The sequence below is a fragment of the Pseudonocardia sp. NPDC049154 genome (assembly GCF_040648315.1).
Classification (GTDB): Bacteria; Actinomycetota; Actinomycetes; order Mycobacteriales; family Pseudonocardiaceae; genus Pseudonocardia.
The window spans coordinates 20,340-69,300 of sequence record NZ_JBEZDN010000028.1 but is presented as its reverse complement, the minus strand read 5'-3'; the positions used below and the strand labels follow the sequence as shown (position 1 = coordinate 69,300).

Sequence of the window (48,961 nt, the reverse complement as noted above, 5' to 3'; positions counted from 1 at the left end):
CCCCGCCGGGCCGGCCCCAGCGCGTCCGCCCGCGGGTGGTCGCCGCGGTGGTAGGCCGCCATGGCGGCCGCGCCCGTCACTTCGGCGGCGCGCGGGTGCCCGGCCAGCGCGGGATCGGCGGCGAGCTCGGCGGCCCACCCCTGCAGCTCGGCCATCCCGCGCCAGCCCGTGACCTCCTCCAGCCCGACGACGAGCTCCACCGCCGTGTCCAGGTCGCCCGACTCCCGCGCGAACCGCCACGCCGCCCGCAGGTTGCCCAGCTCGCGGCGGAGGGTCGCGTCGGCCTCCGGCTCGCGCTCGGTCACGATCCCGGCGTCCACGGCCCGGACGAGGTCGACGGCCCAGTCCCGCAGCCGGCGGCCGGCCTCCTCGGTCTCGCCCTCCGCGGCCAGCCGGTCGAGGCCGTAGGCACGCAGGGTGTCCAGCATCCGGTAGCGGGTCCCGCCGGCGAAGTCGACCTCGAGCATCGACGCGTCGGCCAGGTGCGCCAACCCGACGGCCGGGTCGGCACCGGGCACCGCGGCCAGCTCCTCCGCGGTCCCGAGGTCCACGCCGTCCGCGAACACCGCGAGCCGGCGGAACAGCCGTTGCTCGGCGGGCGGGAGCAGCGCGTACGACCAGTCCACGGTGGCCCGCAGCGTGCGGTGCCGGGCGTCGGCGGTCGGGCGGCCGCCGCCGAGCAGGTCGAGGGCGCGCTCGAGCCGATCGTGCAGGTCGCGCAGCCCGAGCACGGACAGCCGGCCCGCGGCGAGCTCGATGGCCAGCGGCATGCCGTCGAGCCGCCGCACGATGTCCGCGACGACGTCGAGGTCCGCCGCGTCGGTGGTGAAGCCGGGCCGGGCGCGGGCGGCCCGCTCGAGGAACACGGCCACGGCCGGGACCGTCCGCAGGTCGCCGGCCCTCCCGAGCGGGAGCGGCAGCGGCCCGAGCCGGTGGACCGCCTCCGCCGCCAGGCCCAGCGGAGCGCGGCTGGTGGTCAGCACGGTCAGGCCGGGGCAGCCGTCGAGCAGCGCGGTGACGACGTCGCGGACCGCGTCGAGCACGTGCTCGCAGTTGTCCAGCAGCAGCACCCCGCGCTCGGCGGCGAGCACCGCCACGCAGGCCGCCAACACGTCGCCCCGGCTGACCTGCACGGTCAGCGCCGCCGCGAGCGCGTGCGGCACGGCGGCGGGATCGGTCACCGGCGCCAGCAGCACCGTGCGGGCCTGGCCGGCGACCTCCCGCGCGAGCCGCGTCTTGCCGACGCCACCCGGCCCGACCAGCGTGACCAGCCGTTCGGTGCGCACCAGCTCGCGCACGGCGGCCAGCGAGGCCTCGCGACCGACCAACGGGGTCGGCGCGGGCGAGGTCCGCGTCGCCGGCCCTCCACGGGCCACCGCCCGTTCCAGCTCGCCGAACCCGGCCGACGGGTCCAGCCCGGTCTCCTCGGCCAGCAGCCGGCGGTACTCCCGGGCCGCGGCCAGCGCGTCCGCGGTCCGGCCCACCGCGGCCAGGGCCCGGACGAGCAGCCGCACCGCCGCCTCCCGCAGCGGCTCGGCGGCGACCGCCGCGGCGGCCCGGTCCAGCACCTCCCCGGCCCGCCCGGCCTCGATCGAGCGGTGGACCAGCTCGTCGGACACGGTGCGGTGGAGCTCGTGGAGCGCGACGACCGAGGCGGCCACCGGCTCGACGCCGAGCAGGTCGGCCAGCACCGGCCCGCGCCAGAGCGCATCGGCCGCACGCAGCAACCCGACGGCCTCGACGGCCCCCGCCTCCCGGGACCGGGCCAGGAGCGACCGGGCGCGCGCCACGTCGAGGCCGCCGGGATCGAGGACGAGCCGGTAGGCGCCCTCCAGCGTCGCCAGCCGGTCCGCGCCGGCGCCCAGCGTGCCGCGCAGGCGCGAGACGTGGCTGTGCAGCGCGGCCCTCCCGGTCTCCGGCACCTCGGCCGGCCACAGCGCGTCGAGCAGGTGGTCGACGGTCACGGCCCGGCCCTCGGCCAGCGCGAGCAGGGTCAGCACCGCCCGCCGCTTCGGGCCCGGCACCGGTACCTCGACGCCCCCGACGACCAGGCGCAACGGGCCGAGCACGCCGACCTCGACCGTCACCGGCTCCCCCTCCCGTCAGCAGGGGGCTCGTCCGCGCGGCCGTGATCGTCACCCGCGGACGCGGGGAACTACCAGTCCCGGAGCAGGCCGGGCAGCTCCGCGAGACGCTGGATCACGCCGTCGGGCTCGACGTCGACCGGCACCCGCTGGGCCACCGGGATGTCGCTGTGCGGGACCAGCACGGCCCGCATGCCGACGTTCTTGGCCCCGCTGATGTCGTCGTACGGGCGGTCGCCGACGTAGACGCAGCGGGCCGGGTCCGCGACCCCGACGGCGGCCATCGCGGCATGGAAGGCCTCGGGGTGCGGCTTGGTGTACTCCAGGTCGCTGCTCCAGGTCACGCCGTCGAACAGGTGCAGCACCCGGTCCCGGCGCAGCCAGTCCTCGTGCCACTCGCCGGGCCACATCGTGGAGGACAGCACCCCGAGCCGCAGCCCGCGCCCCCGCAGCTCCTCCAGCATCGGCGCCGCCTCGGGGTCGGTGTGCGTGGCCTGCACCCAGAACTCCCGGTATGCCTCGAGCGCGGCGCCGTGCAGCTCGGAGCGCTCGTCGACGGCGGCATCGGCCAGCACCTGGGCGAGATGGAAGGCCCGGGCGCCGTCCTGCACCGCGGCCCAGCGGGCGGTGTCGGCCTCGGCCAGGGCGGTCGCGACCTCGCGGGCCCGCTCGGGCTCGTCGGCGTGCAGGACCTCGGTGTAGGCCCGCCAGCCGGCGTGGAAGTCCATGGTGCGCCAGGGCGTGAGCGTGCCGCCCCAGTCGAAGATGACCGCCTCGACGCCGCTCACGACCCGACCCGCTCGGCCCGCGCGACCCGGACGTCGTCCTCCCGCCGCTCGAGGTGGACCAGGACGTGCTTCTCCGCCAGGCGCTCGGCCACCCCCTCGCCCCACTCCACCGCCACGACGGCCTCGGTGAGGTCGGTGTCGAGGTCCAGGTCGTCGAGCTCCGCGGCGACCGAGGCCACGGCGCCGAGCCGGTAGGCGTCGACGTGCACGAGCGGCACGCCCGGCCCGTCCGGCAACGGCCGGTGCTCCCGGGCGATCACGAACGTCGGCGACGTGACGGGGCCGGCCACCCGCAGCCCGCGGGCCAGGCCCCGGACCAGCGCCGTCTTCCCCGCGCCGAGCGGTCCGGACAGGACCACGAGATCCCCGGCGCCCAGCTCACGGCCCAGCTCCTCGCCGTACGCCTCGGTGTCGGCCGGCTCCGGGAGCTCGACCGGCTCGTCCCACGTCATGCTCGCCTCCACCTGCGCCGGCGCGGGGCCCGCGAGGCCGCCCGCCGGACCAGTCCCTCCAGGGCATCCTGGACCTCCTCGTGCCGCTCCAGCAGCGGCAGGTGCCCGACGCCCTCCAGCTCCAGCAGCTCGGCCTTCGGCAGCTCGGCCGCGATCCGCTCGCTGTGCGAGTACGGGATCACCTGGTCCTTCGTGCCGGCGACGATCAGCACCTCGCAGCCGGCGAGCGCGGGCAGCGCCGCGAGCCGGTCGTGCGTGCCGAGGGTGTCGGCGAAGTCGGTGAGCGCGTCGAGCGCGTTGGCGCTGATCATGGTGTCGACGAGGTCGACCAGCGCCGGGTCGACGCGGCGGTCGCCGAACGCGTAGCGCCGGGTGAAGCCCCACACGATGTCGCCCAGGGCCTTGCGCGCGCCCTCCACGACACGCGGCTGCACCCGGGCCAGTGCGCCGAGCCCGCGGGTCACCGGGTTGCGCCGGGAGAGCAGGGTGCCCGGCAGGCCCGCGCTGCCCATCTCGCCCGCCGACGTCGCCACGAACCCCACGCCCAGCACCCGCTGCTCGAACAGCTCGGGCTGCTGCTCGGCGAGGGCCATCAGCGTCATGCCGCCCATCGAGTGCCCGATGAGCACCAGCGGACCCTCCGGCGCCAGCGCGCGGATGACCGAGTCCAGGTCGTGGCCGAGCTGCTCGATCGTGCAGCTCTCCTGCGGCGCGCGCTCGGAGCGGCCGTGGCTGCGCTGGTCGTAGAGCACGGTGCGGACGGACGGGTCCGCCATCAGCGGGAACGCCTCCCGCTGGAAGTGCCACGTGCGGCGGTCGAGGGCGAACCCGTGCACCAGCACCACCGTGAGCAGCGGCTCGCCGGTGCGCGAGGGCAGCTCCTCGCAGGCCAGCCGGATGCCGTCCTCGGTCATGACCGACGACGACGTCGGCGCCGGTTCGGCGCCCGGCTGCCGGCCCGCCGAGTCGAGCTCGCCGGCGAGGCGGCGGCGCTCCTTGGCGATCTCGTGCCGCTTGTGGCTCGCCACCCCGACGCCGACGGCGGCGCCCGCCGCCCCGACGACACCGCCCGCGACGCCGAGCGCCTGCCACAGCTTCCGGCCGGCCACGCTCACTCCCCCGCGCCCAGGTGCGTCCGCCGGACCCGGGCCCCGTGCACACCCGTCGCGATCTCGTAGTGGATCGTGCCCAGCTCGGTGGCCCAGTCCTGGGCGGTGGGCCCGCCGCCGGCCCCCGCGCCGAAGAGGACCGCGGTATCGCCCTCGTGGACCTCGTCCTCGCCGCAGTCGACCACGACCTGGTCCATGCAGACCCGCCCGACGACCGGGCGGACCTGGCCCGCCAGGTGCACGCGCATCCGGCCGCGGGCGTTGAGCCGCCGCGGGACGCCATCGGCGTAGCCCACGGGCACCAGGGCCAGCGTGGTGTCGTGCGGAGTCGTCCACTCGTGTCCGTACGACACGCCCTCGCCCGCCGGCACCCGCTTGACCAGCGCGACCCGCGCCCGGAACTCCATGGCCGGGCGCAGCGGCGACTCCTCGACGGGCCGGTCCAGCGGATCCAGCCCGTAGACGGCGATCCCGGGCCGGACGATGTCGAGGTGCAGGTCGGGCCGGGTGAGCGTGGCCGCGGAGTTCGCGAGGTGCCGCAGCGGGGCGAGCCCACGCCGGCGGACCTGCCCCCACGCCGCGTTCAGCCGCGCGAGCTGCGTGTCGATCACCGGGTGGTGCGGCTGGTCGGCGTGCGCGAGGTGCGACCACACGGCGACGACCTCGGCCTCGTCCCCCGCCTTCTCCACCGCGTCGAGCAGCTCCGGCCAGTCCCCGGGCTGGCAGCCGTTCCGGGACAGGCCGGTGTCGATCTTGAGGTGCAGCCGGGCCGGGCGGCCGGTGCGGCGGGCGGCGTCGAGCACCCCGGCGAGGTGTCGCACCGAGGAGACGGAGAGGTCGACGTCCGCCGCGATCGCCGGGGCGAAGTCCTCGTCCGGCAGGTGCAGCCAGGACAGCACGGGCGCGGTGATGCCGGCCTCCCGCAGCTCCAGGGCCTCCTCGATCGTGCACACCCCGAGCCAGGTGGCGCCGCCGGCCAGCGCGGCCCGACCGACCTCGACCGCACCGTGCCCGTACCCGTCGGCCTTGACGACCGCCATCGTCTCCGCGCCCGACTCCCGCGCCAACCCCGACAGCAACGCGACGTTCTGCCGGATCGCCCCCAGATCGACCGCCGCCTCGGCCCGAGGCTGGGCCTCGACGCGGGGCTGACCCTCGCCGTGGGGCTGGGCCTCGGTGGGGAGCTGGGCCTTGGTGGGGAGCTGGGCCTCGGTGCCGGGCCGAGCCTCGACGCGGGACTGATGCTCGCCGGCGAGCTGGGCCTTGGTGGGCGGCGTTCCGGGCGGCGGGGCCGATCCGGGAGGCCGGGCCGGTTCGGTGGGTCGGGCCGGTTCGGTGGGCCGGGCCGGTTCGGTGGACTGGCCCGTTCCGGGGAGCGAGGACACGCCCGCATTCTGACATCCACCCCCGACAGGAGCTGTATCGATCACGGTCGTGAAGGGGGACAGGGGATCCCACCCGCACGGCCCTCGGGCCGCCGCACACCCGTCCGAGGCCCGTCACACACCCGCAGGGTGGGCCACACACCCCGTTGACAGAATGTAGGGCGTCCGAGCGAGGTGGCGGCGCAGTTGTCGCCGGCTCCCGGAGGTCCGACAGAGACCTGAAGATCAGCGAACGGGTGCACCCACGGCAGCGACAGATGCGTCACGATCCGCAAGCCCGTGCACCCACGGCACCCGCCGGAGCCCTCTCTGCACGGAATCGGCGATCAAGCGCTGCTGATCACCGTCGCCGTGCAGGCAAGGCACTCCTAGCTGGCATGCGTCGACCAGCCCGACTCCCACACCCACTCGGCCCCGCCACACCCGGTGGACAGCCTGCGAGACGAACTGACGCGCCGCACCGCCGGGCCCGAGCACGCACGCCGGGCCGAGCAGAGGTGCCACGCGCAGCAGGCGACCCCACCGACTTCGATCCGGGCTCGATCCCCGGATCAGCGAGTCCAAGATCAGCGTGCCGGTGCCACCACTGCACCCAGCAGAGCCGTACCTGCACCGACATGGCGACCATCCCAGTACTGATCATCGACCGAGTGCACTCATGGCAACTCCGAACCGGCAAACCCGAGCAGCCCGACACGCCCGCCCGACCCGGCCACACCCCGTCGACGGCCCGCGCCACGATCTCGAGCGACGTGTCGGCCATGCCCGAGCGGATGTGCCGGGCGCAGTGGTCGGCCGGAAGTCTGATCGGCGCCAAGATCATCGGGCCGGTGCACTCACGGCTGCGTGCACAGCCCCCCACGCACTGAATCGGCGATCATGCCGGCGCTGATCGCCGTCCCGTGCAGCTACGGCCTCCCGAGCCCACCACCTCCGGCCGACAGCCCCGCTCCCACATCCGCCCGGCTCGGACCCACCCGTCGACGGCCCGCGCCGCAACTCGAGCGATGCGCCGCCGGGCCCGAGCGGATGTGCCGGCCACCCCGGCCCGAGCCACCATCAGCGATCCAGTGCACCCACGGCACCCACGGCACCCACGGCACCCACGGCACCCACTACAGCCCTCTCCGCACCCGACCGGCGATCAAGCGGAGCAGCACCCCTCACATCCCGAGTGCTGCCTTCCGCACCTCCCTGATCGCGGCGGGGATGGCGGCCTGGAGGGTGGATGCGGGGGCGGGGACCGCCGGCTCCCCACCCACCCGCTCGGCGGCGAGGGTGGCCGCCCGGGTGTGGACGTGGGCGGCGCAGCCCCCGGCCCACCAGGGGTCCAGCCCCGCGGCGAGCAGCGCGCCGACCAGTCCGGTGAGGACGTCGCCGGAGCCGGCGGTGGCGGCCCAGGCGTTGTCGGAGGTGTTGACCAACGCACGTCCGTCCGGGTCGGCGACCACCGTCGCGTTGCCCTTGAGCAGCACGGTCACGCCGAGCTCGACCGCGGCGCGGCGGGCGGCGCCGATCCGGTCGGACCCGACCTCGCCGGCGATCCGGGCGAACTCGCCGGCGTGCGGCGTGACCACGACCGTCCGGCCGTGCACCGCCCGGCGCAGGTCCTCGTGCTGGGCGAGCAGGGTGACGCCGTCCGCGTCGATGCAGGTCGGGACGTCCCGGTCGAGGACGCCGGACAGCAGGTCGTAGCCCGCCACCTCCGTGCCGATGCCGGGGCCGACCGACCAGGCCTGCGTGCGCCCCGCCTGCTCCAGCGAGTCCGTGCCGACGACCTCGGGCCAGTGCGAGCGGACGACGTCGGCCGCGCTGCCCGCGAACCGCACCATGCCGCTGGTCGCGAGCACGGCGGACCCGGTCGCCAGCACCGCGGCGCCCGGATAGGTGGCCGAGCCGGCGGCCACCCCGACCACGCCCTGCGTGTACTTGTCGTCCGTCGGGCCCGGGATGGGCCAGTGCTCGCCGACGTCGGCGGCCTCGAGGACCCACGCGTGCGGCTCGGGCAGGTGGGGCCCGAGCCCGATGTCGACGAGCACGATGTCCCCACACCGTGGCCGCGCGAGCACGTGCACGGGCTTGAGCGCCCCAAAGGTGACGGTCAGCGCCGCGTCGACCGCGGCCCCGTCCGTGGTGCCGGTGTCGGCGTCGACGCCGCTGGGCAGGTCGACCGCGACGATCGGCACCCCGGCCGCTCCCGCGGCCTCGACCAGTGCCCCGGCGGGTTCGCGCAGCGCGCCCTTGCCGGAGATCCCCACGATCCCGTCGACGACGACGTCGGCGCCGGTCACCGCCGCCGGCGCCCCCGGGTCCTCCCCCACGAGGACCCGGCCACGCGCCCTCCGGAACGCGGCGAGCCCGGCCGCATGCGCGCGGTCCGGGGCCAGCAGGACGGCGGTGACGGCCAGCCCGGCGTGCCGCAGCTCGGCCCCCGCCCACAGCGCGTCGCCCCCGTTGTTGCCGGCCCCCACCAGCAACGTCACCCGCCGGCCGGTCGTCCGCCGGTGCCGGCCGACGAACCTTCGGACGCCGAGGGCGAGCCCGTGCGCGGCCCGGCGCATCAGCACCCCGTCCGGCAGCCGGGCGAGGAGCACCTCCTCGGCCTCGCGGATCTGCTGCGCGGTCCACACACCCTGCATGGACCGCACGCTAGCCGCGGCGACCGGCGGCTACACCTCGTTGATGTCGAACTTGACGTCGCTGCCCTCGACGGCGGTCACCTTGGCGACGACGTCGAAGCTGCGCTGCGGGATCACGACGTGGCAGGTCAGCGTGGCCCCCACGGTCGCGTCGAGGCCCGACGGGCAGTCGACCGAGTTCGGCGAGGTCTGCAGCTGCTCCTGCACCACGCGGGTGATCTCGGACTTCACGTCGTCGCTCGAGACCGACATGCTGCAGGCGCTCAGGCCCAGGAGCAGGCCCCCGGCGGCGGCCAGCGTGCCGATGGTACGTGCGATCCTGGCGTTCATCGTCTGTCCCTCTCGGATGGTTGCCGGACCCCTTCCGGCCTGGTCAGAACGCTATTGACGCGCGCACCGCGGGACAGGAGTGGTGCTACCACACCCGCGGCTCGCACTGGCCACCCCACGGCGGGCGGGCTGCCCGGCCGGGGCGGTCGTCCGGCTCATCGTTCGAGTACGCCGCTGGGCGGGCGTGATCGCGCGACGGTACGGTTCCGCTGTGAGCCGGACCAGCACGTTCACCCGTCCTCCCGCCCTGCGGAACGCCAAGGACGCGCTGGAGCAGCTGTCCCGGCCGGGGCCCAACGAGGTCCTGCGCGGCGACCTCGGGCTCGTCGGCACCCCCGGCGTGGTGTTCGCGCCTGCCGAGGGGCTCGGCCTGCCCGCCGTCGCCTTCGGACACGACTGGATGCAGCCGGTCTCGCGCTACGCCGACCTGCTGCGCCACCTCGCCTCGTGGGGCATCGTCGCGGCGGCACCCGGCTCCCAGGGCAGCCCGCTGCCGAGCGTCGCCCGGTTCTCCGCCGACCTGCGGACCACGCTCGACGTGTGCGCCGGCGTCCGGCTCGGCGACGGCAGGATCAGCGTGGACTCGCGGCGGACGGCGCTCGCGGGGCACGGCATCGGCGCGGGCGCGGCCCTGCTGGCCGCCGCGGGGCACCCGAAGGTCGCCGCGGTGGTCGCGATCGCGGCGTCGCAGACCCGGCCGTCGCCGGTCGAGGCGGCCAGGGCGGTGTCGGTGCCGTCGTTGCACGTCATCGCCGGGAAGGACACCGTCGCGCCGATCTCGGGGCACGCGGAGCAGATCGCCGCGGCCTGCGCGGGCCCCACCTGGGTGCGCCGGCTGCCGAAGGCCGGGCACACCGACTTCCTCGAGGGCCTGCACTGGTCCGACCTGGTGCTCTCGGGCGGGCCGGACGCGAAGACCCGCCGCATCACGCGCGCGCTGGTCACGGCGTTCCTGCTCAAGGAGCTGTGCGGCGAGGACCGGGTGGACGACCTGGTCGACGGCAAGGTCCCCGGCACCGTGCTGGAGACCCCGGAGGCCTGAGTTCGCGATCGCGAACGAGTCCGCCGCGCAGATCCGGCGCGGGCTCCGGCGCCTGCATCCTGTCCGGGTGCGCCCGGACCTCGACCTCGATCCCGACGGCCTCGACGCGGCCGCCGCCCACGCCGCCGTCCTGGGCCTCGACCTCGAGGACCTCGCGCGGGACCTGCGGTCGGCCGTCGAGGACTGCCGCGAGGTCGGACGGGTCGTCGCCGGCGCCGCGGACGAGGTGACGACGGCCACCGACGTCTTCCGTCAGGTCGCGGCCTCGGCGCGGCACGCGGAGGCCGACGCCGCCCGCGCCCTCCGGTGAGCCGCCAGGAGCTCGACGTCCTGGTCGAGCGGCTCAGCGCCGCGGCGGCCGACGCCGCCCGGGTCGCCCGGACAGTGCGCGTGAGCTGGTGGGACGCCCGCGGCACCGAGTTCGCCGAGCGGCTCGCCCTCGTGGGGCGGGAGCTGCAGCGGCAGGCCGACGCGGTCGCCGAGCTCGCCCGCGGCCTCGCCGCGCCACCGGTCGAGGCGGCCGCCGGCCCGGTCCTGCCGAGCACGGGCGGCCGGCGGACCGGGGAGGCGCGGGGCGTGCGGCTCCCGCTGCTCGACGACGAGCGGGAGCCGCCGCCGGCCTGAGCCGGCGCCGCCTCGACGGCGCCGGGGCGCGGGTCAGACGGGTCAGACTGTCGCGGCCACCACGGAGGCGATCCGGCCGGCGGTGGACTCGGCGAGCTCCTGGGTGCCGGCCTCGACCATCACCCGGACCAGCTGCTCGGTGCCCGACGGCCGCAGCAGCACCCGCCCGTTCTCCCCGAGCTCGGCCTCGGCCTTCGCCACCGCCTCGGCCACCGCGGGCGACGCCGCGACGGCCTCCTTGTCGGCGACCTTCACGTTCTGCAGCACCTGCGGGAGGGGGTGCACCACCGAGGCCAGCTCCGCCAACGTGCGACCGGTCTCGGCCATGCGGCTCATCAGGCGCATCGCTGTGAGCAGCCCGTCGCCCGTGGTCGCGTGCCCGGGGAGCACGACGTGGCCGGACTGCTCGCCGCCGAGGGTGAACCCGTGGGCGCGCAGGTCCTCGAGCACGTACCGGTCACCGACCGCGGTGGTGCGCAGCGTGACGCCCTCCGCCTTCATCGCCAGGTGCAGCGCGAGGTTGCTCATCACCGTGGCGACGAGCGTGTCCCCGGCCAGCTCGCCCGACTCCTTCATGGCGAGCGCGAGGATCGCCATGATCTGGTCGCCGTCGACGATCCGGCCCTCGGCGTCGACGGCCAGGCAGCGGTCGGCGTCGCCGTCGTGCGCGATGCCCAGGTCGGCACCGTGCTCGATCACGGCCGCCTGCAGGGCGTCCATGTGGGTGGAGCCGACGCCGGCGTTGATGTTCAGCCCGTCCGGCGCCGCGTGCAGCGCGACGACCTCGGCCCCGGCCTTCGCGTAGGCGGTCGGCGCGGCCTCCGAGGCCGCCCCGTGCGCACAGTCGACGACGACCTTCACCCCGGTGAGCGGGCGCGGCGTCGCGACGAGCAGGTGCGCGACGTACTGCTCGAGCGCCTCGGGCAGGTCCCGGACGCGGCCGATGTCCGCGCCGGTCGGCCGGGTCCACTCGGCGTCGAGCCCCTGCTCGATCTCGAGCTCCAGCGCGTCGGGCAGCTTGTGCCCGCCCGCGGCGAACAGCTTGATCCCGTTGTCCGGCATCGCGTTGTGCGAGGCCGAGATCATGACGCCGAGGTCGGCGCCCAGGGAGTCCACCAGGTGGGCGACGGCCGGGGTGGGCAGCACGCCCAGGCGGACCGCGTCCGCGCCCGCGGACGTGAGGCCGGCGAGCACGGCGGCCTCGAGCATCTCGCCGCTGGCGCGGGGGTCGCGCCCGACGAGCGCGACGGGGCGGTGCTCGTCGCCGGCAGCGCGGTGGGCGGCGAGGACACGGGCGGCCGAGGCGGAGACGGAAACGGCGAGCTCCGGGGTGAGGAGCTCGCCGTTCGCCAGGCCCCGGACGCCGTCGGTTCCGAAGAGTCGACGCATCCGGTGCCGGATCAACGCTTCGAGTACTGGGGCGCCTTGCGGGCCTTCTTGAGGCCGTACTTCTTGCGCTCGGTGGCGCGGGCGTCCCGGGTGAGGAAGCCGGCCTTTTTCAGCGGCGGGCGGTCCTCGGAGTCCACCTCGACCAGCGCGCGGGCGATGGCCAGGCGCAGCGCGCCGGCCTGGCCGGACGTGCCGCCGCCGGTGAGGTTGGCGAAGATGTCGAACCGCTCGGTCTTCTCGACCGTGACGAGCGGCTCCTTGATGAGCTGCTGGTGCAGCTTGTTCGGGAAGTAGACCTCGAGGGTCTTCCCGTTCAGCGTGAACCGACCCGAGCCGGGGACGAGACGCACCCGGACCACGGCCTCCTTGCGGCGGCCGACGGTCTGCACCGGGCGGTCGGAGACGATCGGGGCCTCGACGGCGAACTCGTCGGCCGGGGCCTCGGTCTCCTCCGCGTCGTACGACGCGGCCTCGCCGATGGTGTAGTCCAGGTTGTCGCCGGCCTCGGCGGCCTCGGCGGCCTCGGAGGTGTAGACCTCCTGCTCGGGCGACTCGGGGGTGCTCACGCTCTGTCCCTCTTCGTTGCTCTCGGGGTTGGTCACTGCGCGACCTGGGTGATCTCGAACGGCTGCGGCTTCTGGGCCGTGTGCGGGTGCGACGGGCCGGCGTAGACCTTCAGCTTCTTGGCCATCGCCCGGCCGAGCCGGTTCTTGGGCAGCATGCCCTTGATGGCCTTCTCGACCAGCCGGTCCGGGTGCGACTCGATCATCTCGCCGACCGACCGCTGCTTGAGACCGCCCGGGAAGCCCGAGTGGCGGTAGACGAACTTGTCGTCCCGCTTCTTGCCCGAGACCGCGATCTTCTCCGCGTTGACGATGACGACGAAGTCGCCGGTGTCCATGTGCGGGGCGTAGGTCGGCTTGTGCTTGCCGCGCAGCAGCGTGGCGGCGTGGGTGGCCAGGCGACCGAGCACCACGTCGGTGGCGTCGATCACGTGCCAGGCACGGGTGATCTCACCGGGCTTGGGGCTGTACGTGGGCACGGGTCTACCTCGTCGTTCTCGGGCTCGGGAGCTGCCTCGAAGTCAGTCTCTCTTCTGAGTGCGGCGGTGCGGACGCCGCCCGACCACCGACCGGGGCCGGCAGCGGCGCGGGTCTCCACCCGTCGCACAACGAACAGTCAGGGTACCCGCCGCTCGGAAGGGAGGTCAAAACGCCCCCTCACCGGCTGCGAACGCCCTGCACGAACAGGGTACGCGCCCCGCTCCCGGCTCCCCACGCGGGGGCGGGGCGCGGGCCGTTCACGCCCACCGGCGGGCGTTGACCTGCTCGACCTGACGGTAGCCCTCCTCGGCCCGGCCCAACGCCTCGCCGATGCGGGCGAGCACGGCGGTGAGGTCGGCGGCGGCCGCGTCCCACTGCTTCTGGCGGGCCGCGTAGTCCCTCGCGGCCTCGCCCTCCCAGGTCGCGACGAGCGGGGCCAGCTCGCGGCGCAGGTCGTCGAGCCGGCCGGTGATGCGCGCCGCGGTACCCGCGACCGCGGTGCGGGCCGCGGCGAGCTCGGCGAAGGTGACCCTGATCTCCCCCACGGTCCGTTCCCCCTCAGCCCAGCGCCGCGCGGATCGCGGAGAGCGAGGCGGACTGGTCCTCCTCGGCCTGCCGGTACGTCCGGCCCGACCCGGTGATCGCCTCGCCGATGCCGCGCAGCGCCGCGGAGAGTGCGCGGGCGTCGGCGTCCCACCGGGCCATCAGCGACTCGAACGTCGTGGCGGCCTCGCCGTGCCACGTGCCGGCGAGCGGCGTGAGCCGGGAGCGCAGCGCGCCCAGCTCGGCCTGCACCTGCTCGTCCGTCCCGACGACCCGGGCGCCCGCCCTGGCCATCTCCTCCGGTGTGGTGCCGAAGCCGCCGGCCCCGGTGTTCCCGCTCGTCATGACGTCCTCCCCTGACTCGGTGCGGCGAGCCTGACGGTGAGGGGCCCGGTCCCGGAGCACATCGGGCGAACCGTTCGCGATGGTGAAGCGGTCACTCCCGGATCCGCAGCGAGGCGACGACGACACCGCACGCCCGCTCGACCGCCGCCGACCCGCCGGGCGGGTACCGGCAGCCGACGCTGAGCTGGTCGGTGTCCTGCAGCCGGACGTGCCACTCGACCGTCGCCGGGCCGTCGAGCTCGCGGTAGCGCAGCCCGCCGCCCTCCTCGCGCAGGCCGTCCAGCCGTGTGCCCGCCGCGACCGCGCGGTCGTACCGGTCGCGCAGCTCGGCCCGGGCCCGGGCGCCCTCGGTGCCGGCGTCGTAGCCGAGCGGGGTGCGCTCGACGGCGACGAGCCCGGTCCCGTCCGGCTCGTCCTCCGGGGCGAGCAGGGTGCGGCGGTGCTCGGGTGCGCCACCGACGTGCGCCCACCCCTCGGGCACGGCGACCTCGTACCCGTACTGGACCAGGCGGTCCGCGGGCAGCGGGTCGGGCAGGAGGAGCCCGATTCCGACGAGGCCCACCACCGCGACGACGGCGAGGGTGGCCGTGAGCAGGCGCCGGCGGCGGGGCGGGGGTGGTGGCGGAAGGAGCGGGGGTCGCCGTTCCGGGTCGCGGTCCGGTGCCGGCTCGTCCGTCGCGAGCACGGCCGCCACCTCCGGCCGTGGGGCGAGGGTGACCGTCCCGCGTCCCGCCTCGTCGAGCAGCGCGGCCAGCAACGGGGTCCGGGCCACCCCGCCGACCAGCAGGACCGGCCCGGGCGGGACGGCCGCGACGACCTCCGCGAGGAGCGGGGCCAGCGCCTCCCGGACCTGGTCGGCGGTGATCCGGACCCGCCCGGCCTCGGTACCGATCGTCGCGGCGGGCAGCAGCGAGAGCGTCTCGCGCAGCACCGTGACGTCGGCCTCCCGGCGCGGGGGCGCGGGCAGCAGGGCGCGGACGGCCGCGTCGAGGTGCACGCCGCCGACCGGGAGCTGCCGGACCAGCCGGCCGTCGCGCAGCACCCGGGTGCCCGACGCCCCGGCGTCGACGACCAGGCCGCGGATCGGCGCCGGCCGTACGGCCCGCGCGCCGGGGAGGAAGGCCGCGGCGGCCGCGCCGGGTGGGATCCCGGCCGGGAGCACACCGAGCAGCACCACCCGCCCGTCCTCCCGGCCGGCGACCCGCGTGCCGCACCGGCCGGCGTCGACGGTGCAGAGGGGGCAGCTCACGGCTCCGCCCACGCCACCTGCACCACCTGCGGGGCTCCGCGCCGGTCGACCAGCAGGCCGCGGCCGGGCGGCCGGGGCCCGGCCCGGACCGCGCCGACCAGCGGCCCCTCGTCCGGGCTGCCGTGCATCACCAGCGCAGGCCCGCCGAGCTCCCGCAGCCGCCCGACGACGGGGTCGAACAGCGCCCGCGACGCGCCGCCGGTCCGGCGCGCGACCACCAGGTGCAGCCCGACGTCGGCCGCCTGCGGCAGGAACTCCGCGAGCGGCGCCAGCGGATGCGGCGCGGTGGAGCCGGCCGGGGCGACGAGGTCGTAGTCGTCGACGAGCACCCAGACCTCCGGCCCGGTCCACCAGTCCCGCGCGGCCAGCTGCTCCGGTGTGACCTCGGGCCCGGGCAGCCGGCGGCGCAACGTCCCCGCGAGCTCCCGGCCGGCGTCGGCGATCGCGGTCGCGGTGCCCGCGTGCTCGACCACGTGGCTCGTCGGCAGCGCGCCGAGCAGCGACCGGCGCGGGTCGATCACCACGATCCGTGCCTGCTCCGGCGTGTGGTGCGCCGCGACGCCGCGGGCCAGGAGCCGCAGCAGCCCGGTCTTGCCGCTGCGGGCGTCGGCGAAGCAGAGCAGGTGCGGCTCGGCGGGATCGAGCAGGACCGGTTCGAGCCGCTCCTCGTCGAGGCCGAGCAGGACGCCGTCGACCGAGTCCGCCAGCGGTTCCGCGGGCACGAGTGCGGGCAGCACGCGGACCGGCGGGAAATCGGGCCCGGGCCGGTGGACGAGCGGGCCGGGCGCGGCGAGGACCATCGCGGCGCCGTCGGGGGCGAGCCCGTGGCCCGTCCTCGGCGGCACGCCGGCGGCCCGGCGACGGTCCACCTCGGAGTCCCCCGGCTCGCCGAGCCGCAGCTCGAGCCGGGTCCCGAGCTGGTCCTTCAACGCCGGCCGCAGCTCGCCCCAGCGTCCCACCGACACCGCGAGGTGGATCCCGTACGCCAGGCCGCGCCCGGCGATCGCGGCGAGCCGGGCGGCGGGGTCGTCGGCCGGGCCGGCCGTCAGGGCGGCGTACCCGTCGACGACGAGCAGGACGTCCGTCGCCGGCTCGTCCGCCAGCTCGCCGGCCGCGCGGCGCGTCCGGAACTCCTCGACCGAGCCGATGCCCTCCGCGCGGAAGCGCGCCTCCCGCCGCGCGAGCAGCCCGCCCACCTCGGCGAGGGTGCGCCGCACGAGATCGGGGTCGGCCGCGACGGTGCCGACGTGCGGCAGCTCCTCGAGCACGCCGAGGGCGCCGCCGCCGAGGTCGAGCACGTGCACGCCGAGCTCCGTCGGGGTGTGGGCGCGGGCGAGGGCGGCGACGAGGGTGCGCAACGCCGTCGACTTGCCCGACCGCGGCCCGCCGGCCACCGCGACGTGCCCCGCCGCGCCCGACAGGTCGACGACGAGCGGGTCCCGCCGCTGCCGCGCGGGCCGGTCGACGAGGCCGACCGGCACCCGCAGCGCGGACCCGGCGTCGAGCGCCGCGAGCGGGGGTGGCTCGTCGAGCGGCGGCAGCCAGACCCGGTGTGCCGCAGGGCCTCCGAGGGCGACGACGGCGTCGACCGCGGCCGTCAGCACGGACTCCCCCGTCGGTTCGGGACGGGGTTCCGGCGCCGTGACGGGAGCGACGGTGAAGCGGTGCGCGCGGCGTGCGACGGCCGCGCGGCCGACGGGCGCGGCCCCGGAGACGTAGGCGCCCCGGAACCGGACGAGCTGGTCGGTGCCCGCGGAGAGGATCGCCGCGCCGGGCGTCGGCGGGAGGGTGTGCGCGTCGGGCACGCCGAGCACCGCCCGCGACTCGGAGGCGGAGAAGGTGCGCAGCGCGATGCGGTAGGACAGGTGCGACTCGAGCCCGCGCAGCCGCCCCTCTTCGAGCCGCTGCGAGGCGAGCAGCAGGTGCAGCCCGAGCGAGCGGCCCAGCCGGCCGACCGTCACGAACAGCTCCACCAGCTCAGGTCTGCGGGCCAGGAGCTCGGAGAACTCGTCGACGACGATCAGCAGGACTGGCAGCGGCGGCAGCTCCCGGCCCGCGGCGCGTTCCTGCTCGTACTCGGCGATCCCGGCCAGGTTCCCCGCCGCCCGCAACAGCTCCTGACGCCGGGTGATCTCCCCCTCGAGCGCGTCGGCCATCCGGTCGACCAGGGCGAGCTCGTCGACCAGGTTGGTGATCACGGCGGAGACGTGCGGCAGCCCGCCGAGGCCGAGGAAGGTCGCGCCGCCCTTGAAGTCGACGAGCACGAGGTTCAGCTCGTCGGGGCCGTGCGCGAGCACCAGGCCGACGACGAGCGTCCGCAGCAGCTCGCTCTTGCCCGACCCCGTCGCGCCGACGCACAGCCCGTGCGGACCGCTCCCGCCCCGCGCGGACTCCTTGAGGTCGAGCAGGACCGGGCGGCCGGCGTCGTCGAGCCCGAGCGGGATCCGCATCCGGTCGGCCGCCGAGCGCGACCGCCGCAGCACCGCGACGTCCGCGGGGCCGATCCTGCTGAGCCCCAGCAGGCCCGGCAGGCCCTCCGCCGCCGGGCGGGTCCGCTCGGTGCCCGCGGACCGGTACCGGGCGAGGCGGCGGGCGAGGGCGAGCGCGTCGGCGGCGTCGAGCTCGTCCGGGCGCGCGACGTCGCCGGGCTCCTCGAGCCGCAGCCGCACGACCGACGCGGACTCCCGCCGCGCCGCGGGCACCCCGACCCGCAGCACGGTCACGCCCTCCGCCGCCGCCCACGCGCCGGGCCCGTCGCGAGGGCCCTCGACGACGACGAGCAGGTGCCGCGGCCCGGGGTCCGCGGCCCACCAGCGGCGCAGCTCGTCGGGATCGGAGGTGATCATGCGCGCCGGCCCGAGGGCGTCCCGCTCGACCGTGTGGGCGGTGTGCGGCAACCACTTCAGCCAGTCCCAGGCGGGGCCGTCGGTGAGCGCCGCGACGCGGACGTCGGACGGGCCGTGCCCGAGCACGAACCCCGCGACGACGGCCCGCGCGACGGCCCGCGCCCGCTCCGGACCGCCGTCGAGCCACACCGCCGACGCCGCCCGCAGATCGACGGCGACGGGCAGGTCCGGCACGACCGAGTGCCGGGCCAGCAGGCGGCGGAGGGCGCGGGCACTCACCGGCTCGACCCCGTCGACGGGCCCGGTCCGGGGTGGCACGAGCGGGGTGGCGAGGCGCTGCGGACCGAGGCCGACCCGGACGCACCCGAAGTCGTCGTCGCCCGGGTCGCGTTCCCAGAGCCGCCCGGCGGCGAGCACCTCGGGCCAGGCAGCGGGATGCGGGTGCTGCTCCTCCAGCGCCGTCCGTTGCGCGGCGGCGACGCGTCCGACGCGTGCCCGCAGCTGGGCGAGATAGCGCAGGTAGTCGCGACGGTCCTCGTCGACGGTCGCGGTGCGCTCCGACCCACGCGCGGTGCCCCCGGTGAGCAGCATGCCGACCGAGGACAGCGCGAACATCCCGCCGAACATCCACGCCGTCGGCTCGCCCGGTCCGACGGCGATCACGCCGAGCGAGCCGAGCAGCATCGCCACCGGGAGCGTCCGGGCGAGCAACCCCGGCGGGAGCGCCCGCTCCGGCTCCGGAGGCGGCTCCACCCGGATCTCGCCGGCGGGCAGCGGCGGTGTCCGCCGGCGCCGCCGTGCGACCTCGACCGTCCCCAACTCGTGCCCCACTTTCGCCGAACGGCCGCGGGCGGACCCCCGTTCGGCCGATACTGCGGCCCGATGATCGCAATGCGAGGCGGTCCCGCGGGGCGGTTCCGCCGAAGTCGTGAGTACCGGGAGGTCGTGTGTGGACGCCTACCGCCGGGTGACGGTGCTGGCCCCGGCCTGCCGGCTCGACGTCGCGCTGCCGGCCGACCTCGCCGTCGCCGAGCTGGTACCGATGGTGCGGGAGCTGCTGGGCGAGCCCGTCCCCGCCGCCGGACGGGCCCCGGCGCCGTGGCGGCTCGACGGCGCGGCCGGGGCACCGCTCCCGCCGGGCGCCACGCTCGCGCAACTCGGGGTGCACGACGGCGAGGTGCTGCGGATCGGGCCGGCGCTCGCCCCGGCGCCACCGCCGCGGTACGACGACCTGCCCGAGGCCCTCGCCGCGGCGGTCGAGGCCGGGGCGCGGGGCGGCGAGGACCGGGCGCTCCCGCTCGCCGTTCTCGTCGCGGTGACGGCAGCGTCGGCGCTGGTCGCGGGGGTGCGCGGGGGTGGGCTGCTCCTCTCCGCGGCCGGGGTGGTGGTGGGGATCGGCGCGGCGGTCGGGGCTCTGGTGGTGGCGTCGCGAGCGGGTGGGCGGGGTGGGGCGGCCGTTGCGGGGACCGCGAGCCTGATGGCCGATCCCGCGCCGGCTTCGGAGTCCGGAGCCACGGCACGCGGCCTCGTGGCCGCTCTCTGCGCCCTCCCGCCCGCGATGGCGGCGGGCTGGCTCCTGGCCCCCGGCGCGCCGACGGCGGCGGCCCTGGGTGCGGCGCTGCTCCTCGCCCTGGCTGCGGCGACCGCGCAGGCCGTGGTGCGGGTCGTCGCACCCGTCCTCACCGCCGCCGTTCTCGTCGGCGCGACGACCGTCCTGGGCTGCGTCGTCCTCCTGCTCACCCGCGGCACACCCGCAACGGCCGGAGCGGTCTGTTCGGCCCTCGGTGTGCTCGTCGCTCCTCTGGTGCCGCGGCTGGCGCTGCGGCTCGCCGGGCTGCCGGGCCCGGACGACCCCGTGCACCCGCCACCGGAGCTCCGGGCCGACCTCGCCCGCCGCCACCTCGCCGGTCTGGTGCTCGGCAGCGCCGTCGTCACCGCCGGCGGCGCGGTGCTCGCCGCCACCGCCCCGGGCCCGTGGGCGCCGCTCCTCGCGGTGGCCGTCTGCGTCGTGCTCCTCCTGCGCGCCAGGGGGTTCGCCGAGCCGCTCCCGGCCCGCGCGCTGCAGGTGGCGGGGCTGCTCGGCGGCTGCGGCGCGGCGGCAGCGGGAACCCTGGCCGCCCCGGCCCCGATCCGGCTCCTGGCGGCGCTCGCGAGCCTGGCCGCCCTGCTCGCCGTGCTCGCGCTGCACGCCCGGCCGCGTCGCCCCGGACCGGTCGGCCGCCGCACCCTCGACCTCGCCGAACTCGTGCTGACCGCCTCGTGCGTGCCGCTCGCGGCGGCGACGCTCGGCCTGTTCGCGCTGGTCCGCGGATGGTGAGCGCGCTGGTTCCGGTCGCCGCGCTGCTGCTCGCGCTGGCGCCGGGACCGGACGGCGGGCTGAGCCAGGTGACCGAGTGCGTCGGCGCGGGCGGCACCGGGCGGGGTGGCGGGCTACCGCTCGCCGAGGTGCACGCGCTGGCCGACGGCACCGGCGTCCGGGTCGCGGTGATCGACACCGGCGTCGCCCCGCACCCGCGTCTGACCCGGTTGACCGGCGGCGGCGACTACCTCACCGGCGGCGACGGGCTCACCGACTGCGACGGCCACGGCACCGCGGTCGCCGGGCTGCTCGCCGCCGCCCCGGGCCCCGACGACGACGTCGTCGGCGTGGCACCGGGAGTCGAGGTCGTCGCGATCCGGCAGGCCAGCCCGTCGTTCACGGTGACGACGGCGAGCGGCGACACCCTGCCCGCGGGCGACACCGCGACGCTGGCCCAGGCGGTGCTGCGGGCGGTCGGCCTCGGCGCCTCGGTCGTGACGATCAGCGAGGCCGTCTGCCTCGACACCGCCCGCGCCGCCGCGGTCGGGCGGCCGTTGCGGGCCGCGGTGCGGGCGGCGAAGGCCGCCGACGTGCTCGTGGTGGCCGCCGCGGGCAACGTCGGCTCCGGCGGCTGCACGCACGAACCGGGGGAGGTGCCCCTCCCCGCCGCGGCCGGCTTCGCGGGCGGCCCGGGCGTGCTCGACGACGGGGTGCTCGCCGTCGCCGCCACGACCCCCGACGACGCCCCGGCCCCCTTCACCGTCCACGGCCCCTGGGTCGACCTCGCCGCCCGCGGAACGGGTCTGCGCTCGCTCGCCCCGGGCTCCGGGCTCACCGGTCCCGACCTGCAGGGCACGAGCCTGGCGGTGCCGATCGTGGCGGGCGCGGCCGCGCTGGTCCGGCAGCGCTTCCCCGCGCTCGACGCGACCGCCGTCGCCGAGCGCCTGGTCGCCACCGCCCGCCGGGTCCCGGGCGGCCGGTCCGACGCGCTCGGTGCCGGCGTCGTCGATCCGCTGTCCGCCCTGACCCTGCTCACCGCAGCCGATCCGCCGCCGGCGCCCGCCGCGGTCGCCTCCCGCCCGCCCACGCGCCCGACGCCCGCCTGGGTGCCGATCGCCGCGGTCACGGCGCTCTGCGTCCTCGCCGCCGCCGCTCCGCTCCTGGTGCGTCGGCTCCGTCCGTGATCCTGCGCCCGCTCCACAGCGGTTCCGCCGCCGCCCACTCCGCGGCGAGCCGGCGCGAGCGCTGCCGGGCCCCGGCGGCCGCCGTGAGCAACACCGCCGCGGCGATCGTCGCCCCGCCGAGCAGCGCGGTGAGGGCACCGACGACGACCGCGTCCGACGTGCCCGTCACCGGCGGCGGGACCGGACGCCCGGCGGCGTCGACCCACAGCGGCACGGTCCGGCCCGCGGGGGTGCCCGGCGCGACGCTCACCGGCCCGAGGCGACCCGTCCCGTCCGGGGCGAGCCACACGGCCTGCACCGGGACCTGCGACACCAGTGCGTTCTCGTCCGGCGCCCGGAGGGGGGCGCCGGCGACCGTGGTCGCCTCGGCGCGGTGCAGGTCCGGCGCCGAGCGGGACACCGCCCGCGCCCCGGCCGCGGCGCCGAGGAGGACCGCTGCGACCAGCACGAGGAGGGCCGCGGCCGGCGCGATCCGCCGCACCACGGCTGCCACCTGCTCGACGTCGAACCCGGTGTGTGCCACGGATCGAGGATCGGCTGCCCGTCGTGGGAGCACAATGCGCCGGTCGCCGGGTGAGCCTTCGGCTCTTCCGAAGGCTGTACGGTGCGGGGATGGCGTTCGACCTGCTCGATCTCCGGCTGTTCCTCGCGGTGGCCGAGTACGGCAGCATCACCCGCGCCGCCGAGCTCGTGCACCTCTCGCTGGCCTCGGCGAGCGGCCGGATCCGGGCGATGGAGGCCGCCTCGGGCGCGCCGCTGCTCGACCGGCACCGGCGCGGGGTCGTCCCCACGCGACCCGGTGTCCTGCTGCTGGCGCACGCGCGGGAGATCGTCGAGCGCCACGACCGGATGCGCCTGGAGCTCGCGGACCTCGCGGGCCGCCCGGCGACGGTCACCGTGCTGGCCAACACCTCCGCGGCGACCCTGCTACCCGACGTCCTCATCGGCTTCCTGGCCGACCATCCCGACGCGGACGTCGACCTCCTCGAGCGGCCGAGCCACCGGATCGTCGTCGGGCTGACGTCGGGGCGGGCCGAGTTCGGGCTCCTCGCCGACACCGTCGACCTCGCCGGGCTGGAGACGGTCCGGCTCTGCCCCGACCCGCTGGAGGTCGCCTGCACCCCCGACGACCCGTTGGCGAGGGCCGCGAGCCTCACGTTCGCCGAGGTCCTCGACCGGCCCTTCGTCGGCTACGCCGAGGGGAGCGCGTTCGAGGAGCACCTCCGCCGTCAGGCCCTGCCGCTGGGCGCGCATCCCCGGCACCGCGGCCGCTTCCCCGACGCGGCGTCCGTCTGCCGGGCGGTCGCGGCCGGCGTCGGGATCGCGGTCCTGCATGCGCGCAGCATCGCCGACGGGCTCGTCCGCGTTCCCCTCGCCGACGCCTGGGCCGACCGCGACCTCGTCCTCGCGACCCGCGACCTCGCCGGGCTCAGCAGGCCCGCCCGCGCGCTCGCCGACCGGATCCGTGGTGAGCTGAGGTCCTAGGACCCGACGGCGCGGCGGGCGTCGGCGAGATCGAGGCGCCCGCCCTGCGGGAGCAGCCGCAGCGCGGCCTCGGGCGCGGCCGGGAGCGCGGGCGGCAGGCCGAGCGCCGCGGCCGTGCCGGCGTCGGCCACGCCGTGGGCGATCCCGCTCGCCGACACCAGCCAGATCGTGCCGCCCCCGGTCGGCGAGACCGCCCGCACCGGCCCGCCCCCGAGCAGCACGGCCGCGGCCGCCTCGCCACCGGTCAGGGGCACCCGCACACCCTCCCGGACCGCCGGCAGCGCCGGTGTCAGGCTCACCCCGGCCCGCCCGTCGGCCGTCGTCGCGCACACGACCCCGCCGTCCGACGACCACGCGGGCACCCGGTCCGGCCATCCGGCGGTCGGCAGCGTGGTGAGCCGCGGAGCCTCGGCAGCGACGGCGGGCGCGACCTCCCGCGGACCCGTACCGCCCTGCGCCCGCAGCACCTCGGCGAGGGTCGCGGGCACCTCCTGTACACCGCCCGGCACGATCGCCAGGAAGGCGCGGCCGCCGTCGAGACCGGTGATGGTCAGGACGTCGCCGGGCCGGCCGGGCACCCCGCGCGGACCCGGGCCGTCGGGCAGGACGGGCGGCGCCAGGGCCGGTCCCTCGGGGATCGCGGAGAGCGTCGACGCGCCGACCTTCCTGGGCGAGACCCCCGCGAGGCCGAGGCCGGTCAGCACGGTCGGGTCCGCGCCGACCGCGTGCCGGACCCCGTCGAGCACCGCGAACCGCTCCCCACCGGGTGCCTCGACGAACAGCGCCGGGGCCGCCGGAGTCCCGGCCTCCAGCGTCCCGACCAGCACCGTCGTGCCCTCGGGCGCGTCGCAGACCGCCCAGCGCTCGGGCACCGCGGGCCCGTCGACCGCCACCCCCACCGCGCCCGGCAGGTCGGCGGGCGGGGTCCGCGTCGCAGCCGCGAGGTCCGCGTCCGGCACCATGCGCGGCTCCCCCGCCGGCTGCCCGAGGGCGGCGAGGACGAGACGTCCGGCGACGGCGTCGGGCACCGGGACCAGCCGGTCCGGCTCGTGGGCGACGGCGTACACCGCGCCCGACGGCGTGCCGACGACCAGCGCCTGCCGGTTCCAGTCCGGCCGGGGCGCGAGCGCCGCCTGCACCGCGGCGGCACCGAGTCCGAGCAGCGCGAGGACGACGCCGACCAGCGTGGCCCGGCGCTGCGCGCGCAGCTGTTCGTGCAACGGCACCGGGTCGGCCCGGACGAGCGCGGCCTCGAGCCGGCGGAACGCGTAGCGGTGGGCGTCGGCCTGGTCGCGGGTCGCGGGCGGCAGGACCGGGAACGGCACGCCCGGACGCTAGCTCCGCGACGGCCGCGCCCGAGGCGAAACGGGAGAACTCGTGGCCCGGCCTCCCGGGATCGCCACGTCGGACGCCCGGAAGTGCCGACTCGCGGTGCCGGAACTGCCGACTCGCGGGGCGGGGGGCGAGAGCGCGACTCGCGCTACTCCTCCGCCACCCCGATGTCCTCGTTCCACAGGTCGGGGCGGGCGGCGATGAAGTCCTCCATGAGCCGGACGCACCGCTCGTCGTCGAGCAGGGTCACCCGCACCCCGTGCTCGGCGAGCCAGTCGTGACCACCGGTGAAGGTCCGGCTCTCCCCGATGATCACCGCGCCGATGCCGAACTGCCGGATCAGCCCGCTGCAGTACCAGCACGGCGAGAGCGTGGTGACCATCGTGGTGCGCCGGTAGTCCCGCTGCCGGCCCGCGTCGCGGAAGGCGGCCGTCTCGCCGTGGACCGACGGGTCGTCGTCCTGGACCCGGCGGTTGTGGCCGCGGCCGAGCACCTCGCCCCCGGGCCCGAGCAGCGCGGCGCCGATCGGGATGCCCCCCGATGCGAGCCCGGCGCGGGCCTCCTCGAGCGCGATCTCCAGGGCGGCGTGTGCGTCCACGCGGCCCAGCCTCCCATCCCCGGCGCCCGTCCCGCGCCCCGGCAACCCACGCGAAACACACCGCTGCGCTGGCTACTGTGGGAGGCGTGGACACGCCCCGAGAGACCCCCGGCGAGTCCACCCCCGACGCCACCCCCGACGCCACTCCGGGCGCCGCCCCCGACTCCGTCCCCGAGACCGCGGACGACCTCACCCTGCTCCACCGGTACGAGCCGGTTCTGCGCTACACGAAAGGCGAGCTGTTCCTTCCGGTGACCGCCGGGGACTACGTCCGCCGCTGCAGCCTCTGGGACGAGCCGGCAGGCGACCGCAAGCGCCCCGGCGAGCCGCTCGTCCCGGCCGGCGAGCTCACGCTGGAGGGCCTCGGCGAGGCCGGCCGCCGCTACCGCGAGAGCCGCCTGCACCTGCGGTTCGTGCAGGAGTCCCTCGGTGCGCGGGAGGTCCAGCGGTGGCGCCGGACGGAGCGTCCTCGGCTGGGCGGCATCGGCCGCTTCGCCGCGGTCGGCGTGATCGCCCGGCTGATCGACGTCCTGCTGCGGCTGTCCCTGCTGGTCCGTGGCAAGGTGCCCAACGGCCTCGTCGCGGCCGCCCACCAACGCTCCCGCGAGCTGACCGGCGCGACCTACTACGGGCGCGTCGTGCGCATCGCGGGCTACACCGTGCTGCAGTACTGGTTCTTCTACGCCTTCAACGACTGGCGCTCGACCTTCCACGGCGTCAACGACCACGAGGCCGACTGGGAGACCGTCGCCGTCTACCTCGTGCCGGACGGCTCCGGGGGCCTCGTGCCGGCGTGGGTCGCCGCCTCCACGCACGACGACCACGGCGACGACCTGCGCCGCCGCTGGGACGACCCGCGACTCGACCGGGACGGCACGCACGCGGTGCTGTACCCGGGCGCCGGGTCGCACTCGCACGCGTTCGTGGCCGGGGACTACGTCGTCAGCGTCGGCCTCCCGGCCCTGCGCGCGGTGCTGCGCACGTTCCAACGCGTGCGGCGCTGGCTGATGCCCTTCGCACCCGAGCCCGGGACCGGCGGCTTCGACATCCCGTTCATCGACTACGCCCGCGGCGACGGCGTCCGGCTGGGTCCGGGGGGACGCTCGTGGACGGCGGTGCTCGTCGACGACGGCACGGCGTGGATCCGCGACTTCCGCGGGCTGTGGGGGCTCGACACCCGCGACTCCTTCGGCGGCGAGCGCGCCCCCGCCGGACCCCGCTACGAGCGCGACGGGACGGTCCGCCGCTCCTGGGCCGACCCGTTGGGCTGGGCGGGCCTGGACAAGGTGGCCGCGACGGCCGAGGAGGAGGCCGCGGCGCTGCAGGAGCGGATGAAGGTACTGCAGACCCGGGTCGACGAGCTGGAGGACGAGATCGAGACCGAGCGCGCCGGGGTCCGCGGCCTGCACGCGGAGCTGCGGTTCCTCGCCGCCCGCTCCGACGCCGCCCCCGGCCGCCCCGCGCATCTGGAGGAGCTCGAACGGCGGGAGCGCGAGCTGGCGGAGCTGGTGGCCGAACGGGTGCGGTTGACCGAGGAGATCGACGTCCAGGCGGACCGCCTCGCGGGCCCGCGCCCGCCCGGCCCGCCCGACGCCCACCTGCGCCGGCCGCACATGCCCTACGTGGTCCCGGCGGACCTCCGGTCCCGGTTCCTGCGGGTGTGGGCGGCGCTGTCGATCCCGGTGCTCATCGGCGGGCTCGGCGCCCTGCTGTTCTGGCCGCACCTGTCGACGCTGCTGTGGTTCGCCGTCGGCCTCGTGCTGTTCGCCGTGGTGGAGGCCGTGGCGCGGCGCCGCTCGATCGAGTTCGCCGCCACCATGGCCGGGCTCGCGATCACCGCGCTCGTGATCACCAGCGGGGTGATCGCGCTGCTGTCCGGCTGGAAGATCGTCCTGGCCGGGTCGCTGGCCCTGGCCGCGCTGGTCCTGCTCGTGGTGAACGTCAGGGAGCTGCGGGGGCGGTAGGGCCCGTCGGGACCCGCAGGTTCCGGGTGACCTCGGCCCGCGCGGCGAGCTCGGCGTCGTCCGGGTAGTCCACGCCGACGAGCGTGAGCCCGTGCGCCGGGGCCACGGCCACGCCCTGCCGCTCGGCGCGGCCGAGCAGCGCGGCCGGCCAGTCGACGGCACGATGCCCGCGCCCGACGTCGAGCAGCGCGCCGACGAGGCTGCGGACCATCGAGTGGCAGAAGGCGTCGGCCGACACGGCCGCCGACACCACGCCGTCCGCGTCGCGGGTCCAGGAGAACCGTTCGAGCGCGCGGACCGTGGTCGCGCCCTCGCGGCGCTTGCAGAACGCCGCGAAGTCGTGCTCGCCGAGCAGCCGCTCCGAGGCGGCGTTCACGGCGTCGAGGTCGATCGGGTACGGCCAGGACAGGGTGTCCCGCGCGCGCAGCGGCTCGGCCCCGTACGGGGTGGTGGCGACGCGGTAGACGTAGTGCCGGCGCAGGGCCGAGAACCGGGCGTCGAACGCCGCGGGGACGGCGGTGACGGCGCGGACCCGCACGTCGGGCGGCAGGAACCGGGCGAGCCGGCGGACCAGTCGCGCGGTGTCCACGTCGGCCGCGAGGTCGGCGTGGGCGACCTGGCCGGTGGCGTGCACCCCGGCGTCCGTGCGGCCGGCGACGGTGAGCCCGACCTCGGTGCGCAGGATGCGGCTCAGGGCATCCGTGAGCACCCCGCACACGGTCCGGCGGGTCGGCTGCATCGCCCAGCCGGAGAAGTCCGTGCCGTCGTAGGTGATGTCCAGTCGGAAGCGGGCGAGCCCGCCACCCTCGCGGGTGGCGGGCTCGTCCGGATACTGCGTGGTCACGCGAGTGGACCCCTGGATCAGGCCTTCTCGGTGCCCTTGTCGTCGGCCTTGTCGTCGGCCTTGTCCGCCGCGTCGTCGGCCTTGGCCTCGGCGCCCGCGGACTCCTCGGCGTCGGACGCCGGGGCGGTGGCCGCCTCGGCCTCCTCGATGGCCTCGGTGTCGGTCGGCTGCGGCTGACCCGCCGCGGCCACCGTCTCCTCGGACGGCGTCGCCGACGCCTCGGCGGACTCGGCGGACTCCGCCGACTCCGTCGACTCCGTCGCCTCGGCCGCCGGGGCGGAATGGGTGGTGGCCTGCGAGGCCGCCGCGCGCCGCGCCCGGTTGGCCTCGTCCGTGACGGTCTTCTGCTGGATCAGCTCGATCACGGCCATGGGGGCGTTGTCGCCCTTGCGCGGCAGCGTCTTGGTGATCCGGGTGTAGCCACCGTTGCGGTCCGCGTAGAACGGCCCGATCTCCTCGATGAGGCGGTGGACGACGCCCTTGTCGCGGATGACCTTGAGGATCTCGCGACGGTTGTGCAGGTCGCCCCGCTTGGCCTTGGTGATCAGCCGCTCGGCGTAGGGCCGCAGCCGGCGGGCCTTGGCCTCCGTCGTGGTGATCCGGCCGTGCTGGAACAGCGCGGTCGCCAGGTTGGCCAGGATCAGCCGCTGGTGAGCGGGCGAACCGCCGAGGCGGGGCCCCTTGGTGGGCTGAGGCATGGCTACAACTGCTCCGTTTCTGCGTAGTCCTGGCCGTCGTCGGAGAACGGGTCGGCGTCGTAGCCGCCGGTGTCGCTCCCGTAGTCCGAGGCAGCCGCAGACGGGTCGAACCCGGGCGGGCTGTCCTTGAGCGCCAGGCCGAGGCCGACGAGCTTCATCTTGACCTCGTCGATCGACTTCGCGCCGAAGTTGCGGATGTCCAGCAGGTCCGCCTCGCTGCGCCCGACGAGCTCACCCACGGTGTGGATGCCCTCGCGCTTGAGGCAGTTGTAGGAGCGGACGGTGAGGTCGAGCTCCTCGATCGGCATCGCGAAGGCCGCGATGGTGTCCGCCTCCTGCGGCGACGGACCGATCTCGATGCCCTCGGCGTCGACGTTCAGCTCGCGGGCGAGGCCGAACAGCTCGACGAGGGTCTTGCCGGCGGAGGCCAGCGCGTCCCGCGGGCCGATGCTCGGCTTGGTCTCGACGTCGAGCACGAGCTTGTCGAAGTCCGTGCGCTGCTCGACACGGGTGGCCTCGACCTTGTAGGTCACCTTGAGGACCGGCGAGTAGATCGAGTCGACCGGGATCCGGCCGATCTCGGCGCCGGTGGCCTTGTTCTGCATCGCCGGCACGTAGCCGCGGCCCCGCTCGACGACGAGCTCGACCTCGAGCCGGCCCTTGTCGTTGAGCGTGGCGATGTGCAGGTCCGGGTTGTGCACGGTGACACCGGCCGGCGGGACGATGTCCCCCGCGGTGACCGCGCCCGGGCCCTGCTTGCGCAGGTACATCGTCACCGGCTCGTCCTCCTCGGAGCTGACGACCAGCTCCTTGAGGTTGAGGATGATGTCGGTGACGTCCTCCTTCACCCCCGGCACGGTGGTGAACTCGTGCAGCACGCCGTCGATGCGGATGCTGGTCACCGCCGCCCCCGGGATGGAGGACAGCAGGGTGCGCCGGAGCGAGTTGCCCAGCGTGTAGCCGAAGCCCGGCTCGAGCGGCTCGATGACGAACCGGGAGCGGGTCTCGGTGACCGAGTCCTCGGTCAGGGTGGGGCGCTGAGAGATCAGCACTTCGGTGTCTCCTTCGTGTCCCGCGACACCCACTATTTGATGTCGCAGTGAGCCCCCCGCCCCACTGCAGGGCGGGGGGACGAACAGGAGACCGGCGAGGACTACTTGGAGTAGAGCTCGACGATCAGCTGCTCGGTGACCTGCGTGTCGATCTGCGCGCGCTCGGGCAGCTGGTGCACGAGGATGCGCAGGGTCGACGGGACGACCTGCAGCCACGCCGGGACCGGGCGGTCGCCCTGGGTCTCCTTGGCGATGACGAACGGGTCGAGGTTCAAGCTCTTCGGCTTGACGTCGATGATGTCGTACTGCGAGACGCGGAAGCTGGGGATGTTCACCTTCTGGCCGTTGACCAGGAAGTGCCCGTGGTTCACCAGCTGGCGGGCCATCCGCCGGGTGCGCGCGAGGCCCGCCCGGTAGACGACGTTGTCCAGCCGCGACTCGAGGATGCGGAGCAGCTCGTCACCGGTCTTGCCGGGACGGCGGTGCGCCTCCTCGTAGTACGAGCGGAACTGCTTCTCCAGCACGCCGTAGGCGAAGCGCGCCTTCTGCTTCTCCTGCATCTGCAGGAGGTACTCGGTCTCCTTGATCCGGATCCGGCCGTGCTGGCCGGGCGGGTAGGGACGACGCTCGAACGCCTGATCGCCGCCGACGAGGTCGACCTTCAGCCGGCGGGACTTGCGGGTCATGGGGCCGGTGTAACGAGCCATGTCTGGTTACTCCCTCTCCCCTTAGACCCGGCGCCGCTTGGGCGGGCGGCATCCGTTGTGCGGCTGGGGCGTGACGTCGGAGATCGTGCCCACCTCGAGGCCGGCGGCCTGCAGCGAGCGGATCGCGGTCTCGCGGCCCGAGCCCGGGCCCTTCACGAAGACGTCGACCTTCTTCATGCCGTGCTCGGCCGCCTTGCGGGCGGCGCTCTCGGCGGCCATCTGCGCCGCGAACGGCGTGGACTTGCGGGAGCCCTTGAAGCCGACGTGCCCGGCCGAGGCCCACGCGATCACCGCACCGGTCGGGTCCGTGATGGACACGATGGTGTTGTTGAACGTGCTCTTGATGTGCGCGTGGCCGTGCGCGACGTTCTTCTTCTCCTTGCGGCGGACCTTCTTGGGTCCGGCCGCGCCACGGGTGCGGGGCGGCATTACTTCTTACCTGCCTTCTTCTTGCCCGCCACGGTCTTCTTCGGGCCCTTGCGGCCGCGCGCGTTGGTCTTCGTGCGCTGGCCGCGGACCGGAAGCCCACGACGGTGGCGGATGCCCTGGTAGCACCCGATCTCGATCTTCCGGCGGATGTCGGCCTGCACCTCGCGGCGCAGGTCGCCCTCGACGCGGAAGTTGTTCTCGATGTACTCGCGCAGGGTGGCGAGCTGCTCGTCGGTCAGGTCCTTCGAGCGCAGGTCCACGCTGATGCCCGTGGCGGCCAGGATCTCGAGCGAGCGCGAGCGCCCGATCCCGTAGATGTAGGTCAGTGCGACCTCCATCCGCTTGTCGCGGGGGAGGTCGACACCAGAGAGTCGTGCCATGCGGCTGGTGTCTCCTTGGGTCGTTCCGGGTACTCCCGACGGCCGTCCCCAGTGACTGGCTGGGGCACCGGCCCGGTACCGGAGGTGTCACCGCGCCTCGGGTGGCGCGGCAGGTCCGTCGGGTTCCTCTGTTGAGCTGTGAGCGTCTCCGCGTGAAGCGGGTGATCAGCCCTGGCGCTGCTTGTGGCGCAGGTTCTCGCAGATCACCATGACCCGGCCGTGACGGCGGATCACCTTGCACTTGTCGCAGATCGGCTTGACGCTCGGCTTGACCTTCACGTCAGGCGATCCTTCTGTTGGTCGTCACTTGTAGCGGTAGACGATGCGGCCGCGGGAGAGGTCGTAGGGAGAGAGCTCCACGACCACCCGGTCCTCGGGGAGGATCCGGATGTAGTGCTGCCGCATCTTCCCGCTGATGTGCGCGAGGACCCGGTGCCCGTTCTCCAGCTCCACGCGGAACATCGCGTTCGGCAGGGGTTCGACGACCCGGCCCTCGACCTCGATCGCCCCGTCCTTCTTGGCCATGTCCTCCGCGTTCCGTGACAGGTGACTGTTGTCGGTCGTGCTGTACTGCTGGGTACTGCTGGGGTACTGCTCGTCCTGCTGCAGGCGCACCACGGGGCGGGGACGGGACCGGAGGGTGCGCACGCGCACGAGCGGAACCGGCGCCACACGGCGCGCCGAGGACCCAGTGTACGTGTGCTTTACAGGGCCCGGCACATGGGGTACGCGCGCGGGCGGCTGCAGGCCACGCACCACGGGCCCCGGACGCCCCGCCGCTGTCCGCTTCGCCCGGAATACGGTTGACCTCGACCCCGGTGCAGGTGCTCCAGTATGCCTCGTGAGCACCGGAACGGCACCCGTCCCGCAGCGCCTGCCCCGGCCGCTGCGGCCCTTCCGGCACCGCGACTACTCGATGCTCGCGCTGTCGATGGCGGCGTCGCTGTTCGCCAGCGGGCTGTGGATCGTCGCACTGGTCTACCAGGTCATCGCGCTGGGCGGCGGGCCGTCGGACCTGTCCCTGGTGTCCGCGGCCGCGGCCACCGGGCTGCTGGCGAGCGTCCTGCTGGGCGGGGTGGCGGCCGACCGGGTCTCCCGACGGCTGCTGCTCCGGCTCGTCGAGGCGGTCCGGATCGTGATGGCGGGCCTCGCCGCGACGCTCGCGCTCACCGGCACCCTGCAGCTCTGGCACCTGGCGGTCGTCGCGTTCGTGGTCGGTGCCGCCGAGGCCTTCTTCTACCCGGCGTACTCGGCGATCCTGCCGACGCTGCTGCCGGCCGACGAGCTGCTGGCCGCCAACGGTCTCGAGGGCGTCCTGCGGCCCGTCGCGATGTACGCCGCGGGCCCCGCCCTCGCCGGCGGGCTGGTCGCCGCGTTCGGACCGGGCATCGCGCTCGGCGGCGCCGCCGCCGGGTACGCGCTGGCGCTCCTGCCGCTGCTCGCCATGCGGGTGCCACCGCCCGCGGAGGAGGAGCGGGAGCGCAGCTCGGTCCTCGCCGACCTGCGCGAGGGCTTCGCCTACCTGCTGCGCACCGGCTGGCTCTTCGCCACACTCGCCTTCGCCGTGCTGCTCGTGCTGGTCGTCATCGGCCCGATCGAGGTGCTGCTGCCCTTCGCCGTCCGGGACCAGACGGCGAGCGGGCCGGGCGGGTACGCGCTGGTGCTGGCCGCGTTCGGGCTGGGCGGCGCGGCGGGCTCGCTGATCGCCTCGGCGGGCCGGATGCCGCGCCGGTACCTCACGGTCATGATCCTGCTGTGGGGTGTCGGCGGCGTCCCGCTGGCGGCGATCGGGTTCACCGACCGGCTGTGGGTCATGGGCGCGATCGTCGGCGTGGTCGGGGCGGCGCACGGCGCGGCGATGGTGATCTGGGGGACGCTGCTGCAGCGCCGCGTCCCCTCGCACCTGCTCGGTCGCGTCTCGAGCCTCGACTTCTTCGTGTCGCTCGCGCTGATGCCGGTCTCGACCGCGCTCGCCGGCCCGGTCGGCGAGGCGATCGGCATCCCGCTCACCTTCGCGATCGCCGGCCTCGCCCCCGTACTGCTCGCCGTCGCCGCGGTCGTGGGCTGGCGCCTGCACCGCGACGAGCTGCAGCACCCCCTCGACCCCGCCCCCGAACGGTGAACGGCGCTCTCGCTCATACCTGGTGAGCGAGAACGCCGTTCACCGGAGCCGGTCAGAGGGCCTTGAGCTCCTCGGTGACCTCCGTGACGGACTTCTTGGCGTCGCCGAAGAGCATGCTGGTGCGCTCGGCGTAGAAGAGCGGGTTGTCGATGCCGGCGAAGCCGCTGTTCATCGAGCGCTTGAGCACGATGACGGTGCGGGACTCGTCGACGTTGAGGATCGGCATGCCGTGGATGGGCGAGCTGGGGTCGTTGCGCGCCGCCGGGTTGGTGACGTCGTTGGCCCCGATGACGAGCGTGACGTCCGTGCGGGCGAACTCGCCGTTGATCTCGTCCATCTCCTTGAGGGCGTCGTAGGCGACGTCGGCCTCGGCCAGCAGCACGTTCATGTGCCCCGGCATGCGCCCGGCCACGGGATGGATGGCGTACTTGACCTCCACCCCCTTGGCCTCGAGCAGCGTGGCCATGTCCTTGACCGCGTGCTGGGCCTGCGCGACCGCCATCCCGTACCCCGGGACCACGATCACCTGGGAGGCGTAGGCCATCTGGATCGCCGCGTCCGCGGCCGAGGTCGACTTCACGGTCCGGTCCACGCCGTCGTCCGACGCCGCCACGCCCGTGCCGCCGAACCCGCCGGCCACGATGGCCGGGATGGTCCGGTTCATCGCCACGGCCATCTGGTTGGTCAGGATCGAACCGGATGCGCCGACGATCATGCCGGCGACGATCATCGCCGTGTTGTCCAGCGCGAGCCCGGCGGCCGCGGCCGAGAGCCCGGTCAGGGCATTGAGCAGCGAGATCACCACGGGCATGTCGGCGCCGCCGATCGGCAGCACCACCATCACGCCGAGCGCGGCGGCCAGCAGCAGGACCAGGACGATCCACAGCTCGGACGCCCCGCCCAGCCCGGCGACCACCGCGCAGACGGCCGCGGCGACCAGCAGCAGGACGTTGATCGCCTGCTGCGCCCGGCCCAGCCCCATCGGGCGGCCCGGCAGGATCTCCTGCAGCTTGCCGAAGGCGATCAGCGAGCCCCAGAACGACACCGAGCCGACGATCGCCGCGAACAGCGAGGCGACGACGACGTAGGTCGCGGTGTCGAGGAAGCCGCCGGACGTGCGGAACTCCGACCAGGCGATGAGCGCGACCGCGCCGCCGCCGACGCCGTTGAACAGCGCCACCATCTGCGGCATCGCGGTCATCTTCACCCGGCGCGCCGAGGGCACGCCCAGCGCCGCGCCCACGACCAGGCCGACCACGATCAGGATCCAGTTGTGGTGCACCCGCAGCAGCGTCGCGACGACCGCGATCAGCATGCCGACCGCGGCGATCTTGTTGCCGCGCACCGCCGTCTTCGGCCCGGTCAGGCCCATCAGGCCGTAGATGAACAGCGCGAACGCGACGATGTAGAGGATCGGGACGAGGACGTCCAGGACCGCGGCGTCCATCAGCGCTTCACCTGACCGTCGGCGCTCTGCTCCGCGTCGGCGCTGACCTTCTCGGCGGGCTTGGCCTTGAACATCCCCAGCATCCGGTCGGTGACCAGGAAACCACCGACGACGTTGATCGTGCCGAAGACGATCGCGACGACGAGGATGATCGCGTCGAGCACCGACGGGTTCTCCAGCTCGCCGAGCACGATCAGCCCGCCGAGCAGCACGATCCCGTGGATCGCGTTCGTGCCGGACATCAGCGGCGTGTGCAGCGTGTTCGGCACCTTCGAGATGACCGCGAACCCGACGAACCCGGCCAGCACCAGGATCGCGATGTTCGCCAGCAGGGACCCGCTCTGCATCAGGACTCCCCCTCCTGGTCGGCGTCCCGGGTCACGCAGGACTTCGCCAGGACCTCGTCCGACCAGTCCGGCGCGACCGCGCCGTCGTCGTCGAGCATGAGCTCGAGCAGGGCCGAGACGTTGCGGGCGTAGAGCTCCGACGCGTGCTCGGGCATCCCGGCCGGCAGGTTCAGCGGCGAGGCGATGGTGACGTCGTGCTTGACGACGACCTCGCCCGGCTCGGTCAGCTCGCAGTTGCCGCCGGTCTCCCCCGCCAGGTCGACGACGACGCTGCCCGGCTTCATCCCCTCCACGGCCTTCGCGGTGACCAGGGTCGGGGCCGTGCGCCCGGGCACCAGCGCCGTGGTGATCACGACGTCGAACCCGGTGATGGCCTCCTCGAGGCGCTTCTGCTGCTCGGCCCGCTCGTCCTCGGTCAGCTCGCGGGCGTAGCCGCCCTCGCCGGCCGCGTCGATGCCGAGGTCCAGCCACTGCGCGCCGAGCGAGCGCACCTGGTCGGCCACCTCGGGCCGCACGTCGTAGCCGGTCGTGCGGGCGCCGAGCCGCTTCGCCGTGGCCAACGCCTGCAGCCCCGCCACGCCGACACCGAGCACCAGCGCGGTCGCGGGCTTCACCGTGCCCGCCGCGGTGGTGAGCATCGGGAAGAACCGCGTCGAGCGCTCCGCCGCGAGCAGCACCGCCTTGTACCCGGCCACGTTCGCCTGCGAGGACAGCGCGTCCATCGACTGCGCCCGCGAGATCCGTGGGATCGACTCCATCGCGAACGCCGTGACTCCGGCCTCGCGCAGCGCGGAGGTCGTGTCCGACGACGTCAGCGGGGCCAGGAAGCCGATCCACGTCGAGCCCGACCTGACCCGCCCGATCTCCTCGGCGGTAGGCGGGGCCACCTTCACCACCACGTCGCACGACCACGGGTCGCCGACCGTCGCGCCCGCGTCGACGTACAGCTGGTCCGGGATCAGGGCACCCAGCCCGGCGCCCGACTCGACGACCACGGACACGTTCTTCGACCGGAGTCGTTCCACGACCTTCGGCACCAGCGCGACGCGACGCTCGCCGGAGCCCGACTCGCGGGGCACGCCCACGGTCGCTCCCGGAGGCCGCTGCGCTGCGGCATCAGCACTCATGCGTGGAACGTAGACCAGCCGGGCGCCGGGAGGCCCTCTCCGGATCAATCCGAGACCCTGCCCGACCGGACGGTTCCGGCCGGGCGGGACCGCCGGGGGCGTCAGGCGGGGAGGGTGAGGACGGCGTGCCCGTCCTCGGTGACGGCGACGGTGTGCTCCCAGTGCACGGCCCGCCCGCCGTTCTCGGTGACGACGGTCCAGCCGTCGTCGAGCTCGCGGGTCTCGGGGTCGCCCGCGGTGAGCATCGGCTCGATCGCCAGGGCCATGCCCGGACGCAGCTTCGGGCCGTGCCCGGGCTCGCCGTGGTTGGGCAGGAACGGGTCCATGTGCATCGACGTGCCGATGCCGTGGCCGCCGTACTCAGCGACGATCCCGTAGTCCGCCCGGTCCGCGGTCGCGGCGGCCCGGCAGGCCTCCTGGATCGCGTACGAGATGTCGGTGAGCCGGGCTCCCGGGCGCACGACCTCGATCCCCGCCCACATCGCGCCCTCGCAGGCCTTCGACAGCGCGAGGTCCGCGGCGGACACCTCCCCGACGGCCAGCGTGACGGCGGAGTCGCCGTGCCAGCCGTCGAGGATCGCGCCGCAGTCCACGGAGACCAGATCCCCGTCGGCCAGCACCTGGGCCGGCGACGGGATGCCGTGGACGATCTGTTCGTTCACCGACGCGCAGATGCTCGCCGGGAACCCGTGGTAGCCCTGGAAGGAGGGGACGGCGCCGGCGTCGCGGATGACCTGCTCCGCCAGCGCGTCCAGCTCCGCCGTGGAGACCCCCGGCTTGGCGAGGTCGGCGACCGCCGCCAGCGCGGCGGCCACCACGGCTCCCGCCGCCCGCATGGCCTCGATCTCGGCCGGACTCTTGAGCTCGATGTCGCGCCCCCGAAGCCGTGCGATCGCGCCGCGCACGCCGCCCTTCCTGCCGGTCATGCGGGCCTCCTGTCGATGGGTCCTACTTGCGTGCCTCGAGGGCGGTGGTCACCCGGTCCGTGATCTCGGGGACCTCGCCGACCGCGTCGACCGTGACGAGCCGGTCGGCGTAGTACCGCAGCAGCGGCGCCGTCTCGTCCCGGTACACCTGCTGGCGGTTGCGGATGACCTCTTCGTTGTCGTCCGACCGGCCGCGGCCGAGCAGCCGCTGCACGACGACCTCGTCGTCCACCTGGAACTCGACGACGGCGTCGAGCTCGACACCGTACTCGGCCAGGATCCCGGCCAGCGCGTCCGCCTGCGGGACGGTCCGCGGGAAGCCGTCGAGGATGAAGCCCTTCGCGGCGTCGGGGTCCGCGAGGCGGTCCTTCACCATCGCGACGGTGACCGAGTCCGGCACGAGGTTGCCGGCGTCCATGTACGACCTGGCCTCGAGGCCGAGCGGCGTCTCGTCCTTCAGGTTCGCCCGGAACAGGTCTCCCGTCGAGATGTGGGGGATGTCCAGCTGCTGGGCCAGGCGCTCGGCCTGCGTCCCCTTACCCGCGCCCGGCGGACCGACAAGAACGAGTCGCACTTGGAACCCGACCTCCCTGCTCTCTTCTGCTCTGCCGCCTGTCCTGGCGACGAACGAGGTGATCCTCGACGGGACCGTCGGGCTCAGGGGCCCGCTCGCCGAGGCGTCGATACTGCATCTTCGACGGCCCGTCGAACAAGGCCCCTACCCCGACTCTAACGCAGGAAACCTTCGTAGTTCCGCTGCATCAGCTGGCTCTCGATCTGCTTCACGGTGTCCAGCCCGACCCCGACCATGATCAGTACGGCGGTGCCGCCGAAGGGGAAGTTCTGGTTCTGCCCGCTGCCCGTGACGCCGAGGAAGAAGTTCGGCAGGACGGCGATGATGCCCAGGTAGAGCGATCCCGGCAGGGTGATGCGGCTGAGCACGAAGTTCAGGTACTCGGCGGTCGGCCGGCCCGGCCGGATGCCCGGGATGAAGCCGCCGAACTTCTTCATCTCGTCGGCCCGTTCCTCCGGGTTGAAGGTGATACCGACGTAGAAGTACGTGAAGAAGATGATGAGCGCGACGTACAGGGTGATGTGCAGCCAGTTGGACTGGTCGACCAGGTAGGTCTGGACGAACTGCTGGAAGGCGCCGCCCTCGTTGCCGAGCAGCCGGGACACCAGGTCCGGCAGGTACAGCAGCGAGCTGCCGAAGATGACCGGGATGACGCCGGCCTGGTTCACCTTGAGCGGCAGGTACGTGGACGTGCCGCCGTACATCCGGCGCCCGACCATCCGCTTGGCGTACTGCACCGGGATCCGGCGCTGGCCCTGCTCGACGAACACGACGCTGACGATGATGGCCAGGCCGAACACGCAGACGGCCGCGAACGCCAGCGGGCCGGCGTTGTCGAGGATGTTCTTGCCCTCGGCGGGGATGCGGTGCGCGATCGAGGCGAAGATCAGCAACGACATACCGTTGCCGATGCCCTTCTCCGTGACCTGCTCACCCAGCCACATGACGACCGAGGTGCCCGCCGTCATGACGATGACGATGATCGCGAGCGAGAAGACGGTCGAGTCCGGGATGATCGGCCGGTCGCAGTTGCCGAGCAACGCGCCACGGTCGGCCAGCGCCACGATCCCGGTGGCCTGCAGGATCGCCAGCGCGATCGTGAGGTAGCGGGTGTACTGCGTGAGCTTGGCCTGCCCGGACTGGCCCTCCTTCTTCAGCACCTCGAACCGCGGGATGACCACGGTGAGCAGCTGGATGATGATCGACGCCGTGATGTACGGCATGATCCCGAGGGCCAGGATCGACAGCTGCAGGAGCGCGCCGCCGGAGAACAGGTTGATGAGCGAGTAGATGCCCGCGTTGTCGCTGCCCTCGACCTGCCGGATGCACTCCTGCACGTTCGGGTAGGACACGCCGGGCGACGGGATGTTCGCCCCGAGCCGGTAGACGGCCACGACCCCGAGGGTGAAGAGGATCTTCTTCCGGAGATCCGGGGTCGTGAGGGCCGCCCGGAAAGCGCTGAGCACCTCGGTGATCCTCCTGGTCTGCTGCCCGCACGGTCCGTGCGTCGCGACGGCCTGGGCGAAAGACGACTCTAACAGCGACGACGCCGCCCGCTCGGCCGCCCCTCGACGGGGGCGGGCCGCTCGGACGGCGTCGCCGGGTGAAGCCCTGTCTCGGACAGGTCAGAGCTCGGTGGCGGTGCCACCCGCGGCCGCGATCTTCTCCTTGGCGGAGCCGGAGAAGGCGTGGGCGCTGACGGTGAGCGTGACACCGTCGAGGTCCCCGTTGCCGAGGACCTTGACCGGCTGGCCCTTGCGGACCGCACCGGCCTCGACGAGCTCGGCCGGGCCGACCTCGCCGCCCTGCGGGAAGAGGGCCGCCAGGTCGCCGACGTTCACGACCTGGTACTCGGTCCGGAACCGGTTCTTGAAGCCCTTGAGCTTGGGCAGCCGCATGTGCAGCGGCATCTGCCCGCCCTCGAAGGCCGGGGACACGGTCTTGCGGGCCTTGGTGCCCTTGGTACCGCGACCGGCGGTCTTGCCCTTGCTGCCCTCACCGCGACCGACGCGGGTCTTGGCGGTCTTGGCGCCGGGCGCCGGGCGCAGGTGGTGAACCTTGATCGTCTCGCTCATCAGGACTTCACCTCCTCGACCGTCACCAGGTGACGGACCGTGTTGATCATCCCGCGGACCTGCGTGGTGTCCGGCCACTCCTGGGACTGGCGGATCTTGCGCAGGCCGAGGGCCTTGAGAGTCTCACGCTGGTTGCGCTGCCCGCCGATGGCGGACTTGACCTGGGTGACGATCAGCTTCTTGTCGGCCATCACGCCCTCGCAGCCTGGGCCGCCTCGGCCCGAGCCCGCAGCATGGAGGCCGGCGCGACGTCCTCGAGGGGCAGGCCGCGGCGGGCCGCGACCTCCTCCGGGCGCTGGATCTGCTTCAGCGCGTCCACCGTGGCGTGCACGATGTTGATCGCGTTGTCGCTGCCCAGCGACTTCGACAGGACGTCGTGGATGCCGGCGCACTCCAGGACGGCGCGCACCGGGCCACCGGCGATGACACCGGTACCGGGGCTGGCCGGGCGGAGCAGGACGACGCCCGCGGCCGCCTCACCCTGGACACGGTGCACGATCGTGCCGCCGATGCGGGGGACGCGGAAGAAGTTCTTCTTCGCCTCCTCGACACCCTTGGCGATCGCGGCCGGCACCTCCTTGGCCTTGCCGTAGCCCACGCCGACCAGGCCGTCGCCGTCGCCGACGATCATGAGGGCGGTGAAGCTGAAGCGACGACCACCCTTCACGACCTTGGCCACGCGGTTGATCGTGACGAGTCGCTCGATGTACGGGGTCTTGTCCTGGGCCGCCCCGCCACGGCCACCGTCGCGGCGGTCCCGGCGGTCGTTACCGCCCGGGCCACCGCCTTCGCGCCGCGTACGTCCCGGCATCAGACGGTCCCTTCCATCATGTTGGTGTCCATCAGAACTTCAGGCCTCCCTCGCGGGCGGCGTCGGCCAGCGCCGCGATCCGGCCGTGGTAGCCGAAACCACCGTGGTCGAAGACGACCGCCTCGACACCGGCGGCCTTGGCCCGGTCGGCGATGAGCTCGCCGACCTTGGCGGCCTTGGCCTTCTTGTCGCCCTCCACCGAGCGCACGTCCGCGTCGAGCGACGAGGCGGCGGCCAGCGTGTGGCCCGCGACGTCGTCGATCAGCTGCACGTGCACGTGGCGCGAGGAGCGCTTGACCGCCAGCCGCGGACGCGCCGGCGTCCCGCTGATCTTCTTGCGCAGCCGGGCGTGCCGGCGGGCCAGCCCCTTGCGGCGGGTGGCGGACACCCGCGAGGCGGTGCGCTTCTTCGCGTTCGCAGAAATCGTGTCGGCCATGGCTTACTTACCCGTCTTCCCGACCTTGCGGCGGACGTTCTCGCCGGCGTACCGCACACCCTTGCCCTTGTAGGGCTCCGGCTTGCGGATCTTGCGGATGTTCGCCGCGGTCTCGCCCACCAGCTGCTTGTCGATGCCGCTCACCGAGAACTTGGTGGGCGACTCGACGGCGAAGGTGATGCCCTCCGGCGCCTGGACCACGACGGGGTGGCTGAACCCGAGCGCGAACTCGAGCGAGGAGCCCTTGAGCGCGACGCGGTAACCGACGCCGACGATCTCGAGCTTCTTCTCGTAGCCCTTGGTGACGCCCTCGACGAGGTTGTTCACCAGGGTGCGGGACAGGCCGTGGTAGGCCTTGGTCTTCCGCTCGTCGTCCGGCCGCTTGACCAGGACCGCGCCGTCGTCGCCGCGCTCGACCGTGATCGGCGCGATGACGGTGTGCGACAGGGTGCCCTTCGGGCCCTTGACGGTGACGGTGCGGCCGTCGATGGTCACGTCGACCCCGGACGGAACGGTGATCGGCAGCTTCCCGATGCGGGACATCGCTCTACTCCCTTCTCACCAGACGTAGGCGAGGACTTCCCCGCCCACGCCGCTCCGGTAGGCCTGCTTGTCCGTGAGGAGGCCCTGGCTGGTCGAGATGACCGCGATGCCCAGGCCGCCGAGGACGCGCGGCAGGTTGGTCGACTTCGCGTAGACCCGGAGGCCCGGCTTCGAGACCCGGCGCAGGCCGGCGATGCTGCGCTCGCGGTTGCGCCCGTACTTGAGCTCGATCACCAGGGACTTGCCGACCTCGGCGTCCTCGGTGTGGTGGCTCGCGATGTAGCCCTCCTTCTGCAGGATCTCCGCAATGGCGACCTTCAGCTTGGAGTGCGGCATCACGACCTGGTCGTGATAGGCCGAGTTCGCGTTCCGCAGACGCGTGAGCATGTCTGCGATCGGATCGGTCATCGTCATGGTGTGGTGTCTCTTTCCCGCCGTGGTTCCCCCCGGCTCTCCGGGGGGCCTACGGCGAACGAAACGACAGCTGGTGCTCTTACCAGCTGCTCTTGCTGACGCCCGGCAGCTCGCCGGCGTGCGCCATCTCGCGGACGCACACGCGGCAGAGGCCGAACTTGCGCAGGACCGCGCGCGGACGCCCGCACTTCTGGCAGCGGGTGTAGCCGCGGACCTTGAACTTGGGGGTCTTCTCCGCCTTGATGCGAAGCGCCTTCTTCGCCATCTCTCAGTTCTCCTTGAAGGGGAAGCCGAGCTGGCGCAGGAGCGCCCGGCCTTCCTCGTCCGTGGTCGCGGTGGTCACGACGGTGATGTCCATGCCCCGCGGCCGGTCGATCGAGTCCGGGTCGATCTCGTGGAACATGGACTGCTCCGTGAGACCGAACGTGTAGTTGCCACGCCCGTCGAACTGGTTCGGCGAGAGGCCGCGGAAGTCGCGGATACGCGGCAGCGCGATCGTCAGCAGCCGGTCCAGGAACTCCCACATCCGGTCGTTGCGCAGGGTGACCTTCGCGCCGATCGGCATGCCCTCGCGCAGCTTGAACTGCGCGATGGACTTGGTGGCCCGCCGGACCTGCGGCTTCTGGCCGGTGATGGTGGCCAGGTCCCGCACGGCGCCGTCGATCAGCTTCGAGTCACGGGCGGCGTCGCCGACACCCATGTTCACGACGACCTTGACGACGCCGGGGATCTGCATGACGTTGCCGTAGGAGAACTGCTTCTGCAGCTCGCCCTTGATCTCGTCGACGTAGCGCTGCTTGAGGCGCGGGTTGACCTTCTCCGTGGTGGTCATCAGATCTCCTTCCCCGACTTGCGGGAGATCCGGACGCGCCTGGCCTTGCCGCCGTCCTCGGACTCGACGAGCTTCTTGCCGATGCGCGTCGGCTTGCCGTCGGAGTCGACGACCATCACGTTCGAGACGTGGATGGGCGCCTCCTGGGTGACGATCCCGCCGGACTGCGCGCCCCGCTGGTTCTGGCTCACCCGCGTGTGCTTCTTGATGCGGTTCACGCCCTCGACGAGGACGCGGTCGCGGTCCGGGTAGGCCTGGATGACCTTGCCCTTCGCGCCCTTGTCCTTGCCGGCGATGACGAGGACCGTGTCGCCCTTCTTGACCTTCATGCTCTAGAGCACCTCCGGGGCGAGGGAGATGATCTTCATGAACCGGCGGTCGCGGAGCTCGCGACCGACCGGGCCGAAGATGCGGGTCCCCCGCGGCTCGCCGTTGTCCTTGATCAGGACGGCGGCGTTCTCGTCGAACCGGATGTAGCTGCCGTCCGGACGGCGCTTCTCCTTCACCGTGCGCACGATGACGGCCTTGACGACGTCACCGCGCTTCACGCCGGCCGCGGGGATCGCGTCCTTGACGGTGGCGACGATGGTGTCGCCGATCCCCGCGTAGCGCCGCGCCGAACCGCCCAGCACCCGGATGCACAGGATCTCCTTGGCACCGGTGTTGTCGGCGACGCGCAGCCGCGACTCCTGCTGGATCACTTCGCCTTCTCCAGGATCTCGACCAGCCGCCACCGCTTGGTGGCGGACAGCGGCCGGGTCTCCATCAGCCGGACGCGGTCGCCGACGCCGGCCGTGTTGGCCTCGTCGTGCGCCTTGACCTTGCTGGTCCGCCGGATGACCTTGCCGTACAGCGGGTGCTTCACGCGGTCCTCGAGGGTGACCACGATGGTCTTGTCCATCTTGTCGGACACGACCAGGCCCTCGCGGACCTTCCGCTCCCCGCGCTGCTCCTGAGTCTTCTCGCTCATGCCGCGCCCTCGTTGTCGCTCGGGGCGGCCGAGAGGCCCAGCTCGCGCTCGCGCATGACCGTGTAGATCCGCGCGATGTCGTGCCGGACGGTACGCAGCCGCCGGTTGTTGTCCAGCTGCCCGGTCGCCATCTGGAAGCGGAGGTTGAACAGCTCCTCCTTGGCCTCCTTGACCCGCAGCACGAGCTCCTCGTCGGTCAGCTCACGCAGCTCGGCAGCAGTGGTGGCCGCCATCAGATGTCACCACCCTCACGGGTCACGATCCGGCACTTCATGGGCAGCTTGTGGATGGCCCGGCGCAGGGCCTCACGCGCGGTGGCCTCGTTCGGGTAGCTCATCTCGAAGAGCACCCGGCCGGGCTTCACGTTGGTCACCCACTTCTCGGGGGAGCCCTTACCGGAACCCATGCGGGTCTCGGCGGGCTTCTTGGTCAGCGGGCGGTCCGGGAAGACGTTGATCCACACCTTGCCGCCACGGCGGATGTGCCGGTTGATCGCGATACGCGCCGACTCGATCTGCCGGTTGGTGACGTAGGCGGGCTCCAGCGCCTGGATCCCGAAGTCGCCGAACGTGACCCGGGTGCCACCGGTCGACATCCCCGTCCGGTGCGGACGGTGCTGCTTGCGGTGCTTCACCTTGCGGGGGATCAGCATGGCTCAGTTCTCCCCGTTGCTAGAGGCCGGGGCCTCCGACGGCGCTGCGGTCGCGGTGGCGGTGCCACCCGACTGCTCGGCGGCGGCGCGCCCGGCGTCGGTGCTGGTCGCGGTCGTGCCCGAGGCCCCGGAACGACGGCGGGCCGGACGCTCGCGGCGCGGGCCACGGCCCGGCGCCTCGGCGGCGGGGGCGTTCTCCCGGCGGCCGCCGACGACGTCGCCCTTGTAGATCCAGACCTTCACGCCGATGCGGCCGAAGGTCGTGCGGGCCTCGAACAGGCCGTAGTCGATGTCCGCGCGCAGCGTGTGCAGCGGGACGCGACCCTCGCGGTAGAACTCCGAGCGCGACATCTCCGCGCCGCCGAGGCGACCGGAGCACTGCACCCGGATGCCCTTCACCTGCGGCGAGCGCATGGCCGACTGGATGGCCTTGCGCATCGCGCGGCGGAAGGCCACACGGTTGGACAGCTGCTCGGCGACGCCCTGCGCCACGAGCTGCGCGTCCGACTCGGAGTTCTTGACCTCGAGGATGTTGAGCTGGACCTGCTTCTTGGTCAGCTTCTCGAGGTTGCCGCGGATGCGGTCGGCCTCGGCGCCGCGGCGGCCGATCACGATGCCCGGGCGGGCGGTGTGGATGTCCACCCGCACGCGGTCCCGGGTCCGCTCGATCTCGACCTTGGAGATGCCGGCCCGCTCCATGCCCTTGGAGAGCATGCGGCGGATCTCGACGTCCTCCTTCACGTACTCCGCGTACTGCTTGTCGGCGTACCAGCGCGACTTCCAGTCCGTGGTGATGCCCAGGCGGAAGCCGTGCGGGTTGATCTTCTGCCCCATCAGCGGGCCCTCCCCTTCGCACCACGACGGCCGGCCTTCTGCGGGGCGGACTCGACCTCGATGGTGATGTGGCTCGTCCGCTTGCGGATCCGGTACGCGCGGCCCTGGGCCCGCGGCCGGATGCGCTTGAGCGTCGGCCCCTCGTCGACCATGGCGACGGCGACCACGAGGGTCTCCGGGTCCATGTCGAAGTTGTTCTCGGCGTTGGCCGCGGCGCTCGCCACGACCTTGGCCACCGGCTCCGCGGCGGCCTGCGGCGAGTACCGCAGGATCGCCAGGGCCTCGCTCACCGGCAGGCCGCGGACAAGGTCCACGACGCGCCGGCACTTGGTCGGCGACATGCGCACGAACCGGGCCTTCGCCAGCGCTCGAGCGGGCTCGAGCGCGGCGTCGGCGGTGCTGCTGGCTGTGTCAGCCATTTACTCCCACCTCTCCTTGGTCGCTACTCGGTCCGCCTCAGCGCCTGCGCGCCTTGCGGTCGTCCTTGATGTGGCCACGGAACGTGCGGGTGGGAGCGAACTCCCCCAGCTTGTGGCCGACCATCGAGTCGGACACGAAGACCGGCACGTGCTTGCGGCCGTCGTGCACCGCGATCGTGTGGCCGATCATGTCCGGGATGATGGTGGACCGTCGGGACCAGGTCCGGATGACGGTCTTCTTGCCGGACTCGTTGAGGGCGTCCACCTTCTTGAGCAGGTGGTCGTCCACGAAGGGGCCCTTCTTCAGGCTGCGCGGCATCTCTTACCTCCCTGCTCAGCGCTTCTTGCCGGTACGGCGCCGGCGGACGATCAACTTGTCGGACGGCTTGGTGCGGCGGGTGCGGCCCTCGGGCTTGCCCGCGGGGTTGACCGGGTGGCGACCACCGGAGGTCTTGCCCTCACCACCACCGTGCGGGTGGTCGACCGGGTTCATGGCGACACCGCGGACGGTCGGGCGCTTGCCCTTCCACCGCATGCGGCCGGCCTTGCCCCAGTTGATGTTGGAGTGCTCGGCGTTGCCCACCTCGCCGACGGTGGCGCGGCAGCGCACGTCGACGTTGCGGATCTCGCCGGACGGCATGCGCAGCTGCGCGTACGGGCCGTCCTTCGCCACCAGCTGCACGCTCGAGCCGGCGGAGCGGGCGATCTTCGCGCCGCCACCGGGGCGGAGCTCGATCGCGTGCACCACGGTGCCGGTCGGGATGTTGCGCAGCGGCAGGTTGTTGCCGACCTTGATGTCGGCCTTCGGGCCTGCCTCGACCTTGTCGCCCTGCTTCAGGCGGGCGGGCGCGATGATGTAGCGCTTCTCGCCGTCCGCGTAGTGCAGCAGCGCGATGCGGGACGTCCGGTTGGGGTCGTACTCGATGTGCGCGACCGTGGCCGGGATGCCGTCCTTGTCGTTCCGCCGGAAGTCGATCAGGCGGTACGCACGCTTGTGGCCGCCGCCCTGGTGGCGGGTGGTGACCTTGCCGTGCGCGTTGCGGCCGCCCTTGCTGTGCAGCGGACGGATCAGCGACTTCTCCGGCGTGGACCGGGTGATCTCCGCGAAGTCGGAGACGCTGGAACCGCGGCGGCCGGGAGTCGTCGGCTTGTACTTACGGATACCCATGGGTCAGCTCGCTCCCTCAGCTCGCCCGGGCACCGAAGACGTCGATGTCCTTGCTCTCCGCGGAGAGCGTGACGATCGCGCGCTTGGTGTCCTTGCGCTTGCCGTAGCCGGTGCGGGAGCGCTTGCGCTTCCCGGGGCGGTTCAGCGTGTTGACGCTGACGACCTTGACCCCGAACACCTGCTCCACGGCGATCTTGATCTGGGTCTTGTTCGCGTCGGGGTGGACCAGGAAGGTGTACTGCTTCTCGTCGAGCAGCGAGTAGCTCTTCTCGGACACCACCGGCGCGAGCAGGATGTCGCGCGGGTCGGGGATCACTTCGCAGCCTCCTCGGCACGCTTCGTCTTGACGGCGATGGGGCCGGCGAGGAACGCGTCGAGCGAGGCCTGCGTGAACACGACCGCGTCGTTGACCAGCACGTCGTAGGTGTTCAGCTGGTCGGGCGCGATGAGGTGCACCTGCGGCAGGTTGCGCAGGCTCAGCAGGTTCACCGTGTCGTCCCGGTCGACCACCGCGAGCACGCGGGTGTCGGCGCCGGCGACGGCCTCGATGGCCTGGCGGGCGGACTTCGTCGAGGGGGTGTCCCCGTCGACGAGACCCGAGACGACGTGGACGAGGCCGGCGCGGGCCCGGTCCGACAGCGCGCCACGCAGGGCGGCGGCCTTCATCTTCTTCGGGGTCCGCTGGCTGTAGTCGCGCGGCGTCGGGCCGTGGACCGTGCCACCGCCGGCGAACTGCGGCGCGCGGGTCGAGCCCTGGCGGGCGCGGCCGGTGCCCTTCTGGCGGTACGGCTTCTTGCCGCCGCCACGGACCTCGCCGCGGGTCTTCGTGTCGTGCGTGCCCTGGCGGGCCGCGGCCTGCTGGGCCACGACGACCTGGTGCATCAGCGGCACGTTCGCGGTCACGTCGAAGACGTGGTCCGGGAGCTCGACGCTGCCGGCCTTGGTGCCCGCGGCGTCCTTGACGTCGACGGTGCTCACTTCGCACCACCCTTCGCGGCGCTCTTCACCACGACGAGGCCGCCGCGGGGGCCGGGGACGGCACCCTTGATCAGCAGCAGGCCGCGCTCGGCGTCGACGCGGTGGATCTTCAGGTTCTGCGTGGTCTGGCGGGCGACACCCATGCGGCCGGCCATGCGCAGGCCCTTGAACACGCGGCCCGGGGTGGCGCAGCCGCCGATGGAGCCCGGGGAGCGGTGCTTGCGCTGGGTACCGTGCGAGGCGCCCAGACCGCCGAAGCCGTGCCGCTTCATGACACCCGCGGTGCCCTTGCCCTTGGTGGTGCCGACCACGTCGACGACCGCGCCGGTCTCGAAGGCCTCGGCAGTGATCTCCTGGCCGAGCTCGTAGGTCGCGGCGTCCGTGGTGCGCAGCTCGACGGTGAAGCGCCGCGGGGTCACGCCGGCCTTGGCGAAGTGCCCGGTCTCCGGCTTGTTGACCTTGCGCGGGTCGATGGCACCGAAGGCGAGCTGGACCGCCTCGTACCCGTCCTTGTCCTGCGAGCGGATCTGGGTCACGACGTTCGGCCCGGCCTGGACCACGGTGACCGGAACCACGCGGTTGTTCTCGTCGAATACCTGGGTCATCCCGAGCTTGCGCCCCAGGATCCCGGTGATCTGCCTGTCGCTCATCGGTGCCCTACTGGATGTTGACGTCGACGCTGGCCGGCAGGTCGATGCGCATGAGCGCGTCGACCGTCTTCGGCGTCGGGTCGAGGATGTCGATCAGCCGCTTGTGCGTGCGCATCTCGAAGTGCTCGCGCGAGTCCTTGTACTTGTGCGGCGAGCGGATGACGCAGTACACGTTCTTCTCGGTCGGCAGCGGCACAGGACCGACGACACGGGCACCGGTACGCGTCACCGTCTCCACGATCTTGCGAGCAGACGCGTCGATTGCCTCGTGGTCGTAGGCCTTGAGCCTGATGCGGATCTTCTGTCCCGCCATGGTCGTGGGTCGTCCTCTTCTTCCTGCCGCTGCTTCACGGTGTCTCCGGGTGTCCCGCCCCGAGGGGAGCCCCGACCAGTACTACGTCGCACCACCGGCACCGACGCGCGCGAGCCGCTGCGGCTCGGGCATCCGATGCGGACCGGGCGTCCGCGCTCTGTTCAGGTCTCACCCTCTGGGCTCCGGTCCACGAGGTCGGGCGTGTCGCCCTGCTACCCGCATACCGGTCCCCGGGTCACCGCTTCCCCCCAGGGGGTCGCTTGTCGATCCGGGGTCGGCGCTTCCGACGACTCACGGAGTTCCGGGAACTCCCGGCTTCCGTGTGCCCGCCGTCCGCGCGCAACCCGTCAAGGATGCCACACCGGTTCGTGCGGCCCTCGACCGGGGTGGGGGGGGGGGGGGGGCCGAGGGGGCCACCGCCGGCCCGCGGGTCTGGGTGGTTTGTGTTTTTTGAGTCGGGCGGCGCGGGCGCCACCCCACCCC

The 48,961-nt window shown here is 74.0% G+C and carries 60 protein-coding genes; 8 read left to right on the top strand and 52 right to left on the bottom strand.

The genetic code is table 11. The annotated features are described in order from the left end of the window. The 7 genes from AB0B41_RS16470 to AB0B41_RS16440 form a co-directional block, all read right to left on the bottom strand. On the bottom strand, positions 1-2,087 hold a 2,087-nt coding region (locus tag AB0B41_RS16470), incomplete at its 3' end, for a BTAD domain-containing putative transcriptional regulator (RefSeq protein ID WP_358203757.1). A gap of 68 nt (positions 2,088-2,155) precedes the next feature. Continuing rightward, complete coding sequence (locus tag AB0B41_RS16465) at positions 2,156-2,872, bottom strand: HAD family hydrolase (protein WP_358203755.1); 717 nt, start codon at positions 2,870-2,872, stop codon at positions 2,156-2,158. Continuing rightward, positions 2,869-3,324: a tRNA (adenosine(37)-N6)-threonylcarbamoyltransferase complex ATPase subunit type 1 TsaE gene (tsaE, locus tag AB0B41_RS16460; protein ID WP_358203753.1), complete on the bottom strand. Its 456-nt coding sequence runs from the start codon at positions 3,322-3,324 to the stop codon at positions 2,869-2,871. Before tsaE ends, AB0B41_RS16465 begins: the two co-directional genes overlap by 4 nt. Continuing rightward, entirely contained in the window at positions 3,321-4,433 is a 1,113-nt protein-coding gene (locus AB0B41_RS16455; RefSeq protein ID WP_358203750.1) for an alpha/beta hydrolase, read from the bottom strand. The genes tsaE and AB0B41_RS16455 overlap by 4 nt, the downstream gene beginning before the upstream one ends. A 2-nt stretch (positions 4,434-4,435) precedes the next feature. Further along, entirely contained in the window at positions 4,436-5,818 is a 1,383-nt protein-coding gene (alr, locus tag AB0B41_RS16450) for an alanine racemase (RefSeq protein WP_358203748.1), read from the bottom strand. Between the two features lie 1,163 nt (positions 5,819-6,981). Further along, a complete protein-coding gene (locus tag AB0B41_RS16445) occupies positions 6,982-8,457 on the bottom strand; it encodes an NAD(P)H-hydrate dehydratase (protein ID WP_358203746.1) in 1,476 nt (491 codons plus the stop codon). A gap of 30 nt (positions 8,458-8,487) precedes the next feature. Beyond that, entirely contained in the window at positions 8,488-8,787 is a 300-nt protein-coding gene (locus AB0B41_RS16440) for a DUF4333 domain-containing protein (RefSeq protein ID WP_358203744.1), read from the bottom strand. A gap of 211 nt (positions 8,788-8,998) precedes the next feature. On the opposite strand from AB0B41_RS16440, the gene AB0B41_RS16435 reads away from it, so the two are divergent. The 3 genes from AB0B41_RS16435 to AB0B41_RS16425 all read left to right on the top strand — a co-directional run bounded on the left by AB0B41_RS16435 (position 8,999) and on the right by AB0B41_RS16425 (position 10,453). Further along, entirely contained in the window at positions 8,999-9,829 is an 831-nt protein-coding gene (locus AB0B41_RS16435) for an alpha/beta hydrolase (protein WP_358203742.1), read from the top strand. A gap of 67 nt (positions 9,830-9,896) precedes the next feature. Continuing rightward, positions 9,897-10,139, top strand: coding sequence for a hypothetical protein (locus AB0B41_RS16430; protein WP_358203740.1), 243 nt, complete (start codon positions 9,897-9,899; stop codon positions 10,137-10,139). Then, positions 10,136-10,453 (top strand): hypothetical protein, encoded by a 318-nt coding sequence (locus AB0B41_RS16425; protein ID WP_358203738.1) that lies wholly within the window; start codon positions 10,136-10,138, stop codon positions 10,451-10,453. Before AB0B41_RS16430 ends, AB0B41_RS16425 begins: the two co-directional genes overlap by 4 nt. Positions 10,454-10,495: 42 nt before the next feature. Here the strand turns inward: AB0B41_RS16425 and glmM are convergent, their stop codons facing one another. The 7 genes from glmM to eccCa form a co-directional block, all read right to left on the bottom strand. Further along, a complete protein-coding gene (gene glmM, locus AB0B41_RS16420; RefSeq protein ID WP_358203736.1) occupies positions 10,496-11,842 on the bottom strand; it encodes a phosphoglucosamine mutase in 1,347 nt (448 codons plus the stop codon). A gap of 11 nt (positions 11,843-11,853) precedes the next feature. Further along, on the bottom strand, positions 11,854-12,408 hold the full coding sequence (gene rpsI, locus AB0B41_RS16415; protein ID WP_358203734.1) for a 30S ribosomal protein S9: 555 nt from the start codon (positions 12,406-12,408) through the stop codon (positions 11,854-11,856). 32 nt (positions 12,409-12,440) lie between these two features. After that, positions 12,441-12,884, bottom strand: a complete 444-nt coding sequence (gene rplM, locus AB0B41_RS16410) for a 50S ribosomal protein L13 (protein WP_037046201.1) — start codon at positions 12,882-12,884, stop codon at positions 12,441-12,443. A gap of 258 nt (positions 12,885-13,142) precedes the next feature. After that, the gene (locus AB0B41_RS16405; protein WP_358203732.1) at positions 13,143-13,430 is read right to left on the bottom strand and encodes a WXG100 family type VII secretion target; all 288 of its coding nucleotides are present in this window, start codon (positions 13,428-13,430) and stop codon (positions 13,143-13,145) included. Positions 13,431-13,443: 13 nt separating this feature from the next. Then, the gene (locus AB0B41_RS16400; RefSeq protein ID WP_358203730.1) at positions 13,444-13,773 is read right to left on the bottom strand and encodes a WXG100 family type VII secretion target; all 330 of its coding nucleotides are present in this window, start codon (positions 13,771-13,773) and stop codon (positions 13,444-13,446) included. A 91-nt stretch (positions 13,774-13,864) separates the two neighbouring features. Next, positions 13,865-15,022 (bottom strand): type VII secretion-associated protein, encoded by a 1,158-nt coding sequence (locus AB0B41_RS16395; protein ID WP_358203727.1) that lies wholly within the window; start codon positions 15,020-15,022, stop codon positions 13,865-13,867. Then, positions 15,019-18,621 carry a type VII secretion protein EccCa gene (gene eccCa / locus AB0B41_RS16390; RefSeq protein WP_358203725.1) on the bottom strand — a complete coding sequence of 1,201 codons (3,603 nt, stop codon included), beginning with the start codon at positions 18,619-18,621 and terminating at the stop codon, positions 15,019-15,021. Before eccCa ends, AB0B41_RS16395 begins: the two co-directional genes overlap by 4 nt. A gap of 196 nt (positions 18,622-18,817) precedes the next feature. Here eccCa and eccD point away from each other — a divergent pair, with 196 nt between their 5' ends. Beyond that, on the top strand, positions 18,818-20,185 hold the full coding sequence (gene eccD / locus AB0B41_RS16385; protein WP_358203722.1) for a type VII secretion integral membrane protein EccD: 1,368 nt from the start codon (positions 18,818-18,820) through the stop codon (positions 20,183-20,185). After that, entirely contained in the window at positions 20,179-21,351 is a 1,173-nt protein-coding gene (gene mycP / locus AB0B41_RS16380; RefSeq protein ID WP_358203720.1) for a type VII secretion-associated serine protease mycosin, read from the top strand. The genes eccD and mycP overlap by 7 nt, the downstream gene beginning before the upstream one ends. Here the strand turns inward: mycP and AB0B41_RS16375 are convergent. Continuing rightward, a complete protein-coding gene (locus tag AB0B41_RS16375; protein WP_358203718.1) occupies positions 21,290-21,874 on the bottom strand; it encodes a hypothetical protein in 585 nt (194 codons plus the stop codon). The genes mycP and AB0B41_RS16375 overlap by 62 nt on opposite strands. A gap of 89 nt (positions 21,875-21,963) precedes the next feature. On the opposite strand from AB0B41_RS16375, the gene AB0B41_RS16370 reads away from it, so the two are divergent. Beyond that, complete coding sequence (locus AB0B41_RS16370) at positions 21,964-22,836, top strand: LysR family transcriptional regulator (protein WP_358203716.1); 873 nt, start codon at positions 21,964-21,966, stop codon at positions 22,834-22,836. On the opposite strand, the gene eccB is transcribed toward AB0B41_RS16370, so the two are convergent. Beyond that, positions 22,833-24,161, bottom strand: a complete 1,329-nt coding sequence (gene eccB, locus AB0B41_RS16365) for a type VII secretion protein EccB (protein ID WP_358203714.1) — start codon at positions 24,159-24,161, stop codon at positions 22,833-22,835. The genes AB0B41_RS16370 and eccB overlap by 4 nt on opposite strands. A gap of 155 nt (positions 24,162-24,316) precedes the next feature. Further along, on the bottom strand, positions 24,317-24,766 hold the full coding sequence (locus tag AB0B41_RS16360; RefSeq protein WP_358203712.1) for a nucleoside deaminase: 450 nt from the start codon (positions 24,764-24,766) through the stop codon (positions 24,317-24,319). 86 nt (positions 24,767-24,852) lie between these two features. On the opposite strand from AB0B41_RS16360, the gene AB0B41_RS16355 reads away from it, so the two are divergent. Further along, positions 24,853-26,730 (top strand): hypothetical protein, encoded by a 1,878-nt coding sequence (locus AB0B41_RS16355; protein ID WP_358203710.1) that lies wholly within the window; start codon positions 24,853-24,855, stop codon positions 26,728-26,730. Here AB0B41_RS16355 and truA read toward each other — a convergent pair. The 8 genes from truA to infA form a co-directional block, all read right to left on the bottom strand. Beyond that, positions 26,708-27,574 (bottom strand): tRNA pseudouridine(38-40) synthase TruA, encoded by an 867-nt coding sequence (gene truA, locus AB0B41_RS16350; RefSeq protein ID WP_358203708.1) that lies wholly within the window; start codon positions 27,572-27,574, stop codon positions 26,708-26,710. The two genes, AB0B41_RS16355 and truA, sit on opposite strands and share 23 nt — an antisense overlap. Before the next feature lie 17 nt (positions 27,575-27,591). Continuing rightward, positions 27,592-28,272, bottom strand: coding sequence for a 50S ribosomal protein L17 (gene rplQ, locus AB0B41_RS16345; RefSeq protein WP_358203706.1), 681 nt, complete (start codon positions 28,270-28,272; stop codon positions 27,592-27,594). Between the two features lie 2 nt (positions 28,273-28,274). Beyond that, on the bottom strand, positions 28,275-29,324 hold the full coding sequence (locus tag AB0B41_RS16340; RefSeq protein ID WP_358203704.1) for a DNA-directed RNA polymerase subunit alpha: 1,050 nt from the start codon (positions 29,322-29,324) through the stop codon (positions 28,275-28,277). Positions 29,325-29,425: 101 nt separating this feature from the next. Then, on the bottom strand, positions 29,426-30,031 hold the full coding sequence (gene rpsD / locus AB0B41_RS16335) for a 30S ribosomal protein S4 (protein WP_358203702.1): 606 nt from the start codon (positions 30,029-30,031) through the stop codon (positions 29,426-29,428). 21 nt (positions 30,032-30,052) lie between these two features. Then, positions 30,053-30,460: a 30S ribosomal protein S11 gene (rpsK, locus tag AB0B41_RS16330; protein WP_098958562.1), complete on the bottom strand. Its 408-nt coding sequence runs from the start codon at positions 30,458-30,460 to the stop codon at positions 30,053-30,055. After that, positions 30,460-30,840: a 30S ribosomal protein S13 gene (rpsM, locus tag AB0B41_RS16325; protein ID WP_037046145.1), complete on the bottom strand. Its 381-nt coding sequence runs from the start codon at positions 30,838-30,840 to the stop codon at positions 30,460-30,462. The genes rpsK and rpsM overlap by 1 nt, the downstream gene beginning before the upstream one ends. Positions 30,841-31,005: 165 nt before the next feature. Next, complete coding sequence (gene rpmJ / locus AB0B41_RS16320) at positions 31,006-31,119, bottom strand: 50S ribosomal protein L36 (RefSeq protein WP_015883600.1); 114 nt, start codon at positions 31,117-31,119, stop codon at positions 31,006-31,008. A 24-nt stretch (positions 31,120-31,143) separates the two neighbouring features. Beyond that, positions 31,144-31,365: a translation initiation factor IF-1 gene (gene infA, locus AB0B41_RS16315; RefSeq protein ID WP_010228514.1), complete on the bottom strand. Its 222-nt coding sequence runs from the start codon at positions 31,363-31,365 to the stop codon at positions 31,144-31,146. A 316-nt stretch (positions 31,366-31,681) separates the two neighbouring features. Here infA and AB0B41_RS16310 point away from each other — a divergent pair, with 316 nt between their 5' ends. Beyond that, positions 31,682-32,962, top strand: coding sequence for an MFS transporter (locus AB0B41_RS16310; protein WP_358203698.1), 1,281 nt, complete (start codon positions 31,682-31,684; stop codon positions 32,960-32,962). Positions 32,963-33,014: 52 nt separating this feature from the next. Here AB0B41_RS16310 and AB0B41_RS16305 read toward each other — a convergent pair whose 3' ends face one another. The 27 genes from AB0B41_RS16305 to rpsJ all read right to left on the bottom strand — a co-directional run bounded on the left by AB0B41_RS16305 (position 33,015) and on the right by rpsJ (position 48,478). Then, on the bottom strand, positions 33,015-34,394 hold the full coding sequence (locus tag AB0B41_RS16305; RefSeq protein ID WP_358203760.1) for an NAD(P)(+) transhydrogenase (Re/Si-specific) subunit beta: 1,380 nt from the start codon (positions 34,392-34,394) through the stop codon (positions 33,015-33,017). 14 nt (positions 34,395-34,408) lie between these two features. Then, on the bottom strand, positions 34,409-34,756 hold the full coding sequence (locus tag AB0B41_RS16300) for an NAD(P) transhydrogenase subunit alpha (RefSeq protein ID WP_358203696.1): 348 nt from the start codon (positions 34,754-34,756) through the stop codon (positions 34,409-34,411). Beyond that, positions 34,756-35,883, bottom strand: coding sequence for a Re/Si-specific NAD(P)(+) transhydrogenase subunit alpha (locus AB0B41_RS16295; RefSeq protein ID WP_358203694.1), 1,128 nt, complete (start codon positions 35,881-35,883; stop codon positions 34,756-34,758). The genes AB0B41_RS16300 and AB0B41_RS16295 overlap by 1 nt, the downstream gene beginning before the upstream one ends. 101 nt (positions 35,884-35,984) lie before the next feature. Continuing rightward, the gene (gene map / locus AB0B41_RS16290) at positions 35,985-36,809 is read right to left on the bottom strand and encodes a type I methionyl aminopeptidase (RefSeq protein ID WP_358203692.1); all 825 of its coding nucleotides are present in this window, start codon (positions 36,807-36,809) and stop codon (positions 35,985-35,987) included. 22 nt (positions 36,810-36,831) lie between these two features. Then, the gene (locus AB0B41_RS16285; protein ID WP_358203689.1) at positions 36,832-37,383 is read right to left on the bottom strand and encodes an adenylate kinase; all 552 of its coding nucleotides are present in this window, start codon (positions 37,381-37,383) and stop codon (positions 36,832-36,834) included. 155 nt (positions 37,384-37,538) lie between these two features. Further along, complete coding sequence (secY, locus tag AB0B41_RS16280; protein ID WP_358203687.1) at positions 37,539-38,849, bottom strand: preprotein translocase subunit SecY; 1,311 nt, start codon at positions 38,847-38,849, stop codon at positions 37,539-37,541. A gap of 159 nt (positions 38,850-39,008) precedes the next feature. Further along, complete coding sequence (rplO, locus tag AB0B41_RS16275; RefSeq protein WP_358203685.1) at positions 39,009-39,458, bottom strand: 50S ribosomal protein L15; 450 nt, start codon at positions 39,456-39,458, stop codon at positions 39,009-39,011. Further along, positions 39,458-39,649: a 50S ribosomal protein L30 gene (gene rpmD, locus AB0B41_RS16270; RefSeq protein WP_358203683.1), complete on the bottom strand. Its 192-nt coding sequence runs from the start codon at positions 39,647-39,649 to the stop codon at positions 39,458-39,460. The genes rplO and rpmD overlap by 1 nt, the downstream gene beginning before the upstream one ends. Beyond that, positions 39,649-40,269, bottom strand: a complete 621-nt coding sequence (rpsE, locus tag AB0B41_RS16265; RefSeq protein ID WP_358203681.1) for a 30S ribosomal protein S5 — start codon at positions 40,267-40,269, stop codon at positions 39,649-39,651. The genes rpmD and rpsE overlap by 1 nt, the downstream gene beginning before the upstream one ends. Before the next feature lie 31 nt (positions 40,270-40,300). After that, positions 40,301-40,705 carry a 50S ribosomal protein L18 gene (gene rplR / locus AB0B41_RS16260; RefSeq protein ID WP_358203680.1) on the bottom strand — a complete coding sequence of 135 codons (405 nt, stop codon included), beginning with the start codon at positions 40,703-40,705 and terminating at the stop codon, positions 40,301-40,303. A gap of 3 nt (positions 40,706-40,708) precedes the next feature. Continuing rightward, the gene (gene rplF, locus AB0B41_RS16255) at positions 40,709-41,248 is read right to left on the bottom strand and encodes a 50S ribosomal protein L6 (RefSeq protein ID WP_358203678.1); all 540 of its coding nucleotides are present in this window, start codon (positions 41,246-41,248) and stop codon (positions 40,709-40,711) included. A 15-nt stretch (positions 41,249-41,263) separates the two neighbouring features. Next, positions 41,264-41,662: a 30S ribosomal protein S8 gene (rpsH, locus tag AB0B41_RS16250; RefSeq protein ID WP_358203676.1), complete on the bottom strand. Its 399-nt coding sequence runs from the start codon at positions 41,660-41,662 to the stop codon at positions 41,264-41,266. Positions 41,663-41,741: 79 nt separating this feature from the next. Beyond that, entirely contained in the window at positions 41,742-41,927 is a 186-nt protein-coding gene (locus AB0B41_RS16245) for a type Z 30S ribosomal protein S14 (RefSeq protein ID WP_037046117.1), read from the bottom strand. A 3-nt stretch (positions 41,928-41,930) separates the two neighbouring features. Then, the gene (gene rplE, locus AB0B41_RS16240; protein ID WP_037046112.1) at positions 41,931-42,494 is read right to left on the bottom strand and encodes a 50S ribosomal protein L5; all 564 of its coding nucleotides are present in this window, start codon (positions 42,492-42,494) and stop codon (positions 41,931-41,933) included. Beyond that, complete coding sequence (gene rplX, locus AB0B41_RS16235; RefSeq protein ID WP_358203673.1) at positions 42,494-42,823, bottom strand: 50S ribosomal protein L24; 330 nt, start codon at positions 42,821-42,823, stop codon at positions 42,494-42,496. Before rplX ends, rplE begins: the two co-directional genes overlap by 1 nt. A 3-nt stretch (positions 42,824-42,826) precedes the next feature. Further along, positions 42,827-43,195 (bottom strand): 50S ribosomal protein L14, encoded by a 369-nt coding sequence (rplN, locus tag AB0B41_RS16230; RefSeq protein WP_181779537.1) that lies wholly within the window; start codon positions 43,193-43,195, stop codon positions 42,827-42,829. Further along, complete coding sequence (rpsQ, locus tag AB0B41_RS16225; RefSeq protein ID WP_037046108.1) at positions 43,192-43,464, bottom strand: 30S ribosomal protein S17; 273 nt, start codon at positions 43,462-43,464, stop codon at positions 43,192-43,194. Before rpsQ ends, rplN begins: the two co-directional genes overlap by 4 nt. After that, positions 43,461-43,697, bottom strand: coding sequence for a 50S ribosomal protein L29 (gene rpmC / locus AB0B41_RS16220; RefSeq protein WP_037046106.1), 237 nt, complete (start codon positions 43,695-43,697; stop codon positions 43,461-43,463). Before rpmC ends, rpsQ begins: the two co-directional genes overlap by 4 nt. Continuing rightward, positions 43,697-44,116, bottom strand: coding sequence for a 50S ribosomal protein L16 (gene rplP, locus AB0B41_RS16215; protein ID WP_358203669.1), 420 nt, complete (start codon positions 44,114-44,116; stop codon positions 43,697-43,699). The genes rpmC and rplP overlap by 1 nt, the downstream gene beginning before the upstream one ends. Positions 44,117-44,119: 3 nt before the next feature. Next, positions 44,120-44,950 carry a 30S ribosomal protein S3 gene (gene rpsC / locus AB0B41_RS16210; RefSeq protein ID WP_037046104.1) on the bottom strand — a complete coding sequence of 277 codons (831 nt, stop codon included), beginning with the start codon at positions 44,948-44,950 and terminating at the stop codon, positions 44,120-44,122. After that, positions 44,950-45,369, bottom strand: a complete 420-nt coding sequence (gene rplV / locus AB0B41_RS16205) for a 50S ribosomal protein L22 (RefSeq protein WP_358203667.1) — start codon at positions 45,367-45,369, stop codon at positions 44,950-44,952. Before rplV ends, rpsC begins: the two co-directional genes overlap by 1 nt. A gap of 37 nt (positions 45,370-45,406) precedes the next feature. Continuing rightward, positions 45,407-45,688, bottom strand: a complete 282-nt coding sequence (gene rpsS, locus AB0B41_RS16200) for a 30S ribosomal protein S19 (RefSeq protein WP_020622935.1) — start codon at positions 45,686-45,688, stop codon at positions 45,407-45,409. 15 nt (positions 45,689-45,703) lie between these two features. Then, positions 45,704-46,537: a 50S ribosomal protein L2 gene (gene rplB / locus AB0B41_RS16195; RefSeq protein WP_358203664.1), complete on the bottom strand. Its 834-nt coding sequence runs from the start codon at positions 46,535-46,537 to the stop codon at positions 45,704-45,706. A 16-nt stretch (positions 46,538-46,553) separates the two neighbouring features. Then, on the bottom strand, positions 46,554-46,853 hold the full coding sequence (gene rplW, locus AB0B41_RS16190; protein ID WP_037046098.1) for a 50S ribosomal protein L23: 300 nt from the start codon (positions 46,851-46,853) through the stop codon (positions 46,554-46,556). Then, entirely contained in the window at positions 46,850-47,515 is a 666-nt protein-coding gene (gene rplD / locus AB0B41_RS16185; protein WP_358203662.1) for a 50S ribosomal protein L4, read from the bottom strand. Before rplD ends, rplW begins: the two co-directional genes overlap by 4 nt. Continuing rightward, a complete protein-coding gene (gene rplC, locus AB0B41_RS16180) occupies positions 47,512-48,165 on the bottom strand; it encodes a 50S ribosomal protein L3 (RefSeq protein WP_358203660.1) in 654 nt (217 codons plus the stop codon). Before rplC ends, rplD begins: the two co-directional genes overlap by 4 nt. 7 nt (positions 48,166-48,172) lie before the next feature. Continuing rightward, positions 48,173-48,478, bottom strand: a complete 306-nt coding sequence (rpsJ, locus tag AB0B41_RS16175) for a 30S ribosomal protein S10 (protein ID WP_003938093.1) — start codon at positions 48,476-48,478, stop codon at positions 48,173-48,175. Between the last annotated feature and the right edge of the window lie 483 nt (positions 48,479-48,961).

Excerpts from the sequence above, each read along its gene's own strand:
- tsaE (WP_358203753.1), bottom strand. The coding sequence starts at position 3,324 with ATGACGTGGGACGAGCCGGTCGAGCTCCCGGAGCCGGCCGACACCGAG.
- AB0B41_RS16445 (WP_358203746.1), bottom strand. The coding sequence starts at position 8,457 with ATGCAGGGTGTGTGGACCGCGCAGCAGATCCGCGAGGCCGAGGAGGTG.
- AB0B41_RS16440 (WP_358203744.1), bottom strand. The coding sequence starts at position 8,787 with ATGAACGCCAGGATCGCACGTACCATCGGCACGCTGGCCGCCGCCGGG.
- glmM (WP_358203736.1), bottom strand. The coding sequence starts at position 11,842 with ATGCGTCGACTCTTCGGAACCGACGGCGTCCGGGGCCTGGCGAACGGC.
- AB0B41_RS16400 (WP_358203730.1), bottom strand. The coding sequence starts at position 13,773 with ATGACGAGCGGGAACACCGGGGCCGGCGGCTTCGGCACCACACCGGAG.
- mycP (WP_358203720.1), top strand. The coding sequence starts at position 20,179 with ATGGTGAGCGCGCTGGTTCCGGTCGCCGCGCTGCTGCTCGCGCTGGCG.
- AB0B41_RS16370 (WP_358203716.1), top strand. The coding sequence starts at position 21,964 with ATGGCGTTCGACCTGCTCGATCTCCGGCTGTTCCTCGCGGTGGCCGAG.
- rplQ (WP_358203706.1), bottom strand. The coding sequence starts at position 28,272 with ATGCCTCAGCCCACCAAGGGGCCCCGCCTCGGCGGTTCGCCCGCTCAC.
- rpsD (WP_358203702.1), bottom strand. The coding sequence starts at position 30,031 with ATGGCTCGTTACACCGGCCCCATGACCCGCAAGTCCCGCCGGCTGAAG.
- rpsK (WP_098958562.1), bottom strand. The coding sequence starts at position 30,460 with ATGCCGCCCCGCACCCGTGGCGCGGCCGGACCCAAGAAGGTCCGCCGC.
- rpsM (WP_037046145.1), bottom strand. The coding sequence starts at position 30,840 with ATGGCACGACTCTCTGGTGTCGACCTCCCCCGCGACAAGCGGATGGAG.
- infA (WP_010228514.1), bottom strand. The coding sequence starts at position 31,365 with ATGGCCAAGAAGGACGGGGCGATCGAGGTCGAGGGCCGGGTCGTCGAA.
- AB0B41_RS16300 (WP_358203696.1), bottom strand. The coding sequence starts at position 34,756 with ATGCAGAGCGGGTCCCTGCTGGCGAACATCGCGATCCTGGTGCTGGCC.
- AB0B41_RS16295 (WP_358203694.1), bottom strand. The coding sequence starts at position 35,883 with ATGAGTGCTGATGCCGCAGCGCAGCGGCCTCCGGGAGCGACCGTGGGC.
- map (WP_358203692.1), bottom strand. The coding sequence starts at position 36,809 with ATGACCGGCAGGAAGGGCGGCGTGCGCGGCGCGATCGCACGGCTTCGG.
- rplO (WP_358203685.1), bottom strand. The coding sequence starts at position 39,458 with ATGAGCGAGACGATCAAGGTTCACCACCTGCGCCCGGCGCCCGGCGCC.
- rpmD (WP_358203683.1), bottom strand. The coding sequence starts at position 39,649 with ATGGCCGACAAGAAGCTGATCGTCACCCAGGTCAAGTCCGCCATCGGC.
- rpsE (WP_358203681.1), bottom strand. The coding sequence starts at position 40,269 with ATGCCGGGACGTACGCGGCGCGAAGGCGGTGGCCCGGGCGGTAACGAC.
- rplR (WP_358203680.1), bottom strand. The coding sequence starts at position 40,705 with ATGGCCGACACGATTTCTGCGAACGCGAAGAAGCGCACCGCCTCGCGG.
- rplF (WP_358203678.1), bottom strand. The coding sequence starts at position 41,248 with ATGTCCCGCATCGGGAAGCTGCCGATCACCGTTCCGTCCGGGGTCGAC.
- rpsH (WP_358203676.1), bottom strand. The coding sequence starts at position 41,662 with ATGACGATGACCGATCCGATCGCAGACATGCTCACGCGTCTGCGGAAC.
- AB0B41_RS16245 (WP_037046117.1), bottom strand. The coding sequence starts at position 41,927 with ATGGCGAAGAAGGCGCTTCGCATCAAGGCGGAGAAGACCCCCAAGTTC.
- rplE (WP_037046112.1), bottom strand. The coding sequence starts at position 42,494 with ATGACCACCACGGAGAAGGTCAACCCGCGCCTCAAGCAGCGCTACGTC.
- rplX (WP_358203673.1), bottom strand. The coding sequence starts at position 42,823 with ATGAAGGTCAAGAAGGGCGACACGGTCCTCGTCATCGCCGGCAAGGAC.
- rpsQ (WP_037046108.1), bottom strand. The coding sequence starts at position 43,464 with ATGAGCGAGAAGACTCAGGAGCAGCGCGGGGAGCGGAAGGTCCGCGAG.
- rpmC (WP_037046106.1), bottom strand. The coding sequence starts at position 43,697 with ATGGCGGCCACCACTGCTGCCGAGCTGCGTGAGCTGACCGACGAGGAG.
- rplP (WP_358203669.1), bottom strand. The coding sequence starts at position 44,116 with ATGCTGATCCCCCGCAAGGTGAAGCACCGCAAGCAGCACCGTCCGCAC.
- rpsC (WP_037046104.1), bottom strand. The coding sequence starts at position 44,950 with ATGGGGCAGAAGATCAACCCGCACGGCTTCCGCCTGGGCATCACCACG.
- rplV (WP_358203667.1), bottom strand. The coding sequence starts at position 45,369 with ATGGCTGACACAGCCAGCAGCACCGCCGACGCCGCGCTCGAGCCCGCT.
- rpsS (WP_020622935.1), bottom strand. The coding sequence starts at position 45,688 with ATGCCGCGCAGCCTGAAGAAGGGCCCCTTCGTGGACGACCACCTGCTC.
- rplB (WP_358203664.1), bottom strand. The coding sequence starts at position 46,537 with ATGGGTATCCGTAAGTACAAGCCGACGACTCCCGGCCGCCGCGGTTCC.
- rplC (WP_358203660.1), bottom strand. The coding sequence starts at position 48,165 with ATGAGCGACAGGCAGATCACCGGGATCCTGGGGCGCAAGCTCGGGATG.
- rpsJ (WP_003938093.1), bottom strand. The coding sequence starts at position 48,478 with ATGGCGGGACAGAAGATCCGCATCAGGCTCAAGGCCTACGACCACGAG.